Origin of the sequence: Pseudomonas citronellolis (genome assembly GCF_029335315.1) — a bacterium.
In the GTDB taxonomy this organism is placed as follows: Bacteria; Pseudomonadota; Gammaproteobacteria; order Pseudomonadales; family Pseudomonadaceae; genus Pseudomonas; species Pseudomonas citronellolis_A.
Genome location: NZ_JARJLT010000359.1, coordinates 1 through 55184, shown reverse-complemented (window position 1 = coordinate 55184; position 55184 = coordinate 1). Strand labels below are relative to the sequence as shown.

Here is a 55184-nt window from a genome sequence, read left to right as displayed (position 1 = left end):
AGCAGCGACAGGCCATCCATCGCCAGGTGCACGCTGATGCCGAAGCGCTCGATCCATTGCAGCTTGAACTCGCTGGTCCACTGCGGATCGCCGCCGGGGGCGGGGGCCAGCTGGTAGTTGCCGGTGTGCCACAGCCACAGGCTCAGGGCCAGGGTCAGGGTCATGGAACCCAGCGCGACCCAGCGGGGCAGGGTCTTGCTGGTGTACTCGGCGATCCAGCAGAGGAAGCCACCGATGAAGGGGATCAGGATTAGCCAGGGCAGAATCATGACGGGCTCGATCTCGTTCGTGAATGCGTTAGGCCAGCAGCAGCGCGAGCAGCAGCACCGCGCCGCCGACCAGGGAAGCGGCGTACCAGCGCAGGCGGCCGTTCTCGGTCAGGCTCAGAAGGTTGTGCCCACCGCGGGCGGTCAGCGGCACCAGGACCAGGGTCTGGTCGATGGGGTCGCGGCCGAGCAGGCGGCAGAGCAGCAGGTAGGGTTTCACGAACAGCTTGTCGTACAGCCAGTCGAAGCCCCAGGCGTGGTACCACCAGGTGCCGAAGAAGCGGCCCGGCGCGCTCTTGGCCAGGGCGCTGACGAAGCGACGCTTGCCGAGGAACAGCAGGCCGGCCAGCAGGATACCGGCCAGGGCGATGGCGCCCGAGGCGATTTCCAGGCTGTGCTGGGCTTCACCACCGGCATGCCCGACGCTTTCCGGCAGCACGCCGTGCAGCGGCGGGGTGATCATCGCGCCGACGAAGGTGGAGAGCACGATCAGCACCGACAGCGGCAGCCAGTGGCTGATGCCATGGCCGGCGTGGGCCTCGGTCTTCTGCTCGCCGTGGAAGGCGATGAAGATCAGGCGGAAGGTGTAGATCGAGGTCATGAAGGCACCCACCAGGCCGGCGATCAGCAGGTTCTGGTGACCGCTGGCGAAGGCTTCCCAGAGGATCTCGTCCTTGGAGTAGAAGCCGGCGGTGATCAGCGGCAGGGCGGCCAGGGCGGCGCCGCCGACCAGGAAGCTCGCGTAGGCCAGCGGCAGCTTCTTCCACAGGCCACCCATCTTGAAGATGTCCTGCTCGTGGTGGCAGGCGACGATCACCGCACCGGAAGCGAGGAACAGCAGGGCCTTGAAGAAGGCGTGGGTCATCAGGTGGAAGATCGCCGCGTCCCAGGCGCCGACGCCCAAGGCCAGGAACATGTAGCCGATCTGGCTCATGGTCGAGTAGGCGAGGATGCGCTTGATGTCGGTCTGCACCAGGGCGGCGAAGCCGGCCAGGACCAGGGTCACGGCGCCGATCACGCCGACCAGTTCCAGCACGTTCGGGGCCAGGGTGAAGATGCCGTGGCAGCGGGCGATCAGGTAGACGCCCGCGGTGACCATGGTCGCCGCGTGGATCAGTGCGGAGACCGGGGTCGGGCCGGCCATCGCGTCCGCCAGCCAGGTCTGCAGCGGCAGCTGGGCGGATTTACCGACCGCGCCACCGAGCAGCGCCAGGGCCGCCAGGCTCACCCACAGGTCGCCCTGGGCGAAGTGCTGCGGCGCCAGCACCAGCAGTTCCTGGATGTTCAGGGTGCCGAGCTGCTGGAACAGGATGAACAGGCCGAAGGCCATGAACACGTCGCCGACGCGGGTGACGATGAAGGCCTTCAGCGCCGCGTTGCCGTTCGGTACATGGCTGTAGTAGAAGCCGATCAGCAGGTAGGAGCACAGGCCCACGCCTTCCCAGCCGAAGTACAGGAACAGCAGGTTGTCGCCCAGCACCAGGAACAGCATGCTGGCGATGAACAGGTTGGTGTAGGCGAAGAAGCGCGAGTAACCGGCTTCACCGCGCATGTACCAGCTGGCGAACAGGTGGATCAGGAAGCCGACACCGGTGACCACGCCGAGCATGGTGACCGACAGCCCGTCCAGGTACAGGGCGAAGTTCGGCGCGAAGCCGTCGACGTTCATCCACTGCCACAGGACCAGGGTGTAGGCACCGCCTTCCGGCGGCGCGCTATGGAAGCTCCAGATCGCCCAGAAGGCGGAGAGGGCGGACAGGCCGACCGAACCGACGCCTACCAGCGCGGAGAGATTTTCCGACCACTTGCCGCGCGAGAAAGACAGCAGCAGGAAGCCGACCAGGGGGAACAGGAAGGTGAGGGGCAGCAGGTTCATCCGCGCATCTCGCTTGCAGCGTCGACATCGAGGGTATGGAAGCGGCGATACAGTTGCAGCAGGATCGCCAGACCGATGCTCGCCTCGGCCGCGGCCAGGCTGAGCACCAGGATGAACATCACCTGGCCGTCGGGTTGGCCCCAGCGGCTACCGGCGACCACGAAGGCCAGCGCGGCGGCGTTCATCATCACTTCCAGGCTCATCAGAACGAACAGGATGTTGCGCCGGACCATCAGGCCGGCCAGACCGAGGCAGAACAGCACGCCGGAGAGTGCCAGCCCGTGTTCCAGGGGGATTGCATTCATGGTGTTAGTCCTTCGCTTCGTGGCGGCCGAGGTGGTAGGCGGCGACCAGTGCCGCCAGCAGCAGCATCGAGGCCAGTTCGACGACCAGCAGGTAGGGGCCGAACAGGGCGATGCCCACGGCCTTGGCGTCCACGGTGGTGTGGCCGATGCCGGCACCGCTGGGGTTGCGCGACAGGACCAGCAGCAGCTCGACGAGCAGCACGGCGGAGAGCACGCCCGGGCCGATCCAGACCGAGGGCTTGAGCCACTTGCGCTCCTGCTCGGCGATCGCAGGTCCCAGGTTGAGCATCATCACCACGAAGACGAACAGCACCATGATCGCGCCGGCGTAGACGATGATCTCCAGGGCCCCGGCGAACGGGGCGCCGAGGCTGAAGAAGGTCATCGACACGGCGAGCAGCGAAACGATGAGGTAGAGCAGGGCATGCACCGGGTTGCTGTTGGTGATGACCCGCAGGGTTGCCAGCACGGCGACGCCGGCGGCGAAGTAGAAAGCGAATTCCACGCGACGTCTCCTTACGGCAGCAGGCTCTTGACGTTGATCGGTTCGGCCTCGTTCTGCGCGGCGCCTTTCGGCTTGCCGGCGATGGCCATGCCGGCAACGCGGTAGAAGTTGTAGTCCGGGTTCTTGCCGGGGCCGGAGATCAGCAGGTCTTCCTTCTCGTAGACCAGGTCCTGGCGCTTGAACTCGCCCATCTCGAAATCCGGGGTCAGCTGGATCGCGGTGGTCGGGCAGGCTTCCTCGCACAGGCCGCAGAAGATGCAGCGGGAGAAGTTGATGCGGAAGAACTCGGGGTACCAGCGGCCGTCGTCGGTCTCGGCCTTCTGCAGCGCGATGCAGCCGACCGGGCAGGCCACGGCGCACAGGTTGCAGGCTACGCAACGCTCCTCGCCGTCGGGGTCGCGGGTCAGGACGATGCGGCCGCGGTAGCGCGGCGGCAGGTAGACCGGCTCTTCCGGGTACTGCAGGGTGTCACGCTTGCGGAAGGCATGGCCGAAGATCATCACCAGGCTGCGCAGCTGGGTGTAGGTGCCATGCACGATGTGCAGGATTTCTTTGATCACGGTGGTTCTCCTTACTGGGCCGCGGCCAGCACGCAGGCGCCGGTCACCAGCAGGTTGATCAGGGTCAGCGGAAGGCAGACCTTCCAGCTGAAGGCCATCACCTGGTCATAGCGCGGACGCGGCAGCGAGGCGCGGATCAGGATGAACAGCATGATGAAGAAGCTGGTCTTCAGGGCGAACCAGACGAAGGGGATCTGCGGCAGGATGTCGAACGGACCATGCCAGCCACCGAAGAACAGGGTCACCAGCAGCGCCGACACCAGCACGATGCCGATGTACTCGCCGACGAAGAACATGCCCCATTTCATCCCGGCGTACTCGATGTGGTAGCCGTCGGCCAGTTCCTGCTCCGCTTCGGGCTGGTCGAACGGGTGACGGTGGGTCACGGCGACGCCGGCGATGATGAAGGTGCAGAAGCCGAAGAACTGCGGAATGATGAACCACAGGTGCTGGGCCTGGTATTCGACGATGTCGCGCATGCTGAACGAGCCGACCTGGGCCACGATGCCCATCAGCGACAGGGCCAGGAACACCTCGTAGGAGATGGTCTGGGCCGAGGCGCGCAGGCTGCCGAGCAGGGCGAACTTGTTGTTGCTCGACCAGCCGGCGAAGAGCACCGCGTACACGGTCAGGCCGGCCATGGCGAAGAAGAACAGGATGCCGATGTTCAGGTCCGCCACGCCCCAGGTCGGGGTGATCGGGATGATGGCGAAGGCGATCAGCAGCGCGCCCATGGCGATGACCGGGGCGAGGGTGAAGATCATCTTGTCGGCGAACGGCGGGGTCCAGTCTTCCTTGAAGAACATCTTGATCATGTCCGCGCCGAGCTGGAAGGCGCCGAACGGGCCGACCCGGTTGGGACCGTAGCGGTCCTGCCAGAGGCCCAGCAGACGACGCTCGACCCAGCTCAGCAGCGCGCCGCAGACGACCACGGCGAGCAGGATGACGATGGCCTTGATGACCGCGATGATGATGTCGACGATGGCGGGTGTCAGCCAGCTCATGCTCATCAAACTCATTGCGCAGCCTCCTGCAGACCTTCAGCGACACCGCCGAACACACCGGCGGGGATACCGGCCAGGCCGGCCGGCAGGGCTACCAGGCCGGCGCCCAGCTCTTCGCTGATGCGCAGCGGCAGGCGCAGCTCGTGGCCCTTGACGCTCAGGCGCAGTTGCGCGCCTTCGGTCAGGCCCAGGCGCTCGGCCTCGTCGCGGCCCAGGGCGACGTAGGTCGCCGGGATGCGTTCCTGCACAGGCGCTGCGCGGGAGCTGTTCTCCTCGCTGCCGAACAGGTGGTAGAAGGGCACCACCTTGAACTGGCTGGCCGGGGTGTGGAACGGCGCCGGGACGTCGATGAACCACAGGGCTTCGCCCTTGGCCTCGATCAGGCGCACGCCCGGGTCGCCGGCGCGCAGGTGGCCGCCAACTTCGTCCTGGAACTTGTTCCAGGCCTGCGGCGAGTTCCAGCCCGGGGACCAGGCGAAGGGAATCTGCTGACGCGGTTCGGCGCTGCCGGCGTAGCCTTCCATGGAGAAGGCGAAGGCGCTGTCGATGTCCTGCGGGGCGCGCGGCTCGCTGACGTTGATGTTGGCGCGCATCGAGGTGCGGCCGGAGTAGCGGTGCGGTTCGCGCGCCAGCTTCAGGCCCTTGATGCGGAACGCGGCGTTCGGCGCGGCGTCACGGATGCCGGCCAGTTGCGGCTTGGCGGCGATGACGGCGTCGATCACGTGGTCCAGCTGGGTCCAGTCGACGCGCTTGCCCTCGAGGGTGCTGTGCAGGGCGTGCAGCCAGCGCCAGCCTTCGCGGACCAGGTTGTCGGCGTTGTAGTAGGTCGGATCGTAGACCTGGAAGAAGCGCTGGGCGCGGCCTTCCTGGCTGACCAGGGTGCCGTCGCCTTCGGCGAAGCTGGCGGCCGGCAGGACGATGTGTGCCTTGGCGCTGGTCGGCGTCTGCTGGTGGTCGGCGACGATCACCAGCTTGGCGGCGGCCAGGGCGGCGTCGACCAGGGCGGCGTCGGCGCGGCGGTACAGGTCGTTTTCCAGGACCACCACGGCGTCGGCGGCGCCGGAGCTCAGCTGCTGCAGGGCGGCCTCGACGGACTCGCCGCCGAAGAGGGTCAGGCCCAGGCTGTTGGCCTCGGGAACCACCAGGCTCAGCGAGCCGTTCTTCTCACGCTGCTTCAGCGCGCTGGCGATGTTGGCGGCGGCCTCGATCAGGGCGTTGCTGCCCAGGGAGGTGCCGGCCACGACCAGCGGGCGCTTGGCGGCGACCAGGGCGTCGGCGATGCGCTGGGCCAGGGCCTGCGCTTCGGGCTCCAGGCCGGTGACGGCCGGGGCGCTCGCGTCGATCGCGTGGGCCACGGCGAAGCCCAGGCGGGCCAGGTCCTCGGGGGCGGCGTGCACGCTTTCGGTGGCGACGTCGTCCAGGCGGGTCTCGGCCAGGCTGGCGATGAACAGCGGGTTCTTCTCGTGCTGGGCGATGGTCTTCACCGCGGCGTCGAGCCATGGCTGGATCTTCATCGCGGCGGCCATGTCCTCGCCCTTGCCCTTCACCGACTGGCGCAGGGCCAGGGCGATGCGGGCGGCGGTCTGGGTCAGGTCTTCGCCGAGCACGAATACCGCGTCGTGGTCTTCGATGTCACGGATGGTGGGGGAGGGCAGGGGGCCTTCCTGCATCACCTTGAGCACCAGGCGCAGGCGCTGCAGTTCGTCGGCGGCGACGCCGCTGTAGAAGTTGCCGGCACCGACCAGTTCGGACAGCGCGTAGTTGCTTTCCAGGCTGGCGCGCGGCGAACCGATGCCGATCACCTTGCGGCCCTTGAGCAGGGCGGCGGCCTGGTCGAGGGCGCCGTCGAGGGTCAGCTTCTGCTTGCTCAGCACCAGCATCGGCTGGCGCGGACGGTCCTCGCGGTTGACGTAGCCGTAGCCGAAGCGGCCGCGGTCGCAGAGGAAGTAGTGGTTCACCGAGCCGTTGTAACGGTTCTCGATGCGGCGGATCTCGCCGTAGCGCTCACCGGGGCTGATGTTGCAGCCGCTGGAGCAGCCATGGCAGATGCTCGGGGCGAACTGCATGTCCCACTTGCGGTTGTAGCGCTCGGAGTGGGTCTTGTCGGTGAACACGCCGGTCGGGCAGACCTCGGTCAGGTTGCCGGAGAACTCGCTCTCCAGCACGCCGTCCTCGATGCGGCCGAAATACACGTTGTCGTGCGCGCCGTAGACGCCCAGGTCGGTGCCGCCGGCGTAGTCCTTGTAGTAACGCACGCAGCGGTAGCAGGCGATGCAGCGGTTCATCTCGTGGGCGATGAACGGGCCGAGCTCCTGGTTCTGGTGGGTGCGCTTGGTGAAGCGGTAGCGACGGGCGTTGTGCCCGGTCATCACCGTCATGTCCTGCAGGTGGCAGTGACCGCCTTCCTCGCACACCGGGCAGTCGTGCGGGTGGTTGGTCATCAGCCATTCGACGACGCTGGCGCGGAACGCCTTGGATTCTTCGTCTTCGATGGAAATCCAGGTGTTGTCGGTGGCGGGGGTCATGCAGGACATGACAATGCGACCGCGTTTGTCGTTCTCGTCGGTGTACTGCTTCACCGCGCACTGGCGGCAGGCGCCGACGCTACCGAGCGCCGGGTGCCAGCAGAAGTAGGGGATGTCGAGTCCGAGGGACAGACAGGCCTGCAACAGGTTGTCCGCCCCATCGACTTCTAACGTCTTGCCGTCTACGTGGATAGTGGCCATGGTTCAAGTTCTCAACGGCCCGTTGTCAGCGGGCGTGGCTAATAGAAATCACGGTTTCGTCGGGCCGGCGGCGCGCCGCGGCGCAACGACGAAACATCGCCGGGCGCAATGCCCGGCTTCTAAAGCTTTACGCGCCGACGCGATGTGCTTGCGGCGCGGCCTGAGCCTGGCGGGAGACGCCCGCTTCGAACTCGGGACGGAAGTATTTCAAGGCACTGCCCAGCGGTTCGACGGCGCCCGGTGCGTGGGCGCAGAAGGTCTTGCCTGGGCCGAGGAAGTTGACCAGCTGCTCGAGAGTCTCGAGGTCGCCGGGCTGCCCTTCGCCACGCTCCAGCGCGCGGAGGATCTTCACGCTCCACGGCAGGCCGTCGCGGCACGGGGTGCACCAGCCACAGGACTCGCGGGCGAAGAACTCTTCCATGTTGCGCAGCAGCGAAACCATGTTGACGCTGTCGTCCACGGCCATCGCCAGGCCGGTGCCCATGCGGGTGCCGACCTTGGCTACGCCGCCGGCGTAGAACAGCGCGTCCAGGTGTTCCGGGAGCAGGAAGCCGGTGCCGGCGCCGCCGGGCTGCCAGGCCTTGAGCTTGTAGCCGTCGCGCATGCCGCCGGCGTAGTCCTCGAACAGCTCGCGGGCCGGGATGCCGAAGGGCAGCTCCCAGATGCCGGGGTTCTTCACCTTGCCGGAGAAGCCCATGAGCTTGGTGCCCATGTCTTCGCTGCCCGGGCGCGCCAGGGTCTTGTACCAGTCCACGCCGTGCTCGACGATCGCCGGCACGTTGCACAGGGTCTCGACGTTGTTGACGCAGGTCGGCTTGCCCCAGACGCCGACGGCGGCGGGGAACGGCGGCTTGGAGCGCGGGTTGGCGCGGCGGCCTTCCAGCGAGTTGATCAGCGCGGTTTCTTCACCGCAGATGTAGCGACCGGCACCGGTGTGGACGAACAGCTCGAAATCGAAGCCGCTGCCGAGGATGTTCTTGCCGAGCAGGCCGGCGGCCTTGGCTTCCTCGATGGCGCGATTGAGGTTGCGCGCCGCGTCGACGTACTCGCCGCGCAGGAAGATGTAGCCACGGTAGGCCTTGAGCGCGCGCGCGGAGATCAGCATGCCTTCCACCAGCAGGTGCGGCAGCTGCTCCATGAGCATGCGGTCCTTCCAGGTGTTGGGCTCCATCTCGTCCGCGTTGCACAGCAGGTAGCGGATGTTCAGCGACTCGTCCTTGGGCATCAGGCCCCACTTCACCCCGGTGGGGAAGCCGGCGCCGCCGCGGCCCTTGAGGCCGGAGTCCTTGACGGTCTGCACGATGTCGTCGGTGGCCATCTGCGCCAGCGCCTTGCGCGCGGCGGCGTAGCCGTTCTTCGCCTGGTACTCCTCCAGCCAGACCGGGGCGCCGTCGTCGCGCAGGCGCCAGGTCAGCGGGTGGGTTTCCGCGGCGCGCGCGGTGCGGTTCGGCGTGCCGTAGGAGGTGAGGACGGTCATGCGTAGGCCTCCAGCAGTTTGGCGACGGCCGCGGGCTCGAGGTTGCCGTGGGTGTCGTCGTCGATCATCAGCGCCGGGGCCTTGTCGCAGTTGCCCAGGCAGCACACCGGCAGCAGGGTGAAGCGGCCGTCGGCGGTGGTCTGGCCGAGGCCGATGCCGAGTTGCTTCTGGATCTCGCCGACCACCGACTCGTGGCCGCCGATGTAGCAGACCATGCTGTCGCAGACGCGGATGATGTGGCGGCCTACCGGCTGGCGGAAGATCTGGCTATAGAAGGTGGCCACGCCCTCGACGTCGCTGTCGGGGATGCCGAGGAGGTCGGCGATCGCCGGGATGGCGCCGTCCGGCACCCAGCCGCGTTCCTTCTGGACGATCTTCAGGGCTTCGATGGACGCCGCGCGGGAGTCCTCGTAGTGATGCATCTCGTGCTCGATGGCCGAGCGCTCGGTTTCGCTCAGGGCGAAACGGTCAGTCTGGATGATGGTGCTCATGATCAGCGGTCCACGTCGGCCATAACGAAGTCGATGCTGCCCAGATAGGCGATCAGGTCGGCGATCATGCTGCCGTTGATGACCGAGGGGATCTGCTGCAGGTGCGGGAAGCTGGGCGTCCGGATGCGGGTCCGGTAGCTCATGGTGCTGCCATCGCTCGTCAGGTAATAGCTGTTGATACCCTTGGTCGCTTCGACCATCTGGAAGGCTTCGTTGGCCGGCATGACCGGGCCCCAGGAAACCTGCAGGAAGTGGGTGATCAGGGTCTCGATGTGCTGCAGCGTGCGCTCTTTGGGCGGCGGCGTGGTCAGCGGGTGGTCCGCCTTGTACGGGCCTTCGGGCATGTTGTTCAGGCACTGCTCGATGATGCGCAGGCTCTGGCGCATCTCGCCCATCTTGACCATGCAGCGGTCGTAGGCGTCGCCGTTGGCCGCCAGCGGCACTTCGAACTCGAAGTTCTCGTAGCCGGAGTAGGGGCGGGCCTTGCGCAGGTCGAAGTCGCAGCCGGTGGCGCGCAGGCCGGCACCGGTGGTGCCCCACTCGAGGGCTTCCTTGGTGTTGTACTGGGCCACGCCGATGGTCCGGCCACGCAGGATGCTGTTCTGCAGGGCGGCCTTCTCGTACTCGTTGAGGCGCTTGGGCATCCAGTCGAGGAACTCGCGGACCAGCTTGTCCCAGCCGCGCGGCAGGTCGTGGGCGACGCCGCCGATGCGGTACCAGGCCGGGTGCAGGCGGAAGCCGGTGATGGCCTCGACCACCTTGTAGGCGCGCTGACGGTCGGTGAAGGTGAAGAACACCGGGGTCATGGCACCGACGTCCTGGATGTAGGTACCCAGGTACAGCAGGTGGTTCAGGATGCGGAAGAACTCCGACATCATGATGCGGATCACGTCGACGCGCTGCGGCACCTTGATGCCGGCGAGCTTCTCCACCGAGAGCACGTACGGCAGGTTGTTCATCACCCCGCCGAGGTAGTCGATACGGTCGGTGTAGGGGATGAAGCTGTGCCAGGACTGGCGCTCGGCCATCTTCTCGGCGCCACGGTGGTGGTAGCCGATCTCCGGTACGCAGTCGAGGATCTCTTCGCCGTCCAGTTGCAGGATGATGCGGAAGGCACCGTGGGCGGACGGGTGGTTCGGGCCGAGGTTGAGGAACATGAAGTCCTCGTTCTCGCCGTGGCGCTTCATGCCCCAGTCTTCAGGCTTGAAGCGCAGGGCTTCCTGCTCCAGCTCCTGCTTGGCGACGGAGAGGGAGTAGGGATCGAACTCGGTGGCGCGCGCCGGGTAGTCCTTGCGCAGCGGGTGACCCTGCCAGGTCGACGGCATCAGCATGCGGGCCAGGTGCGGGTGGCCGTTGAAGTTGATGCCGTACATGTCCCAGACCTCACGCTCGTACCAGTTGGCGTTCGGCCAGATACGGGTGGCGGTGGGCAGGTTGAGGTCGCCTTCGGAGAGGGCCACCTTGATCATCACGTCGCTGTTACGCTCGAGCGACATCAGGTGGTAGAACACGCTGAAGTCGGCGCCCGGCAGGCCGCGGCGGTGGGTGCGCAGGCGCTCGTCGACCCCGTGGAGGTCGTAGAGCATCACGTAGGGCTTGGGTACGTTGCGCAGGAAGGTGAGGACGTCGATCAGCCGCTCGCGGGCGACCCACAGGACCGGCATGCCGGTGCGGGTGGCCTGGACGGTGAAGGTCTCGGCGCCAAAGCGGGAATTCAGTTCGACGACTATGTCTTGGTCGTCCGCCTTGTAAGGCGGGATGTACAGAGCGGAGTCTGCGGTCATGGTCTCGGTCGCTTTCGGTCAACGGTGGAGTGAAGCAGGGCCTCTCGTGGAGGGCCGACTCACACTTCGTCGGGGCTGCGCAGGTTGGTGACCGCAATGCGCTGTTCGCGCTTGAGGTCCTTCTGGGCAGGCATTTCGGCACGGTAGATGCCTTGATCGCCAACCACCCAGGACAACGGGCGACGCTCCTGGCCGATGGATTCCTGCAGCAGCATCAGGCCTTGCAGGAACGCCTCGGGGCGGGGCGGGCAGCCGGGGATGTAAACGTCCACGGGGAGGAACTTGTCGACCCCCTGAACCACCGAGTAGATGTCGTACATGCCGCCGGAGTTGGCGCACGAACCCATCGAGATCACCCACTTGGGTTCCAGCATCTGCTCGTACAGGCGCTGGATGACCGGGGCCATCTTGATGAAGCAGGTGCCGGCGATGACCATGAAGTCCGCCTGACGTGGCGAGGCACGAATCACTTCGGCACCGAATCGGGCGATGTCGTGCGGCGCGGTGAACGCCGTGGTCATCTCCACGTAGCAGCAGGACAGGCCGAAGTTATAGGGCCACAGCGAGTTCTTGCGACCCCAGTTGACGGCGCCATTGAGAACATCCTCGAGCTTGCCCATGAAGATGTTCTTGTGGACCTGCCCCTCGATGAGAGGGTCGTCTACCGTTTCGCGCTGGCCGATCGGGTATTGATCATTGGCCGCATCGGGGTCGATCCGGGTAAGTTTGTATTGCATCGCCAAAGCCTCATTGTTTTAGCTTCGCCTGCCGCTCGCGACGTGCCGCCGGCGCCCAATCGAGCGCGCCGACCCGCCACAGGTAGACAAGACCTGCCAACAGAATTGCAATGAAAATGGTAGCTTCGACCAGACCAGCCCAGCCGCTTTCGCGGACGGACACGGACCAGGCGAAGAGGAAGAGGGCTTCGACGTCGAAGATCACGAAGAGCATCGCGACCAGATAGAATTTTGCCGACAGACGCAGGCGTGCGCTGCCGGTAGGAACGATCCCGGATTCGAAGGGTTCGTTCTTGCTGCGACCAAATGCCTTGCTGCCGAGCAGCGAGGAAACCCCTAGCATGAAGGCCAGCAGCCCGACCACGCCGAGTAGGAAGGCGGCGAGGGCCCAATATTGAGCTGCGAATTCAGCTGGGTTGGGCATGCCGATACTCCTTCCTGCAATTAGCGATGGTCTTGAATTCAGGGCAATTGCCCGACTGCGAGAACCCGGTCGCAAGATAGCGAGCTAAGGGTTCGAGTGATCTGTCCAATTTTATGCCCAAAGCCTCGGGCAAGTAAATTTTTCTAACACAAACAGATGCTTCTAAATCGGACAAAAGCCTTTTGCATTTTCGTCCGGGGCCCGTGTGCAGCCCGCTGCGTGCCACGGCTGGCGCGGCTCAGGCTTTGGTCGTATGGCACTTTTGCGGATCGCGAGAAAGTCTTTCCAGCTCAACTTTGATGATAATTATTATCATTCGCGGTGTCGTTTATCCGTAACTTTACTACATATAGGCGCCGATACTTTTAATTGCCGGCGTAACTCGCCGGGTAATTCTTCCGGATGAACTCCTGGCGGCGCCCCCCTCGATGCGGGTGGCTCAGCGTCGCCGACTGACCCAGGCCCAGCGCATTTCGCAGTGGATGGGTTGCTCGCCGCTGGCATCCGTAACCGTGACCCTGACGTCGATCTCGCCCCGTTCCTGTTCGAGTATGGCCTGGCGCTGCTGCGCGTCCAGCGTCGCCGTGGCGCGCAGGTCGCCGCGTGCGCGGCGCAGGTAGTCCACCTTCAGGCAGGTGATCAGGGGCAGCTTGTCATCCGGCAGGTTCATGCCCAGCACGCAGCCGCTGGCGGATTCGGCGAGCAGCGCCATGGCCGCCGCGTGGACGCCCTTGATGTGGTTCTGCACGCGACGGCGGTTGGCCAGGCTCATGCGTACCTCGGTGGTCGTCATGGAGTGGATGCGTACCCGGGCGGTGCCGGCGAAGTGCACCTGGGAGCCGAACAGGCGGCTGAGCAGCGGTTCGTGCAGGCGCCTGGGCAGGCGCTGGATGAGGCTGGCGGCGAGGGCCAGGCGGTTGCGTGTGGGCATGGCGGTTTCCCGTTGCGTGGAAAGGGAGTCCAGCCTGGCATGGAGCGCTTGCCTGCGACCTTGGCGGTGGCGGGGGAGGTGCCTGGCGCCACGGCCAAGCGGAAAAAGCGAAACCCCGGCCGGGGCCGGGGTTTCGCGGGTGCCTGCCGGCCCCGAGGGGCCGGACGAACCGGTTCTTAGTGGAACTGGTTCATGGTGTTGTCTTTACCCGAGGCTTTCAGAGCGGCTTCGCCAGCGAAGTACTCTTTGTGGTTGTCGCCGATGTCCGAGCCAGCCATGTTCTGGTGCTTGACGCAGGCGATGCCCTGACGCAGTTCCTGACGCTGAACGCCTTTCACGTAGGCCAGCATGCCCTGGTCGGCGAAGTAGCCCTTGGCCAGGTTGTCGGTCGACAGTGCGGCGGTGTGGTAGGTCGGCAGGGTGATCAGGTGGTGGAAGATGCCGGCGTGGGCCGAACCGTCGCGCTGGAAGGTGCGGATCTTCTCGTCGGCAACCTGGGCCAGCTCGGTTTCGTCGTACTCGACGCTCATCAGCTTGGCGCGGTCGTAGGCGGAAACGTCCTTGCCTTCGGCGACGAACGCATCGAACACCTGCTGGCGGAAGTTCAGGGTCCAGTTGAACGACGGGCTGTTGTTGTACACCAGCTTGGCGTTCGGGATGACTTCGCGGATGCGGTCAACCATGCCCTTGATCTGGCCAACGTGCGGCTTCTCGGTTTCGATCCACAGCAGGTCGGCGCCGTTCTGCAGCGAGGTGATGCAGTCCAGGACGCAACGGTCTTCGCCGGTGCCCTTGCGGAACTGGAACAGGTTGGAAGCCAGGCGCTTCGGACGCAGCAGCTTGCCGCCGCGGTTGATCACCACGTCGCCGTTCTGCAGGTCGGCGGCGCTGATCTCGTCGCAGTCCAGGAAGGAGTTGTACTGGTCGCCCAGGTCGCCCGGTTGCTTGGTCACGGCGATCTGCTTGGTCAGGCCGGCACCCAGGGAGTCGGTACGGGCAACGATCACACCATCGTCAACGCCCAGCTCGAGGAAGGCGTAGCGAACGGCGTTGATCTTGGCGAGGAAATCTTCGTGCGGAACGGTCACTTTGCCGTCCTGGTGGCCGCACTGCTTCTCGTCGGAAACCTGGTTCTCGATCTGGATGCAGCAGGCACCGGCCTCGATCATTTTCTTGGCCAGCAGGTAGGTGGCTTCCGGGTTGCCGAAGCCGGCGTCGATGTCGGCGATGATCGGTACGACGTGGGTTTCGTAGCCGTCGATCTGGGCCTGGATCTCGTCCTGCTTGACCTTGTCGCCAGCGGCGCGGGCGGCGTCCAGGGCGGTGAAGAGCAGGTCCAGTTCGCGGGCGTCAGCCTGGCGCAGGAAGGTGTAGAGCTCTTCGATCAGGCCGGAAACGGCGGTCTTCTCGTGCATGGACTGGTCGGGCAGCGGGCCGAAGTCGGAACGCAGCGCGGCAACCATCCAGCCGGACAGGTAGAGGTAGCGCTTGTTGGTGGTCTTCAGGTGCTTCTTGATGGAGATCAGCTTCTGTTGACCGATGAAGCCGTGCCAGCAGCCCAGGGACTGGGTGTAGACGGAGGCGTCGGCGTCGTACTCGGCCATGTCCTTGCGCATGATGGCCGCGGTGTACTTGGCGATGTCCAGGCCAGTCTTGAAGCGGTTCTGGGCGCGCATACGGGCAACCGACTCGGGGTTGATAGCGCTCCAGCTGTTGCCGAACTGCTCTTTCAGGGCGGCTACGGCCTTGATGTCGTTCTGATATGCGGACATGGTCAACAATCCTTCAAAAAATGTGTTGGTTGAGCACCGACTTCCCACGCAAGACCTGTGTAATCGAGGTATTGAAGCGGGTTGCTCGCCGCAGATGGCGAAATGACGGCTGGAAGGAGTGACGCAGAGGGAGAGGGGGATGGCGCGGGCGAACAGGTAGATGATCGCAGCTGTGGCATTCGGGATCGCTTGCCGGCTCGTGGCTGCCGTTGGGCGAGGGCGAATGGCTGCATTCGACCATCTTGCTGATACGTTGATTGCTTCCCCGTCCCTCAGGACAACTTCTTGCCAGTCGCAACCTCGTCATTTCGCCTTATGGGCTGTAACGACACGGACCGGCGCAACGAGTGGGCTGCGGGCTCGATCCGAAGGCTCTATTCAGAGCCCCTGGTTAGCGGGAGCGAGGCCATCATGCCTTTCGAACAAACGTTCGTCAAACGTTTTGTAGTGTTTTTTTTGGACTACTACACGAAGGTCTAACGGAGACTTCACGGTCACATCCGGGCGGCTCAGTCGAGCACCTCGACCTTCACCCGCAGGCTACTGTCGCTGCGACCCTGGGTGCTGTAATTGCGGGTCAGGCCGCCCTGGTCGCTCTGGCTGCTTTCGCTCACGCCACCGACCTCGATCCACTCGCCGACCCGGCCGCTGAGGCGGGTGCTGGCGCTGGCGGTGTCCATGGCGCCGGGGGCGCTGTTGTTGAAGCGGTCGTTGCGGGTGTTCAGGTCGATGTGCACGATGTTGCCGCTGAGGGTGGCGGTCACGTACATGCCGCGGTTGGCGTCGCGGTACTCGGTCTGGCTGTAGACCTGGCCGTAGGGGCCGACGCCGACGTTGTACACCGGCTGGCTCTGGCCGACCTGGATCAGCGCCGGCGAACCCTCGGTGGTCTGGATCTGCTGCACGCCGCCACTGCGGCTGGCGGTGGAGCTGTCGATGATGCGCACCTGGTCGCGGCCGTTGACCTCGCCGCGGCCGCTCTGGATCTCGACGTTGCCGACGCTGGCCGAGCCGTTCACCGAATAGCCGCTGCGGCTGCGCTGGCTGGCGTCGCTGGTGTCGACGCTGATCAGCAGGCGGTGCGGGCGGGTGTCCAGCTGCTCCAGTACCTGTTGCAGCTCGCGGATCTTCGCCGGCTCGGCGTTGACCACCAACTGGTTGCCGTAGGCGCTGACCTTGCCCTCGTTGCCGAGGATCTGCTGCGCCAGCGGCAGGATTTCATCGGTGGTGCGGTAGCTCAACGGCAGAATCTCGGTGCGCGGCGCGGCCTGGGCGGCGACGCTGATGGCGCAGGCGAGGAGCAGGGCGATTCGACGATGGCTCACAGCAGGAAACTCCGCAGGTTCGGGTCGGCGAGGCTGGTGTCCCAGGCCTGGTCGAACTGCGCCTGCAGCTGGCGGACGCGACCCGGGTCGTTGTAGTGGGCGTAGCCGGCGGGCAGCGCGGGTTCGCCGCGCAGCAGCAGGCCATGGCGGTCGGCGAGCAGGTAGGCCTGTTCCAGGCTCGGGTAGTCCGGGTTGAGCAGGCGGATGTGCAGGTTGCTCGACAGTCGCTTGCTGAGGTTCAGCAGGCGATGGCCTTCCTTGACTGGCCGGGCGCTGTCGCGCACGAGGATGCGCAGGCGGTTCTGCGGATGACGCAGCAGCAGGCGGGTGCAGGCTTCCTGGACGCTGCTGTGGTTGTACAGCCAGGCTTCGAGGTCCGGGCTGTACAGGCACAGGCTGCGCGTGGCCTGCTGCATCAGCGCCAGGGCGTGGGCGCGGGCCGCCTCGGGTTCGCCGAAGCGCTGCAGGCCGCTGTCGCCACCGAGCTGGAAGGGCGCCGGCTCCCAGGGTTGGGAGGCGGGCAGGTCGGGCTGCGGGTTGTGCACGGCGAAACGCCCCGGGGACTGGAAGTCGATGGCCGGGAGTTGGCCTTCGTGGTCCGGGGCGTCGTTCATCGCGGCTTCCTCAGGCGCTCTCGCGCACCATGTCGACGTGGGGCAGGCCGGCTTCGAGGAATTCGCCGCTGGCCACCTTGAAGCCTAGCCGCTCGTAGAACGGAATGGCGTAGACCTGGGCGGTGAGCAGCTGGCGCTTGAGCTGGCGACGTTCGGCCTCGTCGATGGCGGCGCGCATCAGCAGGTCGCCGACCTTCAATCCGCGCCAGTCCTTGAGCACCGAGACGCGGCCGATGTGGCCGTCGGGCAGCAGGCGCGCGGTGCCGATCGCGTAGTCGCCTTCGAAGGCGAGGAAGTGCACGGCGTCAGCATCCTCGGCGTCCCATTCCAGTTCCGCCGGCACCGACTGCTCGGCGATGAACACCGCGTCGCGGATGCGTCGCAGGTCGGCATTGTCCTTCTGCCAGTCGGCCAGGCGAACCCTGATCTTGTTACTCATCGGCAAACTCCAAACTGCCCTGTTTGACCAATTCCGCCAACAGCTTACGCCCATCCTCGTCGCCCAGCCACGGGCCGAGGTTGTCGCCGTGCAGGGCGTCGGCAGAGCACACCAGCTTGAGCAGCGGCTCCATGGCTTTGGGCAGCACCACGCTCTGGCCGCTGGAGAACAGCAGCAGGCCGACGTCCACTTCGCTCCACGCCAGGCGCGCGCTGGGGTTGCGCACCAGCACGGCGCCATCGGCGAGGGCCTGTTGCAGGTCGTCGTCGGCGATCTCCTCGCCGGCCACCAGTTCCGGGTAGCGCGGCTCGGTCATGAACTGGCCGAACCAGGTCAGCAGCAGGCGCTCGTCGCTCATGTGTTCCTGCAGCAGGCCCTTCAGGCGGTCGAGGGCGTCGCGCTGGATCTTGTGCTGGTCCTCGCCGCTCTGCACCGCGGCCATGCCGGCGTCGCTGTAGCGCTCTTCGTCGGAAAGGAACTGGGCGAGGAAGTCGGTGAAGTGGGTCAGGACTTCGGCGGCGCTGGGGGCGCGGAAGCCGACCGAATAGGTCATGCACTCGTCCTCGGCGATGCCGTAGTGGGCGATGCGCGGCGGCAGGTAGAGCATGTCGCCGGGTTCCAGCACCCACTCGTCGCTCTGCTGGAAGTCGGCGAGGATGCGCAGGTCGGCGTGCTGCAGCAGCGGGCTGTCGGCGTCGCAGGTCTGGCCGATCTTCCAGCGGCGGCGGCCGTGGCCCTGCAGCAGGAACACGTCGTAGTTGTCGAAGTGCGGGCCCACGCCGCCGCCGGGAGCTGCGTAGCTGATCATCACGTCGTCGATGCGCCAGCTGGGCAGGAACTTGAAGTGTTCCAGCAGTTCGGCGACTTCCGGGACGAACTGGTCGACGGCCTGTACCAGCAGGGTCCAGTCGCGCTCGGGCAGTTCCTTGTAGGTGTCTTCGCTGAACGGGCCGCGGCGCATTTCCCAGGGGGTCTTGCCGTGCTCGAGGACGATGCGCGACTCGACGCTGTCTTCCAGGGACAGGCCGGCCAGCTCGTCGGCCTCCAGCGGGCTTTCGAAGCCGGGTACGGCCTGGCGCACCAGCAGCGGTTTCTTCTGCCAGTAATCGCGGAGGAATTCATCGGCGCTGATGCCGCCCAGAAGCTGAAGAGGGATAGCAGGATTCATATGTAAGTCCTTGAAACAAAAACGCCCGGCACAGCCGGGCGTGCAAAAGTTCAGCGCATGTCAGATGCGCTTGGCCTGGGCGGCGGCGTTGCCGATGTAGTTGGCCGGAGTCAGCTGCTTGAGCTCGGCCTTGGCTTCGGCGGGCATGTCGAGGCCGTCGATGAACACTTGCAGGGCTTCGGCGCTGATGCCTTTGCCACGGGTCAGCTCCTTGAGCTTCTCGTAGGGGTTCTCGATGCCATAGCGACGCATCACGGTCTGTACCGGCTCGGCCAGGACTTCCCAGCAGGCGTCCAGGTCGTCGGCGATGCGCTGGGCGTTGAGCTCCAGCTTGCCGATGCCCTTGAGGCTGGCTTCATAGGCGATGACGCTGTGGGCGAAGCCGACGCCCAGGTTGCGCAGCACGGTGGAGTCGGTCAGGTCGCGTTGCCAGCGGGAGATCGGCAGCTTGCTGGCCAGGTGCTGGAAGATCGCGTTGGCGATGCCCAGGTTGCCTTCGGAGTTCTCGAAGTCGATCGGGTTGACCTTGTGCGGCATGGTCGAGGAGCCGATCTCGCCGGCCACGGTCTTCTGCTTGAAGTAGCCGAGGGAGATGTAGCCCCAGACGTCGCGGTCGAAGTCGATGAGGATGGTGTTGAAGCGGGCGATGGCGTCGAACAGCTCGGCGATGTAGTCGTGCGGCTCGATCTGGGTGGTGTAGGGGTTCCAGGCCAGGCCGAGGTCGTGGACGATGAACTCGCGGGCGTTGGCTTCCCAGTCCACCTGCGGGTAGGCCGACAGGTGCGCGTTGTAGTTGCCCACGGCGCCGTTGATCTTGCCCAGCAGTTCGACCGCGGCGACCTGCTTGATCTGCCGCTCCAGGCGGTAGACCACGTTGGCCAGTTCCTTGCCCAGGGTGGTCGGCGACGCCGGCTGGCCGTGGGTGCGGGAGAGCATCGGAACGTCGGCGAACTTGATTGCCAGCTCGCGGATCGACTCGGCGATCTGGCGCATCAGCGGCAGCAGCACCTGGTCGCGGCCTTCGCGCAGCATCAGGGCGTGGGACAGGTTGTTGATGTCCTCGCTGGTGCAGGCGAAGTGAATGAACTCGCTGACCTTGGCCAGTTCCGGCAGCTTGGCCGCCTGCTCCTTGAGCAGGTATTCCACGGCTTTCACGTCGTGGTTGGTGGTGCGTTCGATTTCCTTGATGCGCTCGGCGTGCTCGAGCTGGAAGTCTTCGGCCAGCTTGTCGAGCAGGGCGTTGGCTTCGCCGGAGAAGGGCGCGACTTCAGGGATGCCGGCGTGCGCCGCGAGGCGCTGCAGCCAGCGGACCTCAACCAGGACGCGGAAACGGATCAGACCGTACTCGCTGAAGATCGGGCGCAGGGCGCTGGTCTTGCTGCCGTAACGGCCGTCGACGGGGGAAACCGCGGTAAGGGAGGAAAGCTGCATGGGGCGTTCTCGTAGCTGTCGGTCAACGAAAAGGGCGCACATCATACACGAAAGGTCGTGCTTTCGCCCGTTCTCGCCGCCGTATGGAAGGCGCCCGGGCGGGCGCCCCGGAAGTCAGTCGCTGCCGCGCAGGATCGGGCGCAGCTCGTTCAGCAGCTTGCGCCGGCCGAACACCATTTGCCAGCGGTTGCCGCCCAGCTGCCGCCACAGGCGCGCCGAGCGGATGCCGGCGAGCAGCAGGGCGCGGATGCGCGAGGCGTTGGCGTTGATCTGCAGGTAGCGCATGTCGCCGTGCACCTGGATGCGCTGGCGGAAGGTGCTGAGGGTGTCCTGGTAGAGCCCGGCGCAGGAGGCGATGACGTTCTCGTGGACCAGGCCGAAGTGCTGCACCTGCTGCTGCACCTGGTCCAGGCGCGAGCCGATCAGGTCGAGCATGTCGTCGCGCTTGGCCAACTGGCGCTCCAGGCCGACCAGCGACAGTGCGTAGCGCAGCGGCTCGCGCTGCAGGCTGTTGGGGTCGCGCTCCAGGGCGCTGGCCAGGGCGCGCAGGCCCTCGCGCAGGTTGTTCAGGTCGCCGCCGTATACGTCCAGGGTGGTCTTCGGATCGCGCACCAGCAAGCTGCCGAGCATGCAGCCCAGCGGCGCTTCCGGGACCTGCCCGGTGCGGGCCAGGCGGTCCACCAGGGCGGCGGCTTCGAAGACGCCGGCGAGGGCGATCAGTTGGTCGCGCCGCTCGCTCATGCGCGCTCCTTCGCGAAGGCCGGTTCGGCCGATTCGATGACACCGCCGCCGAGGCAGACTTCGCCGTCGTAGAAGACCACGGACTGGCCCGGGGTAACGGCGCGCTGCGGTTCGTCGAAGACCGCGCGGTAGCCTTCGGCGGTGCGTTCCAGCACGCAGTCCTGGTCGGCCTGGCGGTAGCGGACCTTGGCGCGCAGGGCGCGCGGCTGGCCCAGCTCGACCGGGTTGACCCAGAAGATGTTCGACGCGTGCAGGGCGCGCGAGAACAGCCAGGGATGGTCGTTGCCCTGGCCGACGACCAGCACGTTGCGCTCCAGGTCCTTCTCCAGCACGTACCAGGGGCTGTCGTCGGCGTTCTTCAGGCCGCCGATGCCCAGGCCCTGGCGCTGGCCGATGGTGTGGTACATCAGGCCGGCGTGGCGGCCGATGACCTGGCCGTCGGTGGTCTCGATGTCGCCCGGCTGGGCCGGCAGGTACTGCTTGAGGAAGTCGCTGAAGCGGCGCTCGCCGATGAAGCAGATGCCGGTGGAGTCCTTCTTCTTCGCCGTCGCCAGGCCGTATTTCTCGGCGATGGCGCGGACTTCCGGTTTCTCCAGCTCGCCCACCGGGAACAGGGTCTTGGCGATCTGCTCGCCGCCCACGGCGTGGAGGAAGTAGCTCTGGTCCTTGTTCGGGTCCAGGCCCTTGAGCAGCTCGGTGCGGCCGTCGATGTCGCGGCGGCGCACGTAGTGGCCGGTGGCGATCAGGTCGGCGCCCAGGGCCAGGGCGTAGTCGAGGAAGGCTTTGAACTTGATCTCGCGGTTGCACAGGATGTCCGGATTCGGCGTGCGCCCGGCCTTGTATTCGGCGAGGAAGTACTCGAAGACGTTGTCCCAGTACTCCGCGGCGAAGTTGGCGGTGTGCAGTTTCACGCCGATGCGGTCGCAGACGGCCTGGGCGTCGGCCAGGTCGGTCATCGCGGTGCAGTATTCGGTGCCGTCGTCCTCTTCCCAGTTCTTCATGAACAGGCCTTCCACCTCATAGCCCTGCTCCTTGAGCAGGAGGGCGGAAACCGAGGAGTCCACGCCGCCGGACATGCCGACGATGACGCGGCCCTTGCCGGGCTGGACGGGGGAGGTGGAGCTGGAATCGGACATGGCGGGCTATCGCAGGATACGGTGCAAAAGCGGGATTCTATCAGGCCGGGGTCGGTGCGGGCAGCTCGGCGTCACGGATCAGCTCCAGCGGGTAGCGGCCGCCGGCCAGGTAGTCGTCGATGCAGCGCGCCACCAGGTGGCTGCGCCAGCTGTCCCGGTGCGCCTGCAGTTCCTCGCGGGTCAGCCAGCGCGGGCCGATGATGCCGGCGTCCAGCGGCAGCTCCGGGCGATGGCGCAGCGGGCGCGCGGCGAAGCAGACGCGCTGGTAGGTGACGCCGTTGCTCGGCGCGGTGTACAGGTAGATGCCGGTGACGGCGGTCAGCTCGACTTCCCAGCCGGTCTCTTCGAGGGTCTCGCGCACGGCGGCCTGCAACAGGCTCTCGTCGGCCTCCAGGTGGCCGGCGGGCTGGTTCAGCACGGTCTTGCCGTGGGAGGTTTCCTCCACCAGCAGGAAGCGGCCCTGGTCCTCGACGACGGTTGCGACTGTGATGTGCGGTTGCCAGCGCATGGGATGGTCCTCCGGGGGAAATGCCCATGATAACCCCGGAAAAACAAAAACCCCGGCACCAGGCCGGGGTTTTCGTCGGTCACGCTAGCGTTCGGCTCAGTTCAGCGAGTCGATCGCGGCGTTGAAGGTGCTGCTGGGGCGCATCACCTGGCTGGTTTTCTCCGGGTTGGAGCGGTAGTAGCCACCGATGTCCACGGCCTTGCCCTGGGCGCCGTTCAGTTCGGCGACGATGGCCGCTTCCTGCTCGGTCAGGGTCTTGGCCAGCGGAGCGAAGTGCGCCTTCAGCGCGGCGTCTTCGTTCTGCGCCGCCAGGGCCTGGGACCAGTACAGCGCCAGGTAGAAGTGGCTGCCGCGGTTGTCGATTTCGCCGACCTTGCGCGCCGGGGACTTGTTGTTGTCCAGCAGCTTGCCGGTGGCTTCGTCGAGGGTCTTGCCCAGGACCTTGGCCTTGGCGTTGTTGGTCTTGATGCCTTCCTCTTCGAGGGAGACGGCCAGGGCCAGGAACTCGCCCAGGGAATCCCAGCGCAGGTAGTTCTCTTCGACCAGTTGCTGCACGTGCTTCGGAGCCGAGCCGCCGGCGCCGGTTTCGTACATGCCGCCACCGGCCATCAGCGGAACGATGGAGAGCATCTTGGCCGAGGTGCCCAGTTCCATGATCGGGAACAGGTCGGTCAGGTAGTCGCGCAGGACGTTGCCGGTCACCGAGATGGTGTCCTGGCCACGGATCATGCGTTCCATGCTGGTGCGGATGGCTTCGTTGTAGCCCTTGATGCTGATGTCCAGGCCGGTCAGGTCGTGGTCCTTCAGGTACAGCTCGACCTTCTTGCGCAGCTCGTTGTCATGGGCGCGTTCCGGGTCCAGCCAGAAGATGGCCGGGGTGTTGGACTGGCGGGCGCGGGTGACGGCCAGCTTGACCCAGTCGCGGATCGGGGCGTCCTTGGTCTGGCAGGCGCGCCAGATGTCGCCGGCTTCGACTTCGTGCTGCATCAGGACCTTGCCGTCGGCGTCGACAACGCGCATCACGCCATCGGCTTCCATTTCGAAGGTCTTGTCGTGGGAGCCGTATTCCTCGGCCTTCTGCGCCATCAGGCCGACGTTCGGTACGCTGCCCATGGTGGTCGGGTCGAACGCGCCGTTGGTTTTGCAGAAGTTGATCATTTCCTGGTAGATGCGGGCGTAGGTGCTTTCCGGCATTACCGCCTTGGTATCTTTCTGCTTGCCGTCCTTGCCCCACATCTGACCCGAGTTGCGGATCATCGCCGGCATGGAGGCGTCGACGATCACGTCGCTGGGGATGTGCAGGTTGGTGATGCCCTTGACCGAGTCGACCATCGCCATTTCCGGACGGTGGCTGTACACCTCGTGGATGTCGTGGAGGATCTCTTCCTGCTGCGAGGCGGGCAGCGACTTGATCTTGTCGTAGACGCTGGAGATGCCGTTGTTCGGGTTCACGCCCAGCTCTTCGAACAGCTGGCCCCACTTGTCGAACACGTCCTTGTAGTAGACGGTGACGGCGTGACCGAAGACGATCGGGTGGGAGATCTTCATCATGGTCGCCTTGACGTGCAGGGACCACATGACGCCGGTTTCCTTGCAGTCCTGCAGGGTCTTCTCGAAGAAGGCGCGCAGTTTGTTGCAGCTCATGAACATGCTGTCGAGGACTTCGCCTTCCTGCATCTTCAGGGTTTTCTTCAGCTCGACCTTGCCGTCCTTGCTGACGAACTCGATGCGCACATCACCGGCCTTCGGAATGGTGACCGACTGCTCGCTGGAGAAGAAGTCGCCGCCACGCATGTAGTCGGCGTGGGAGCGCGAGGCCATGCTCCACTTGCCCATGCTGTGCGGGTGCTTGCGGGCGTAGGCCTTCACGGCGGCCGGGGCGCGGCGGTCGGAGTTGCCTTCGCGCAGGACCGGGTTCACGGCGCTGCCCAGGACCTTGGCGTAGCGGGCGCGGGTGTCTTTCTCGGTGTCGGTCTGCGGGTCTTCCGGGAAGTCCGGGACGGCGTAGCCCAGGGCCTGCAGCTCGGCGATGGCGCCCTTGAGCTGGGGTACCGAGGCGCTGATGTTCGGCAGCTTGATGATGTTGGCGTCCGGCGCGGTGGCCAGCTGGGCCAGGTAGGCCAGGTCGTCTTCGATGGCCTTGTCGCCGAGTTTGTCGGTGAAGGAGGCGAGGATTCGCCCTGCAAGAGAGATGTCGCGGGTTTCGACGTCAATATCGGCGGAAGCGGCGAAGGCCTTGACGATGGGGAGAAGCGAGTAGGTGGCGAGTGCCGGTGCTTCGTCGGTGAAGGTATAGGTGATCTTCGAGCGGTTGGACATCTACTATGACTCTCTTCTTTGCTGGGCGCGCACAGAGTCTCGATACGCCTTGGTGGGCGCTTTCGTCCGGCACGGCAAGAAGTGCCGGCATTCGAGATTTGCCGCGGGGATATAGGGGCGCCAGTAGAGCGTTGTACGGCCGTGTCAGGGTGGCGACAGGGCCGTTGCGAGGGGAGGGGTCTGGTCCCAGACGGCTCGGACCTCGATGACTGTGAAGTCACGGCGCGCAGTATACCACTCTATCGGCGGGGTGACGCATGCGGGGCTTTTAGACTAAGGAATAAGATGTGGTTGCGCCTTGTCTACTGGGCTACCCTCAGAGGCTGCGAAAGGGTTCAACCACAACACGGAGTTCAGCATGGGATACCAGAAGATCCAGGTGCCGGCCGGTGAGCGAATCAGCGTCAACGCCGACCATTCCCTGAATGTACCGAACAATCCGATCATTCCTTATATCGAGGGCGACGGTATCGGCGTGGACATCAGCCCGGTGATGATCGACGTCGTCGACGCCGCCGTGGAGAAGGCCTACAAGGGCCAGCGCAAGATCGCCTGGATGGAGGTCTACGCCGGCGAGAAGGCGACCCAGGTCTACGACCAGGACACCTGGCTGCCCCAGGAAACCCTGGATGCCGTGCGCGACTTCGTGGTGTCCATCAAGGGCCCGCTGACCACCCCGGTCGGTGGCGGCATCCGCTCCCTCAACGTGGCCTTGCGCCAGCAGCTCGACCTCTACGTCTGCCTGCGTCCGGTACGCTGGTTCGAGGGCGTGCCCAGCCCGGTGAAGAAGCCCGGCGACGTGGACATGGTGATCTTCCGCGAGAACTCCGAGGACATCTACGCCGGCGTCGAATGGAAAGCCGGTTCGCCCGAGGCGGAGAAGGTCATCAAGTTCCTCACCGAGGAAATGGGCGTCAAGAAGATCCGCTTCACCGAGAACTGCGGCATCGGCATCAAGCCGGTTTCCCGCGAAGGCACCCAGCGCCTGGTGCGCAAGGCCCTGCAGTACGCCGTGGACAATGACCGCAGCTCGGTCACCCTGGTGCACAAGGGCAACATCATGAAATTCACCGAGGGTGCGTTCAAGGACTGGGGCTATGAGCTGGCCCGCGACGAGTTCGGCGCCGAACTGCTCGACGGCGGCCCGTGGATGCAGTTCAAGAATCCGGCCACCGGCAAGAACATCGTGGTCAAGGACGTGATCGCCGACGCCATGCTGCAGCAGATCCTGCTGCGTCCGGCCGAGTACGACGTGATCGCCACCCTCAACCTCAACGGCGACTACCTGTCCGACGCCCTGGCGGCGGAGGTGGGCGGCATCGGTATCGCGCCGGGGGCGAATCTGTCCGACTCGGTGGCGATGTTCGAGGCGACCCACGGCACCGCGCCCAAGTACGCCGGCCAGGACAAGGTCAACCCCGGCTCGCTGATCCTCTCCGCCGAGATGATGCTGCGCCACATGGGCTGGACCGAGGCTGCCGACCTCATCATAAAAGGCACGAACGGCGCCATTGCCGCGAAGACCGTGACCTACGACTTCGAGCGGTTGATGGATGGCGCCAAGCTGGTTTCCTGCTCGGCGTTCGGCGAGGCGATGATCGCCCATATGTAACGGGCGTGAGACACGAAAAAGGCCGGTTTTCACCGGCCTTTTTCGTTTGCTTCGCCGGAAGTGGCGGGCAGTGGGGATCAGGCTTCCGCGGTGATGCTCTGCACCTCGCTGCTGGGGCTGGCCTGCGCGGTGCCGTTCGGAGCGCTGGCGCCGATCGGCTGGATGTTCACCGCATGCAGACCCTTCGGACCTTGCAGGATCTCGAAGCTGACCGGCTGGCCGGCCTTGAGCGTCTTGTAGCCATCCATCTGGATTGCCGAGTAATGAGCGAACAGGTCCTCATCTCGGCCGTCAGCCAGGATGAATCCATAGCCCTTGGCGTTGTTGAACCACTTGACCTTACCGCTGAGCATGCTGATATCCCTCTGCAAAGGACTCCATCGCTGGAGTATCATCCACTACGATTCCGCTCCAACCCTTGATGTTCAAGGGCTGCAGAACGCCTGATACCCGCTACGGGGTATCCTTTGTTTGTAACACCGTTTTGGGGTTAGTCAAGGCGCTCTCGTCTGCGCTTGAGAATCGGATCAATTATCCCCTCAGGCCTTTAATTCCTTCGTCGCGGACCCATTTATTCCAGCATGCATGCAAGTAGCCAGATTCGACTAACATTCAATCAGGACCGTCCTGACCCCCTCGAAGAGGAGGGGAGCGGGCTTGCGGTCGAAGAATCCAAGCCGGCCCTGAAGCCTCCGCCGATGTACAGGGTCATCATGTTCAACGATGACTACACACCCATGGATTTCGTGGTAGAGGTACTGGAGTCGTACTTCAACATGAACCGCGAGCAGGCAACCAAGGTCATGTTGACAGTGCATACTCAAGGTAAGGCGGTCTGCGGCACGTTCACCCGTGACATTGCCGAGACCAAGGCCATGCAGGTCAATCAGTATGCGAAGGAGAGCCAGCATCCACTGTTGTGTGAGATCGAGAAAGAAAGCTGATGCGGATGTTTGGAGCGAGGTGAAGTCATGTTGAATCGAGAGCTCGAAGTCACCCTCAATCTCGCCTTCAAGGAAGCGCGGGCAAAACGGCATGAGTTCATGACCGTCGAGCACCTGCTGCTGGCGCTCCTGGACAACGAGGCGGCGGCTACCGTGCTGCGCGCCTGCGGGGCGAACCTGGACAAGCTGCGTCGCGACCTGCAGGAATTCATCGATTCCACGACGCCGCTGATTCCGCAGCACGACGAGGATCGCGAGACCCAGCCGACCCTGGGCTTCCAGCGCGTATTGCAGCGCGCGGTATTCCACGTGCAGAGCTCGGGCAAGCGCGAAGTGACCGGCGCCAACGTGCTGGTGGCGATCTTCAGCGAGCAGGAGAGCCAGGCGGTGTTCCTGCTCAAGCAGCAGAGCGTCGCCCGCATCGACGTGGTGAATTACATCGCCCACGGCATCTCCAAGGTGCCGGGGCACGCCGAGCACCAGGAAAGCGAGCAGGAAATGCAGGACGAGGAGGGCGGCGAGTCCTCCACTTCCAGTCATCCGCTGGACGCCTACGCCAGCAACCTGAACGACCTGGCGCGCCAGGGGCGCATCGACCCGTTGGTCGGCCGCGAGGCGGAGGTCGAGCGCGTGGCGCAGATCCTCGCCCGGCGGCGCAAGAACAACCCGCTGCTGGTCGGTGAGGCCGGCGTCGGCAAGACCGCCATCGCCGAAGGCCTGGCCAAGCGCATCGTCGACGGCCAGGTGCCGGATCTGCTGGCTGACAGTGTCGTCTACTCGCTGGACCTTGGCGCGCTGCTGGCCGGCACCAAGTACCGCGGCGATTTCGAGAAGCGCTTCAAGGCGCTGCTCAACGAGCTGCGCAAGCGCCCGCACGCGGTGCTGTTCATTGACGAGATCCACACCATCATCGGCGCCGGCGCGGCGTCCGGCGGGGTGATGGATGCCTCCAACCTGCTCAAGCCGCTGCTCTCCTCCGGGGAAATCCGCTGCATCGGCTCGACCACCTTCCAGGAATTCCGCGGCATCTTCGAGAAGGATCGCGCGCTGGCGCGGCGCTTCCAGAAGGTCGACGTCACCGAGCCTTCGGTGGAAGACACCGTGGGCATCCTCAAGGGGCTCAAGCCGCGCTTCGAGCAGCATCACCATATCGAGTACAGCGACGAGGCCCTGCGAGCGGCGGCCGAACTGGCGGCGCGCTACATCAATGATCGGCACATGCCGGACAAGGCCATCGACGTCATCGACGAAGCCGGTGCCTACCAGCGCCTGCAGCCGGAAGAGAAGCGCGTGAAGCGCATCGAGGTGCAGCAGGTCGAGGACATAGTCGCGAAGATCGCGCGGATTCCGCCGAAACACGTCAGCAGCTCGGACAAGGAGCTGCTGCGCAACCTGGAGCGCGACCTCAAGCTCACGGTGTTCGGCCAGGACGCGGCGATCGAGTCGCTGTCCACCGCCATCAAGCTGTCCCGTGCCGGGCTCAAGTCGCCGGACAAGCCGGTCGGCTCCTTCCTCTTCGCCGGCCCCACCGGTGTGGGCAAGACCGAGGTGGCGCGCCAGCTGGCCAAGGCGCTGGGCGTCGAGCTGGTACGCTTCGACATGTCCGAGTACATGGAGCGGCATACCGTGTCGCGGCTGATCGGCGCCCCTCCGGGCTACGTCGGCTTCGACCAGGGTGGCCTGCTCACCGAGGCGATCACCAAGACCCCGCACTGCGTGTTGCTGCTGGACGAGATCGAGAAGGCCCACCCGGAAGTCTTCAACCTGCTGCTGCAGGTGATGGACCACGGCACCCTGACCGACAACAACGGGCGCAAGGCGGACTTCCGCAACGTCATCGTGATCATGACCACCAACGCCGGTGCGGAAACCGCGGCGCGGGCCTCCATCGGCTTCAGCCAGCAGGATCACACCAGCGACGCCATGGAAGTGATCAAGAAGAGCTTCACTCCGGAGTTCCGCAACCGCCTGGATACCATCATCCAGTTCGGCCGCCTGAGTCACGACACCATCAAGAGCGTGGTCGACAAGTTCCTCACCGAGCTGCAGGCGCAGCTGGAGGACAAGCGCGTTCAGCTCGAGGTCAGCGACACGGCGCGCAACTGGCTGGCGGAGAAGGGCTACGACCCGCAGATGGGCGCGCGTCCCATGGCGCGGCTGATCCAGGACAAGATCAAGCGGCCGCTGGCCGAGCAGATCCTGTTCGGCGAGCTGGCCGAGCACGGCGGTGTCGCCCATGTCGATCTCAAGGACGGCGAGCTGGTCTTCGAGTTCGAGGTGGTCACTGCGGAGCCGGCCTGACGGTCGGCCTCGCGGCAGAAACGCAAACGCCCGGCTATGCCGGGCGTTTTGCTATTCGTCCGGGCCTGGGCCCGGTTTCACCTTGCGCTATCAGCGAGCGCGGTAGGTGATGCGACCCTTGCTCAGGTCGTAGGGAGTCAGTTCGACGCGAACCTTGTCGCCGGTCAGGATGCGGATGTAGTTCTTGCGCATCTTGCCGGAGATGTGCGCGGTAACGACGTGCCCGTTCTCCAACTCCACGCGGAACATGGTGTTGGGCAGGGTGTCGACGACAGTGCCTTCCATTTCGAAGCTGTCTTCTTTCGACATGCAGTAGAACCCTCGGTGTCTATGAATGGCCTGGGTGGCCTGAAAAAAGGCGAGTATTGTGCCTGAAATCCGCGGCGTGCGCCAGAAGTCGAGCGTAGCCCTCAGTTCAGCGCTACCCAGCGCTGGTTGACGAAGAGCTCGATGGGACGGTACTGGGTCTTGTAGTTCATCTTCCGGCAATTCTTGATCCAGTAGCCGAGGTACACGGCGTACAGGCCCAGGCGTTCGGTCTCGGCGATCTGCCAGAGAATGGCGTAGCGGCCGAGGCTGCGGCGTTCCTCGTCGGGGTCGTAGAAGGTGTAGACCGCCGACAGGCCGTTGGGCAGCACGTCGGTCACCGCCACCGCCAGCAGGCGGCCCTGCAGGCGGAACTCGTAGAAGCAGCTGAACGGCAGGTCGCGCACCAGGAAGGTGCTGAACTGGTCGCGGCTGGGCGGGTACATGTCGCCGTCCGCGTGGCGCTGCTCGATGTAGCGCATGTACAGCGCGTAGTACTCCTCGGTGAAGGCCGGGCGGCGCTTGAGTACCTTGAGGTCGGCGTTGCGCTTGATGATGCGCTTCTGCTGGCGGCTGGGCTGGAAGCCCTCGGCCGGGATTCGCGCCGGGATGCACGCGGTGCAGTGCTGGCAATGCGGACGATAGAGGTGCTCGCCGCTGCGGCGGAAGCCGACTTCCGAAAGCGAGGCGTACAGCTGCGCGTCCATGGGCTGGCTGGGATCGAGGAACAGGGTGGTGGCCTGCTCCTCGGGCAGATAGCTGCACGGATGCGGTTGCGTCGCGTAGAACTTCAGTCGGGCCAGTTCGGTCATGATCAACCCCCGCGATAACCCTCCGGCAAGTTTATGTCAGTCCGCGCGAGTCCGCTTGCGAACGCCAGTCGCAGAGCGGCGTTTCGTCGAGATGACGGCGCAGGTAGGTGGCGAACTCGGCCCGGCTGATGGCGCGGGCGCCGAAGCTGTGCAGGTGTTGCGTGGGCATCTGGCAGTCGATCAATACGAAGCCGGCGGCGCGCAGGCGTTGCACCAGGGTGACGAACGCGACCTTGGAGGCGTTGTCGGCGCGGCTGAACATGGACTCGCCGAAGAACAGCCGGCCCATGGCCAGGCCGTAGAGGCCGCCGACCAGTTCGTCACCGTCCCAGGTTTCCACCGAGTGGGCGACGCCCTGGTCGTGCAGCTGGCGATAGGCGTCCTGCATCGGCTGGGTGATCCAGGTGCCGTCGGCGTAGTCGCGTGGCGCGGCGCAGGCGGCGATGACGCGATCGAAGGCCTGATCGAAGGTCACCCGGTAGCGGCCCTGGCGCAGGCACTTGGCCAGGCTGCGGGAAACGTGCAGTTCGTCGGGAAACAGGACGGTGCGCGGGTCCGGCGACCACCAGAGGATCGGCTGGCCGTCCTGGTACCAGGGGAAGCAGCCGTGGCGGTAGGCGGCGACCAGGCGGCGCGGGTCGAGGTCGCCGCCGGCGGCGAGCAACCCGTTGGGGTCGCGCAGGGCCTTGTCCAGCGGCGGGAAGTCGAAGTTGCGGCGGGAAAGCCAGTTGAGCATGGCGGGGTAGGGGAGGGCGGGGCCCTCCCCGGGCCTGTCAGTGGGCGTCGTCGAGGAATTTCTCGGCGTCCAGCGCGGCCATGCAGCCGGCGCCGGCCGAGGTGATGGCCTGGCGGTAGACGTGGTCGGCCACGTCGCCGGCGGCGTACACGCCCTCGATGCTGGTGGCGGTGGCATTGCCTTCGCCGCCGCCCTTGACCACCAGGTAGCCGTCACGCATTTCCAGCTGGCCGGTGAACAGGTCGGTGTTGGGCTTGTGGCCGATGGCGATGAACACGCCGGCCAGGTCCAGCTGGCGGGTTTCGCCGCTGTTGGCGTCCTTCAGGCGCACGCCGACCACGCCCATGTTGTCGCCCAGGACTTCGTCCAGGGTGGTGTTCCAGTGCAGGCGCACGTTGCCGTTCTTGGCCTTTTCGAACAGTTTGTCCTGGAGGATCTTCTCCGAGCGCAGCTTGTCGCGGCGGTGGATCAGGTGGACTTCCTTGGCGATGTTCGACAGGTACAGCGCTTCCTCGACCGCGGTGTTGCCGCCGCCGACCACGCAGACCACCTGGTTGCGATAGAAGAAGCCGTCGCAGGTGGCGCAGGCGGAAACACCCTTGCCCATGAAGGCTTCTTCGGAGGGCATGCCCAGGTATTGCGCGGAGGCGCCGGTGGCGATGATCAGCGCGTCGCAGGTGTAGGTGCCGCTGTCGCCCTTGAGGGTGAACGGCTTGCTCTGCAACTCGGCGGTGTGGATGTGGTCGTAGACGATCTCGGTGTCGAAACGCTTGGCGTGCTGTTCCATGCGCTCCATCAGGGCCGGGCCGGTCAGACCTTCAACGTCGCCCGGCCAGTTGTCCACTTCGGTGGTGGTGGTGAGCTGGCCGCCGGGCTGGATGCCGGTGATGACAACAGGCTTGAGGTTGGCGCGCGCGGCGTAGACGGCGGCGGTGTAACCCGCCGGGCCGGAGCCCAGGATGATCAGGCGCGAATGCTTGACTTCACTCATAAAAAGACTCCATAAGCCTTTGTCACGTAAGAGAATGCATGCTCCAATTGAGCTGCCGTGAAACCTTGGTGGGCTATGCTACACCGAACCTGGAAAAGGCGGCAAAAGGCGCTGTGGCGGGCCCTGTGGCATCGAGCGGCCAAAGCCGTACAATAGGCCCGTTTTGTCGCCAGATGACTCTCGGACGCGCCCAGTGCGCAGGAATAGACGCGTTTTGAAGGACTCGACCACCGCTAGCCACGCCGCAGCCTGGCGTCAGCAATTGCACATTCGCCTGAAGGAAGGGGCCCTGATCGCGCTCGGCGCGCTCTGCCTTTACCTGTGGATGGCGCTGCTCACCTACGATTCGTCCGATCCGGGCTGGAGTCATTCCAGTCACGTCGAGCAGGTGCAGAACGCTGCCGGTCGCCTGGGGGCGCTGAGTGCCGACATCCTCTTCGTCGCGCTAGGTTACTTCGCCTACCTGTTCCCGCTGCTGCTCGGGGTCAAGACCTGGCAGGTCTTCCGCAAGCGCCACGTGGCCTGGGAGTGGAGCGGCTGGCTGTTCTCCTGGCGCCTGATCGGCCTGGTGTTCCTGATCCTTTCCGGCTCGGCGCTGGCCTATATCCATTTCCACATCGGTGGCGGCCACCTGCCGGCCTCCGCCGGTGGCGCCGTGGGCGAAAGCCTCGGCCAGTTGGCGCTCAACGCCCTCAACGTGCAGGGCAGCACGCTGCTGTTCATCGCCCTGTTCCTGTTCGGCATGACCGTGTTCGCCGACCTTTCCTGGTTCCAGGTGATGGACGTCACCGGGAAGATCACCCTGGACCTCTTCGAGCTGATCCAGAACGCCTTCAACCGCTGGTGGAGTGCGCGCAGCGAGCACAAGCAGCTGGTCGCGCAACTGCGCGAAGTGGACGAGCGCGTCGCCGAAGTGGCCGCGCCGGTGGTGCCGGACCGTCGCGAGCAGGCCAAGGTCAAGGAGCGCCTGATCGAGCGCGAGGAAGCCCTGGTCAAGAGCGTGCAGGAGCGCGAGAAGCGCCCGGCGCCGAAGATCGACGCGCCGCCGCCGCCCAAGCCCGCCGAGCCGAGCAAGCGCGTGCTCAAGGAGAAACAGGCGCCGCTGTTCGTCGATACCGCCGTGGAGGGCACCCTGCCGCCGCTGTCGATCCTCGACCCGGCCGGCGAGAAGAAGCGCAGCTACTCCCCCGAATCGCTGGAGGCCATGTCGCGCCTGCTGGAGATCAAGCTCAAGGAGTTCGGCGTCGAGGTGGTGGTCGAGTCGGTCCATCCGGGCCCGGTGATCACCCGTTTCGAAATCCAGCCGGCGGCCGGCGTGAAGGTCAGCCGCATCTCCAACCTGGCCAAGGACCTGGCGCGCTCGCTGGCGGTGATCAGCGTGCGGGTGGTCGAGGTGATTCCCGGCAAGACCACCGTGGGCATCGAGATTCCCAACGAAGACCGGCAGATGGTGCGCTTCTCCGAAGTGCTGATGACGCCGGAATACGACGAACACAAGTCCACCGTGCCGCTGGCCCTGGGCCATGACATCGGCGGCAACCCGGTCATCACCGACCTGGCGAAGATGCCGCACCTGCTGGTGGCCGGTACCACCGGTTCCGGTAAGTCGGTGGGCGTGAACGCCATGCTGCTGTCGATCCTGTTCAAGTCGACGCCGGCGGACGCGCGGCTGATCATGATCGACCCGAAGATGCTCGAACTGTCGATCTACGAGGGCATTCCGCACCTGCTCTGCCCGGTGGTCACCGACATGAAGGAGGCCGCCAACGCGCTGCGCTGGAGCGTCGCCGAGATGGAGCGGCGCTACAAGCTGATGGCCGCCATGGGCGTGCGCAACCTGGCCGGTTTCAATCGCAAGGTGAAGGACGCCGAGGAGGCCGGCACGCCGCTGACCGACCCGCTGTACCGCCGCGAGAGCATGGAAGACGAGGCGCCGCTGCTGCACACGCTGCCGACCATCGTGGTGGTGGTCGACGAATTCGCCGACATGATGATGATCGTCGGCAAGAAGGTCGAAGAGCTGATCGCGCGTATCGCGCAGAAGGCGCGGGCGGCGGGCATCCACCTGATCCTCGCCACCCAGCGCCCGTCGGTGGACGTGATCACCGGCCTGATCAAGGCCAACATCCCGACCCGGATCGCCTTCCAGGTGTCGAGCAAGATCGACTCGCGGACCATCCTCGACCAGGGTGGCGCGGAGCAGTTGCTCGGCCACGGTGACATGCTCTACCTGCCGCCGGGCACCGGCCTGCCGATCCGCGTGCATGGCGCGTTCGTCTCCGACGACGAAGTGCATCGCGTGGTCGAGGCCTGGAAACTGCGCGGCGCCCCCGACTACATCGAGGACATCCTCGCCGGCGCCGAAGAAGGCGGTGGCGGTGGCTTCGAGGGTGGCGGCGGTGGCGAGGGCAGCGAAGGCAGCGAGGACGACCCGCTGTATGACGAAGCCGTGCGCTTCGTCACCGAGAGCCGCCGCGCCTCGATTTCCGCGGTGCAGCGCAAGCTGAAGATCGGCTACAACCGCGCCGCGCGGATGATCGAGGCGATGGAGATGGCCGGCGTGGTCACTCCGATGAATTCCAATGGCTCGCGCGAAGTGACCGCGCCGGCCCCCATCCGCGACTGATCGAGGATTTCCATGCGACTGATCCGCATGCTGATGCTTGCCGCGCTGGCCATGGCCGGCGTCCAGGCCCACGCCGACGATGCCTCCACCCAGCGCCTGAGCGCCATGCTGAGCAAGGCCCAGACCCTGACCGCACGCTTCTCCCAGCTGACCCTGGACGGCAGCGGCACCCGCCTGCAGGAGACGGCCGGCAACCTGGCGCTCAAGCGCCCGGGCCTGTTCCGCTGGCACACCGACGCGCCCCAGGAGCAACTGCTGATCTCCAATGGCGAGAAGATCTGGCTGTACGACCCGGACCTGCAGCAGGTGACCATCCAGAAACTCGACCAGCGCCTGACCCAGACCCCGGCGCTGCTGCTCTCCGGCGACATTTCGAAGATCCACGAGAGCTTCGACATCACCAGCAAGGATGGCGGCAACGTGGTCGACTTCACCCTCAAGCCGAAGGACAAGGACACCCTGTTCGACAACCTGCGGATTTCCTTCCGCAACGGGGTGGTCAACGACATGCAGCTGATCGACAGCGTCGGCCAGCGCACCAACATCCTGTTCTTCGACGTGAAGATGAACCAGCCGGTGGACGCCAAGCAGTTCGTCTTCGAGGCGCCCAAGGGCGTCGACGTCATCCAGGAGTGAAGGGCGGCCGCCTGGCGCGGCGCCCGTGAGGTAGCAGCGTGGACCTGTTCCGTTCCGAACCCGTAGCCCAGCCCCTGGCCGCGCGCCTGCGCGCCGCCAGCCTGGACGAATACGCCGGCCAGGAGCACCTGCTCGCCCGCGGCAAGCCGCTGCGCGAGGCGCTGGAGCAGGGCGCGCTGCACTCGATGATCTTCTGGGGCCCGCCCGGCGTCGGCAAGACCACCCTGGCCAAGCTGCTGGCGCAGGTCTCCGACGCGCACTTCGAGACCATCTCGGCGGTGCTCTCCGGGGTCAAGGAAATCCGCCAGTCGGTGGAGATGGCCAAGCAGCAGGCGGCGCAATACGGCCGCCGCACCATCCTCTTCGTCGACGAAGTGCACCGCTTCAACAAGAGCCAGCAGGACGCCTTCCTGCCCTATGTCGAAGACGGCACCCTGATTTTCATTGGCGCGACGACCGAGAACCCGTCCTTCGAACTGAACAACGCCTTGCTCTCGCGGGCTCGCGTCTACGTGCTGAAGAGCCTGGACGAGGCGGCCCTGCGCAAGCTGGTGCAGCGCGCCTTGAGCGAAGACAAGGGCCTCGGCAAGCGCCGGCTGAGCCTGCCCGAGGAGAGTTTCGCGATCCTCATGGCCGCCGCCGATGGCGATGGCCGGCGCCTGCTCAACCTGCTGGAGAACGCTTCCGACCTGGCCGAGGACGGTGGCGAGATCAGCCCCACGCTGTTGCAGAACCTGCTGGGCGACACCCGCCGGCGTTTCGACAAGGGCGGCGAGGCCTTCTACGACCAGATCAGCGCGCTGCACAAGTCGGTGCGCGGCTCCAGCCCGAACGGCGCGCTCTACTGGTTCGCGCGCATGCTCGACGGCGGCTGCGACCCACTGTACATCGCTCGCCGCGTGGTGCGCATGGCCAGCGAGGAGGTCGGCAACGCCGACCCGCGCGCGCTGACCCTGTGCCTCGACGCCTGGAACGTGCAGGAGCGCCTGGGCAGCCCGGAGGGCGAGCTGGCCATCGCCCAGGCCATCGTCTACCTGGCCTGCGCGCCGAAGAGCAACGCGGTCTATACCGCCTACAACAACGCGCGCAGCGACGTCGCCGCCAGCGGCTCGCTGGAAGTGCCGTTGCACCTGCGCAATGCACCGACCAAGCTGATGAAGAACCTCGGCTATGGCGAGGAGTATCGTTACGCCCATGACGAAGCCGACGCCTACGCCGCCGGGGAAGACTACTTCCCCGAAGAGTTCGAACCGCGCCAGTATTACCAGCCCGCGCCCCGTGGCCTGGAACTGAAGATCGGCGAGAAGCTCAAGCACCTGGCGGCCCTGGACCGGGCCAGCCCGAGACAACGCAGAAAATCCTGAGCGGCGCGCGAACGCCGCCGACACTAGACACGAGAACAGACCATGCTCGATTCCAAACTGGTACGTACCCAGCCGCAGGAAGTGGCCGAACGCCTGGCCGCACGCGGCTTCACCCTGGACGTGGCGCGCATCGAAGCGCTGGAGAACCAGCGCAAGTCCGTACAGACCCGCACCGAGGCCCTGCAGGCCGAGCGCAACGCGCGTTCCAAGTCGATCGGCCAGGCCAAGCAGCGTGGCGAGGACATCGCCCCGCTGATGGCTGACGTCAACCGCATGGGCGACGAGCTGGAATCCGGCAAGCGCGAGCTGGACGCGATCCAGGTCGAGCTGGACAACCTGCTGCTGAACATCCCCAACCTGCCGCACGAATCGGTGCCGGTCGGCGCGGATGAAGACGACAACGTCGAAGTGCGCCGCTGGGGCACTCCGCGCAGCTTCGACTTCGAGATCAAGGACCACGTCGCCCTCGGCGAACAGCACGGCTGGCTGGACTTCGAGACCGCCGCGCGGCTGTCCGGCGCCCGCTTCGCCCTGATGCGCGGCCCGATCGCCCGCCTGCACCGCGCCCTGGCGCAGTTCATGATCGACCTGCACACCCGCGAGCACGGCTACGAGGAAGCCTACACCCCGTACCTGGTGCAGGCCCCGGCGCTGCAGGGCACCGGCCAGCTGCCGAAGTTCGAGGAAGACCTGTTCAAGATCGGCCGCGAGGCCGAGGCCGACCTGTACCTGATCCCCACCGCCGAAGTCTCCCTGACCAACATCGTCGCCGGGCAGATCCTCGACGCCAAGGAGCTGCCGCTGAAGTTCGTCGCCCACACCCCGTGCTTCCGCAGCGAAGCCGGCGCCTCGGGCCGCGACACCCGCGGGATGATCCGCCAGCACCAGTTCGACAAGGTCGAGATGGTGCAGATCGTCGACCCGGCGAAGTCCTGGGAAGCCCTGGAAGGCCTGGTCGGCAACGCCGAGAAGGTGCTGCAGGCCCTGGAACTGCCGTACCGCGTGCTGGCCCTGTGCACCGGCGACATGGGCTTCAGCGCGGCCAAGACCTACGACCTGGAAGTCTGGGTACCGAGCCAGGACAAGTTCCGCGAGATCTCCTCCTGCTCCAACTGCGGCGACTTCCAGGCCCGCCGCATGCAGGCGCGCTTCCGCAACCCGGAAACCGGCAAGCCGGAGCTGCTGCACACCCTCAACGGCTCCGGCCTGGCGGTGGGCCGTACCCTGGTGGCAGTGCTGGAGAACTACCAGCAGGCCGACGGCAGCGTCCGCGTTCCCGAGGTGCTCAAGCCCTACATGGGCGGCATCGAGGTAATCGGCTGAGATGGATGCGCTGCCGCTGTTCCACATCCTGCGCGGACGTCGCGCGCTCCTGGTCGGCGGCGGTGAAGTCGCCCTGCGCAAGGCGCGCCTGCTCGCCAGCGCGGGCGCCGTCCTGCGCGTGGTGGCGCCGCAGGTCCACAGCGAACTGCGCGAGCTGGTGGAGCAGGGCGGTGGCGAACTGCTGGAGCGTCGCTACGCTGAGGGTGACCTCGGCGACTGCGTGCTGGCTATCGCCGCCACCGATGACGAGCCGCTGAACGCCCAGGTCTCCCGCGACGCCCACGCGCGCAGCGTGCCGGTCAACGTGGTGGACGCGCCGGCGCTGTGCAGCGTGATCTTCCCCGCCATCGTCGACCGCTCGCCGTTGCTGGTGGCGGTGTCCAGCGGCGGCGACGCGCCGGTGCTGGCGCGCCTGCTGCGGGCCAGGCTGGAAACCTGGATTCCCGCCACCTACGGCCAGTTGGCCGGGCTTGCCAGCCGTTTCCGCGAGGCGGTGAAGCGGCGCCTGCCGGACCTGCAGCAGCGTCGCCAGTTCTGGGAGGAAACCTTCCAGGGCCCGGTGGCCGAACGCATGCTCGCCGGGCAGCCGGCGGAAGCCGAGCGGCTGCTCGCGGCGAAGCTCGAAGCGGGGCAGGCCGAGGCCCGTGGCGAGGTGTACCTGGTCGGCGCCGGCCCGGGCGATCCGGACCTGCTGACCTTCCGCGCCCTGCGCCTGATGCAGCAGGCCGACGTGGTGCTCTACGACCGCCTGGTGGCGCCGGCGATCCTCGAGCTGTGTCGCCGCGACGCGGACCGCCTGTACGTCGGCAAGCGTCGCGCCGATCACGCGGTGCCGCAGGACGAAATCAACCGCCAACTGGTCGAGCTGGCCCAGCAGGGCAAGCGCGTGCTGCGCCTGAAGGGTGGCGACCCGTTCATCTTCGGCCGTGGCGGCGAGGAAATCGACGAGCTGGCCGCCGCCGGGATTCCCTTCCAGGTGGTGCCGGGCATCACCGCGGCCAGCGGTTGCGCGGCCTACGCCGGGATTCCGCTGACCCACCGCGACTATGCGCAGTCGGTGCGCTTCGTCACCGGCCACCTCAAGGACGGCAGCACCGACCTGCCGTGGCGCGACCTGGTGGCGCCGGGCCAGACCCTGGTGTTCTACATGGGCCTGGTGGGCCTGCCGGTGATCTGCGAGGAACTGGTGCGTCACGGGCGTTCCGCCGATACCCCCGCCGCGCTGATCCAGCAGGGCACCACCGTGCACCAGCGGGTCTTCACCGGCACCCTGGCCAACCTGCCGCAACTGGTCGCCGAGCATGAAGTGCACGCGCCGACGCTGGTGATCGTCGGCGAGGTGGTCACCCTGCGCGACAAGCTCGCCTGGTTCGAAGGCCAGCAATGAGCCGCTGGCTCGCCGTGGTTGCGCTGGGCGCCTTGGTGATCGTGGCCGCGCCGGCCGGCGCGGCCAGCTTCGACTGCAAGAAGGCCCACCACGCCGACGAGAAAGCCATCTGCGCGGACCGCCAGCTGTCCGAGCTGGACGTGCAGATGGCCACGACCTACCGCCTGCTCAGCGGCCTGTTCGCCATGGGCATGCGCGGCAACATGGGCGACGCCCAGTTGGCCTGGCTGGAACAGCGCCGCGCCTGCGGGGCCAACAAGGCCTGCCTGAAACAGCGCTACCAGGAGCGCCTGGCGGCCCTGCAGAAAATCTACGACGGCATCGACAAGCCCATCTGATCTTGCCGGTTGGGGCGCTGCTCCAGCATTTCCTCGAACCGTAGGGCGAATAACCGTTCGCGGTTATCCGCCGTTGGCCGGAAACGGTGCTCGACGACAATGGCGGATAACGCCGGAGGCGTTATGCGCCCTACGGGAAAGGCTCGCGTAGCTGGCAAGAGACTGGCTCCTGCCCCTGCTGGCCGGGCCGGATCAACCCTTGCGCGCGAAGCCCTTGCCCGCCAGGTGCTCGCGGCCATGGGGCGCGTTGAAGTCCTGCTGCGGCCCCAGCGGCACTATGCCGGTCGGGTTGATGGTGCGGTGGCTGCCGTAGTAGTGGTGCTTGATGTGCTGGAAGTCCACGGTCCCTGCCACGCCCGGCAGCTGGTACAGCTCGCGCAGCCAGCCGGAGAGGTTGGGGTAGTCCGCCAGGCGCTGCAGGTTGCACTTGAAGTGCCCGTGATACACGGCGTCGAAACGGACCAGCGTGGTGAACAGGCGGATGTCCGCCTCGGTGATGTATTCGCCGGTCAGGTAGCGTCGTTCGCCCAGGCGTTTCTCCAGGCAGTCCAGTTCTTCGAACAGGGTGCCGAAGGCTTCCTCGTAGGCCGCCTGGGTGGTGGCGAAGCCGGCGCGGTACACGCCATTGTTCACCGCCGGGTAGATGCGTTCGTTGAGCGCGTCGATCTCGCCTTGCAGCGCGCTGGGGTAGAGGTCCAGGTCATTGCCGGTCAGGCCGTCGAACGCCGAATTGAACATGCGGATGATTTCCGCCGACTCATTGCTGACGATGCGCTTCTGCCGCTTGTCCCACAGCACCGGCACGGTGACGCGGCCGGTGTAATGCGGGTCGTCGCGGGTATAGCGCTGGTGCAGGAATTCCAGGCCATCCAGGGCGTCGCCGGTGGAGCCCAGGCTGCGATCGAAGGTCCAGCCGTTCTCCAGCATCAGCCAACTGACCACCGACACGTCGATCAGCCCCTGCAGGCCCTTGAGTTGACGGTAGATCAGCGTGCGGTGCGCCCAGGGGCACGCCAGCGACACGTACAGGTGATAGCGCCCGGCCTCGGCGCGGAAGCCACCTTCGCCGCTGGGACCGGCCTCGCCGTCGGCGGTCACCCAGTTGCGGCGTTGCGCGTTCTCGCGCTGGAAGCGCCCGTCCTTGCCGGTGTCGTACCACTGGTCGTGCCAGCGGCCATCGATGAGCTGTCCCATGGCGGGCTCCCTCAAGTGAGTATGGGAGCCAGTCTAGCGCTTGCGGATCGATCGATCGGCGCAAAAACAGGGTGCTAGCGATCTAGATATTCGATCGGTTGCGCGCAGCCCAGCGTTCGCGGGCCTCTGCGAAGGCGCTATCGCGGTCGCGGCCCTGGGCGCGCAGGGCCAGCGCCATGGTGGAGAGCACGGCCAGTTCGCCGTAGCCGTCCTCGCGCTGGCCGCGCCAGACTTCCACCAGCACCTGCGGGTCCAGCCGCTCCGGCTTGACGTGGCGCAGCGCCGAGAGTGCCGGCCATTCCTCGTCCCAGCTCACGCCGGCTTCGGTGCCGTAGAGGTGCGCGGGGCTGTCCGGGTTGACCTCGATCTCGCCGCCTTCGCCCTTGATGACGATGGCGCGGTCGGCGAGCAGGCGGCTGCCTTCGCGGTGGGTTTCCTGGTAGCCGGGGTGGAAGATGCTCTGCAGCACGCAGTTCGCCCGCAGCGGGTTGAGCAGGCGCACCAGCGAGTGGATCGGCGAACGCAGACCGAGGGTGTTGCGCAGGTCGATCATCCGCTGCAGGGCCGGCATCCAGTCCACCAGCGGAGCGAAGGCCAGGCCTTCGCGGTCGAGCGCCTCGCCGACGGCGCTCCAGTCGCGGCACAGCGGGATGGCGAGGGTCTGCAGCAGTTGCTCGGTGTACAGGCGCCCGGCGGTGTGTGCGCCGCCGCCGTGCAGCAGGATGCGGGTGCCGCCGCCGGCCAGGCACTTGGCCGCCAGCAGGTACCAGGCCAGGTGGCGCTTCTTGCCGGCATAGCTGGGCCAGTCGAGGTCGACGGCGATCGACGGGGCCGCCAGGCGCGCGCGCACGGCTTCGGTGAAACCGGCGAGCTCCTCGGCGCTTTCCTCCTTGTGCCGCAGCAGCATGAGGAAGGCGCCCAGTTGGGCTTCCTCGACCTTGTCGTCGAGGATCAGGCCGAGGGCCTCGCGGGCTTCCTCGCGGGTCAGGCTGCGCGCGCCGCGCTTGCCCTTGCCGAGGATGCGCACGAAGGCGGCGAAGGGGTGTTCGGCGGGTGTCTGCAGGACGAGGGGGGCGGCGGTCATAGGCAGTTGGTCGGCTTCGGCAGGCCGGCGAGCTTGGCGGCAAGCTTGGCCGGGGTGCCCTTGAACAGGAGGTTGAGGTGCAGGCTGTTGCCTTTTTCCGCGCCCAGGCGCTGGGCCACGTACTTGATCAGCGGGCGGTTGGCCGGCGACAGCTGGAACTGCGCGTAGAACTCGCGCAGCAAGTGCAGGATTTCCCAGTGCTCGGGGCTCAGGTGCAGGCCTTCCTGCTGGGCCAGGGCCTCGGCGGCGGGCACCGACCAGTCGTCCAGGTATTGCAGGTAGCCGTCCTTGTCGAGGGCGAGGCTGCGCCCTTCCACCGTCAGGGTATTCATAGCCAGGCGTTGACCTTGTCGTAGCGGGTGCAGAGTTCGACGAAGCCAGGGTAGTCGACCGCCCGCAGGTTGGCCGGCAGGGATGCCAGCAGGCCACGCGCCTGCAGGTCCTCGTCGAGGGCGAAGCAGGCGTTGGGCAGACTCTCCAGGCGCTGACGCGGGGCGCTGCCGAGGGCCAGGGCGTAGACCGCGTCGCCGCTGAGCAGCAGGCCGTCGTCGGCGCCGAGCAGCAGCAGGCAGCTGTCCAGGCGGCCATCGCCGAAGGGGGAGTGGGATAGCAGATGCAGTGTGCTCATCAGAGGGTGATCACCTGGTCGAATCGCTGGGTCAGCTGGCGCAGTTCGGTGTCGTCCAGCACCTGTACCGGCAGGCTCAGGCCGGCGCCGGCCAGGCCGCGTTCGGCGAGGCTGCGCGAGGCGGCGAAGAGTTCCTCGACGCCGAACAGCGGCAGCGCCTGGAGGTTGGCCTGCAGGTCTTTCTGCTCCAGGCTCGTCGGCTGTTGGCCGGGGGCCAGCTGGAACACCCCGTCGTCGAGGAAGAGCAGGGCGATGGGCAGGTCGAAGGCGCCGCCGGCCAGGGCGATGTCCAGCGCCTCGCGGGCGCCGGGGCCGCTCCAGGGCGCCTGGCGGCTGACGATCAGCAGGGACTTGGCCATCAGGTGCCTCCGAAGCAGACCAGACGGTCCGCCAGTTGCGCCGCTTCGTGCAGCTGGCCGAGGCCGGACAGCTCCCAGGGCGCCTGCAGGTTGGCCGCCGGGCGCTGGTAGCGCGCGGCTTCCTCGGCATTGAGCACGCCACGGCGCAGGGCGGCGGCGATGCAGACCACGGCGTCGAGCTGGTGCTCGCCGACGAAGCGGCTCCAGGCCGCGGCCACGTCCAGTTCGTCCTGGCCGCTCACCGGGTTGCTCGAGGCGCTGTGCACGCCGTCCTGGTAGAAGAACAGGCGAACGATCTCATGGCCACCGGCCAGGGTCGCCTCGGCGAAGCGCAAGGCGCGCCGGGCGGCGGGCGAGTGGGATGGGGCGAACAGGGCGATGGCGAATTTCATGGGAAGCGGCTGCTGGCGGATCACTGCGCGATGATAAGGCCAGCGCGGGGATTTTGCTGCGCCGGAAACGGAAAAAGCCCGCCGAGGCGGGCTTTTCCGAGGTGCCGGGTGGCTGTCAGTCGCGGCTCATGATGCCGAAGATCTGCAGCAGGCTGATGAACATGTTGTAGATGGAGATGTAGAGGCTCACGGTGGCCATGATGTAGTTGCGCTCGCCGCCGTGGATGATCGCGCTGGTCTGGAACAGGATGGCGGCCGAGGAGAACAGCACGAAGCCGGCGCTGATCGCCAGTTGCAGGCCGCTGATCTGGAAGAAGAGGGAAACCAGAACCGCGCCCAGCAGGACGAAGAAGCCCGCGGTGATGAAGCCGGACAGGAAGCTCATGTCGCGGCGGGTGGTCAGCACGTAGGCGGACAGGCCGAAGAACACCAGGGCGGTCATGAAGAACGCCGAGGAGATGATGCTGGCGCCGTTGGCCATGCCCAGGTACAGGTTCAGGATCGGGCCGAGGGTGTAGCCCATGAAGCCGGTGAGGGCGAAGGTGGTGACCAGGCCCCAGCCGCTGTCGCGCAGCTTCATGGTGAGGAAGAACAGGCCGTAGAAACCGACCAGCATCAGCACCAGGCCGGGGTGCGGCAGGTGCAGCTGTTGCGAGATGTAGGCGACCAGGCCGCTGAAGGCCAGGGTCATGGCCAGCAGGCCGTAGGTGTTGCGCAGGACTCCGCTGACTTCCCGTTGCTCCGCCGCGGCGGGGCTGAGGTATTGGCGTTCTTGCATGGCTAGACACTCCTGTTAGCGGAATGGGATTCCGTGACCATAGTGAAGGCATCATAACAAAGCCTTCTGTCGGACGTAGGATCAGAGTTTGACAGTGTGTTGCGATTCGGTACTATGGCGGCCCTTCATGGAAGCGTGGCCGAGTGGTTTAAGGCAGCGGTCTTGAAAACCGCCGACGGGCAACTGTCCTAGAGTTCGAATCTCTACGCTTCCGCCAATTTGAGCACGCTGAAAGCCCCGCACGTCGGGGCTTTCGCGTTTCTGCCCGGGGCTCATGGCAACGACATTGCCAGCGGTTTATTTCCGTAACCTTAAGGCCGTTTTCCGTAACATTCGTCCAGCGGGTTGGGTCGACAACCTTGCCAACGCGCCGATGCACCGTTTCGGTGATGCGCCTGTCGGTATGCCCGAGCCGTTTCGAGGCGCGGCTCAGGTCGTCGATTTCCGAGGCGGCCTTGGGGCGGATGTCGCGGAACTGGAATTGCCGGACGGCAGTTGCCAACGTCTCGTCGAGGTTCTCCAGCGCCGCCCTGGCTGCAGCCTCCCGGGCCTCATCGAACCGAATGCGCGACATCGGGCGGTGAGCCTCCGTCCGTCTGGGGTGGTTACCAGGTAGCGGCCAACGATGTGGCGGTCCTTCCGCTGCTGGAGCCGGCGATCAATCAGGATGCCGAGATCGGTCTTGCCAGCTGCATTGATCAGGCGAATTCGCAGCTTTTTCGCGGTTTTTTCCCTGGGAGGTGCTGAGGAAGTCACCGTCGATGCCAGGCGCGCGGGCGATCAGCACGTCGCTCGGCCGCTGGGCCATCAGATACGCCAAGTCCATCGCGTCACGCAGTTCGATGCACGCCTGGGCGTACACGGCATTCCAGACCTCGTCGCGTTCTCCCTCATCGCGATCAGCGCGCTGAGCGTGATGATGTCGATCGACTTCCGCGTACTGCCCGGCCATGCGCTGGTGGGCCTGCTGTAGCAGGCGCACCGGCAACGAAAAGGCCGCCCTTCGGGGGATATGGCGGGGATCTGAAACCCGACAGGGCCGCATTCCCGGCATGCGCCGAGTGCTTCAGCCGTTGTAGAGCTGTTGCGAAGGACCGGTAGCGGCCGCGTGGAAGAAGTTCCTTCAGGGCGCCTTGTTGGCCAGCGATTCCAGCAGGTCGGCGGAAGGCACGAAGAACAGGCTGCCCGTCACTGCCTTGCTGTAGTCCAGCAGGCGATCATAGTTGCCGGCTGGGCGACCTATGAACATGTTTTCCAGCATTTCCTCGACCGGCGCCGGGGAGCGGGCATAGCCGATGAAGTAGGTGCCGAACTCTCCCGCTCCGGGGCGGCCGAACGGCATGTTGTCGCGGAGGATCTTCACCTCCTGGCCGTTCTTCTCCAGGGTGGTCAGGGAACTGTGCGAGCAGCTGGGCTTCACGTCATCTCCCAGTTCGATGTCGGCCAGTTTGGTGCGACCGATGATACGTTCCTGAGCTTCGGTAGAGAGCTGGTTCCAGCCTGCCATGTCATGCAGGTATTTCTGCACCAGGACGTAGCTGCCGCCGGCGAAGTCCGCATCCTCGTCGCCGACGAGGGTGAAGTGCGGGATGTCCCGGCCTTCCGGATTCTCGGTGCCGTCCACGAAACCGATGATGCTGCGCATGTCGAAGTAGCGAAAACCCTGGACTTCATCGACCACCGTGACGGCGTCGCCCAGGCGCGCGACCAGTTGTGCCGCGAGTTCGAAGCAGAGGTCCATGTGCTCGGCGCGGATGTGCAGCAGCAGGTCACCGGGGGTGGACACGGCGACACGCTCCCCCGTACCCATCTCGCGGAAAGCGTGCAGGGAGGCCGGCCGCGGAGCGCCGAAGAGTGCGTCCCAAGCCGCTGAACCAAAGCCTACTACGCAGGACAGATTGCCCGTCGGCACACGCTTGCCGACTGAGCGCACCAGCGCAGCAACGTCCTCGCAGAGCGAGCGCACAGTGCTCCAGTCCTTTCCCGGCGCCAGGGTGGCGACCAGGATGATCGCGCTGCGGGTAATCGGACTGTCGACTGCCTGGGGGAGGGGGGATTCGTTGAGCATAGGTTCCATGCGCCGCTATCGAAATGGGGAAGGATGAGGTTATCAAAGCAGGCCGCTAGTCACGCTGACAATTCTGGCTGCTCTAGACCAAGGACCCGCCGTTGTCAGCTGTCGGCCCAGGTTGTGTAAAAGCGTGGCCAGCCCCCTTGCCATGTTTCCGGCGGGATTCATCGTGGGGGGCACTCCATGAAGGGTTTCATCCACGGCGAGCATCGAGGCCAAGCCACGCTACGGCCCGAGAGCCTGGATGATTAGGTCGCGGACACCAACCCTGATCGAGTCGTCGATGTGTTCGGCCCCGGCAGGCTGGGCTTCGACGGTATCGTCCCGGCAGAAACGGGTTGCTCCGCTTACCATCCCTGCGTTTTGCTGAGGCTCCATATCTACGGCTACCTCAATCGCATCCCATCCAGTCGCCGGCTTGAGCGTGAGGCTCAGCGCAACGTCGAATGGATGTGGCTGACCGGGCGTCTGGCACCGGACTTCAAGACCATCGCCCATTTTCGCAAGGCCATCCCCGGCGTCTGCCGGCAGTTCGTGGTGCTGTGTCAGCAACCGTGACCGCAATTCACCCGTACCAAGCTGAAACCTCGGATGGAGGAGACCGAGTCGAGCATTATCTGAGTCAGCCCCTACGGGCGCGCAGCGTCTGCGCCTGGCCCAGGCGGTACTGGTTGTCGCCGCTGCGCTTGGCCTCGTACATCGCCAGATCGGCAACATGGATTAGCTGGTCGCGGGTCTGCGCGTGGTCGGGGAAGAGGGCGATACCCAGGCTGACTCCGACCCGCTGCAGCGTGTCGCCCAGGCGGATTGGTGCGTCCAGCGGTAGCAGCAACCTCTCCGCGATCACCCGGGCCTCGTCCTCAGGGGCGCGCTCGGCCGATAGTCCTTCCAGCAGGGTGACGAACTCGTCGCCACCCAGGCGCGCCACGCTGTCCGAGTTGCGCAGTGCATCGTGCAGGCGGGTCGCGGTGGTCCGCAGCACCTGGTCGCCCGCCGCATGGCCAAAGCTGTCGTTGATCGCCTTGAAACCGTTGAGGTCGATGAACACCAGTGCAATACGGCTGTGGTTGCGCCGGGCCAAAGCCAGGGCGCTTTCCAGGCGTTCCTCGAACACCAGGCGGTTGGGCAGGCCGGTCAGCGGGTCATGGTGGGCCAGTCGGTGCAACTGGTTGGCCCAGGCTTTCTCCTCGGTGATATCGCGCACCACGCCCATCATCTTGATGGGCGTGCCACGTTCGTCCTTGACCACGTTGCCGGTCTCGCGCAGCCAGTGCAGCGTGCCGTCCGGCCAGACCACCCGATACTCTTCGTCGTGGTTCTCGCCGGTTTCGATGCAGCGCAATTCGCCGGCGCGCACACGGGCGCGATCGTCCGGGTGAACCGCGTTGCAGAACAGCTCGTAGCTCGGTGTCACTTCGTCGACCGAATAGCCGAACATGCCGTAGATGGCGTCGGACCAGTACAGATGGCTGGTGTCGATGTCCCAGTCCCAGGTACCGATGCGGGCGAAATACTGGCTGCGCTGGAAGCGCTCGGCCTCGACCAGGATCGGACGGATCAGCAGCCATTGCGTGGCATTGGCCGCGCCGTGCTGGCTGATGTGTATCGCGCGCGGCTGGCCATCATCGCCCGTGACCTGCACCGGGCCGGCTGACGCGGCCAACTGCGGCAGACGTTCTCGCAGGCGTAGGCCCCGCAGCGGCGTGCCGGTACAGCCGAGCAGTTCGGCCGCGGCCGGGTTGTGCCAGCTCACCCGACCATCACGGTCCAGTTGCAACACGCCCACGTCCAACTCCGCCAGCAGGGCACAATGCTGCTGGCGCTGGCGGTGCAACGCCCGCAGCAGAGCCAGGCTGGACAGAGTGGCGAGCAGGGCGACGCACAGGGCGATCATCGGGCAGCGACCGATCCATGAGGCTGGGCGATGCCTGCATTATGCCTATCTACGGGTGGCAGTTCGCCTACAAACTCTATCCATCCTGTTATTCGCCGCTTGGCACGGAGCGTCCAACCGCAGGGGATGCGACAGCCGGCCGAGACTGACGCTCGTGGCGGGCGCCCGTCTAGCCCGGCGCGCCACGCCACGTCATCTCATGGGCGGGTTTGTCGAGCTGCGACCAGGCCTTCTCGATCTCTTTCCTCTGCGCTTCGGAAAAGCGTTCAGGCAGGAACAGGCGGCGTTTTTCGTCCGAGGTCAGGGGCACGATTTCCGGGAGCAGCTGAAGTGGAATGCTCTGGGCGTCTCGCCTGGCGGACTGCGCTTCCACCACCTGCGTTTTGGGGGCGGCGCCGCTGGATGCCACTGTGCCCGAGCCGGCTTTGCATTGCCTTGAGGGCTTCCCGAAATCCTCTCGTACGCTCTATCGCGCCATGTCCGACGTTTTCGTCACGAGTCGGAGGGCAGTCGATTCCTATGTATTTGTAGGATTTATGTAGTGGCCAATTGGAATCGGCTACCTGAATGGCTATCATCCAGATCCTTTCGGAGGATCCAGCCGTTGTTCCGATCAGTTGCCGACACCAGTGGTGGTACCCGTCACGCCTACCGTGCGCGCATGCGCCTGGCCGGGGCGTTCCTGCTGCTGTCCGTGATCGTCTGCCTGTTCGTCCTGTTCTTCCCCGACGACCACGATCGCGCCGGTTGGCTCGCCACCCTGGGCGCCGCGTTGGCCGTCGGCTCGTTGCTGGCCCATGAGCAACTGCGCCGGGCCATCTCGACGTTGCTCCCCGAGCTTTCCGCCAGGCGCCTGGCGAAGCTCAACCGTTGGCGCCGCCTCACCCTGGCCGCGGCGGTCGCGGGGATGCTCTGCTGGGCTGTCTTCGGACTCGCCTGACGCCTTTCGTCTGAATGAAAAAAGCCCCGGCCGATGCCGGGGCTTTTTACGTTCTGCACGTTCTGCACGTTCTGCGCCTAATGCGCCACCCGCGCGTACAACCCTGCGGCCTGCTGCATGCGGCTGATGTATTGCGCCACCTCGCGCTCTGCATCGAAGCGGGTGAAGAAGGGGCCTTCGAGCGTGCCTTCGCGGGTGGAAAAGAAGTACTGACCGTTGACCGAGCTGATGCGGTCGCTCCGGTAGTGGGTGCCCGGCGCACTGTCGTTGTCCCTTTGACCGAACATCAGGATACCTCCCACACAATGGGGTTAATGATTTCAGTATAGGCGGCGGCGCCTTCGGTGTAGCGCAGGCGATGAACGGCAGGTGGCACGGAGGATGGGAGCTATGCTGAAGGGCCCGGGCAGCCGGGCTGGAAGTGGCCCGGATTGCGGTTTCTATAATTTTAGTTATAAGAAAATCGAAATTTATTCTTTTTAATGAATTTCGCCCTTGTGCATAGTGAGCCCACAACGAACCAGGAGCCTTACCCATGAGTCTGCGTCTCGGCGACATCGCCCCCGACTTCGAACAGGAATCCAGTGAAGGTCGCATCCGCTTCCATGAGTGGCTCGGCAACAGCTGGGGCATCCTCTTCTCGCACCCGGCGGACTTCACCCCGGTGTGCACCACCGAGCTGGGCCTGACCGCCAAGCTCAAGGACGAATTCGCCAAGCGCGGGGTCAAGGCCATCGCGCTCTCGGTGGACCCGGTGGACTCCCACGTGAAGTGGATCGACGACATCAACGAGACCCAGAACACGGTCGTCAACTTCCCGATCATCGCCGACGCCGACCGCAAGGTTTCCGAGCTCTACGACCTGATCCACCCGAACGCCAACGACACCCTGACGGTGCGTTCGCTGTTCGTCATCGACCCGAACAAGAAGGTGCGCCTGACCATCACCTATCCGGCCAGTACCGGGCGCAACTTCAACGAAATCCTGCGGGTGGTGGATTCGCTGCAACTCACCGACAACCACAAGGTCGCCACGCCGGGCAACTGGCAGGACGGCGACGACGTGGTGATCGTGCCCTCGCTGAAGGACGAGGAGGAAATCCGCCAGCGCTTCCCCAAAGGCTACAAGGCGATCAAGCCTTACCTGCGCCTGACCCCGCAGCCGAACCGCTGAGTCTTTCGCGGCCGCGTCGCGCGGCCGCCCGTTTTGCACACCACGAGTAGGGTTTTTGGCCGGTTCGCCGGCCACCTTTTTTTCCAGTCCCGCGCAGCGCCCGCCGCGCTTTGTTTTCCGTTCTGACTTGCCCGCCAACGGGGAGAAGACGTCAGCCACGCCGCCAAGGAGATCGACCATGGGTCCGTCCACCTGGCGCCGCAGCCTGACCGCCGCTCTCCTGGCGTGTCTGCCGCTCGGTGCCTTCAGTTCCGCCGCTCACGCCGAAACCCCCAGGGAAGTCCGCCTGGACTACGCCTACTACGCGCCCACCAGCCTGGTGCTCAAGCACTTCGGCTGGCTGGAGGAAGCGCTCAAGCCCCAGGGCACTGAGGTGCGCTGGGTGTTCAGCCAGGGCAGCAACCGCTCGCTGGAATACCTCAACGCCGGCAGCACCGATTTCGCCTCGACCGCCGGCCTGGCCGCCGTGCTCAGCCGCGCCAACGGCAGCCCGCTGAAGACCGTGTACATCGCCTCGCGCCCGGAGTGGACCGCGCTGGTGGTGGCCAAGGACTCGCCGATCAAGTCCCTCGCTGACCTCAAGGGTCGCAAGGTCGCCGCCACCAAGGGCACCGACCCCTACCTGTTCCTGCTGCGCAGCCTGCAGAGCGTCGGCCTGGGCAAGGGCGACGTGGAGATCGTCCACCTGCAGCACCCCGATGGCCGCACCGCCCTGGAGCGCGGCCAGGTGGACGCCTGGGCCGGGCTCGACCCGCACATGGCCGCCAGCGAACTGCAGGCCGGCTCGCGGCTGCTGTACCGCAACGTCAATTTCAACAGCTATGGCGTGCTCAGCGTCACCGAGCGCTTCGCTCGCGAGCAGCCGCAGCTGATCAAGCAGGTGATCGGCGCCTATGAGCGCGCCCGCCACTGGGCCGTCGAACACCCCGAAGAGACCGCCAAGCTGCTGGCCGAGGAAGCCAAGCTGCCGCTGGAAGTCGCCAAGCTGCAGCTCTCGCGCACCGACTTCAGCCAGCCGCTGCCTGGCGCCGAGCAGATCGCCGCGCTCAAGGCCGCCGCGCCGATCCTGGTGGATGAGCAACTGGTGCGCCCGGGTACCGATGTGAACCGGGTGGTCGAGCAACTGATCGACCCGCAGCTGGCCGGCGAGGTGATCGGCAAGCAGCCCCTGGCGCAGTCGGGGAACTGAGCCCATGGCCGTGCAGAGCCTGAGCCTCGGCCGCCGCGTGGCGCGCCTGTCCCTGCGCTTGCGGGCCCCGCGCTGGCGGGCCTGGGTGCTGCCCCTGCTGCTGTGCGCCGGCCTCGAGCTGGCGGTGCGGGTCGGCTGGCTGGCGGAGAACCAGATGCCGGCGCCGAGCACGGTCGCGCTGACCCTCTGGCAACTGGCCCACGGGGAGCTCTGGCAGCACATCGGCGCGAGCCTGGCGCGGGTCGCCAGCGGCTTCGCCATCGGTTCCTTCGCGGCGCTGCTGATCGGCACCTGGGTCGGCCTCAGCCGTCGCGCGGAGGCCTACCTGGAACCGAGCTGCCAGGCCCTGCGAGCCATTCCCAGCCTGGCCTGGGTGCCCTTGCTGCTGCTCTGGCTGGGCATCGACGAAACCCCCAAGGTGGTGCTGATCGCCCTGGGCGCCTTCTTCCCGGTGTACCTGGCGCTGGTCGCCGGCGTGCGCGGGGTGGATCGCAAGTGGGTGGAACTGGGGCGGCTGTATCACCTGTCCAGTTTCACCCTGGCGCGACGCATTCTCCTGCCGGCGGCGCTGCCGAGCCTGTTCACCGGGCTGCGCGGTGCGCTCAGCCTGAGCTGGATGTTCCTTGTCGCCGCCGAGCTGATCGCCGCCACCCGTGGCCTCGGCTACCTGCTCAGCGACGGCCGCGAGACCTCGCGGCCGGACATCGTGATCGCCGCCATCCTGGTCCTGGCCGTGCTCGGCAAGCTCAGCGACGGCCTGCTCAAGGCCGTCGAGCGACGCGCCCTGGCCTGGCGCGACAGTTTCGACGGCCTGGAGGACAAGGCATGAGCGCGTTGCTGGAATTGCGCGGCATCCGCAAGAGTTTCAATGGCGCGCGGGTGCTGGATGAGATCGACCTGGCCCTGGCGCCGGGCGAGGTGGTCAGCCTGCTCGGCCCCAGCGGCTGCGGCAAGAGCACCCTGCTTCGGATCGCCGCCGGCCTCGACCAGGACTTCGCCGGGCGCCTTGAGCGCAATCCGCTGCTGGGCTTCGGCCCGGACGGCGAGAGTGGCCGTGGCGGCGGCATCGGCGTGGTGTTCCAGGAGCCGCGCCTGCTGCCCTGGCTGACGGTGGCGCAGAACGTCGGCTTCGCCGACGGCTGGCTGGCCGACGGCCAGCGCATCGCCCGGCTGCTGCGTGACGTGGGCCTGGAAGGCAAGGGCGGCCTGCTGCCCAAGCAACTGTCCGGCGGCATGGCGCAGCGCGCGGCCATCGCCCGCGGGCTCTACGGGCGGCCGCAGGTGCTGCTGCTGGACGAGCCGTTCAGCGCGGTGGACGCCTTCACCCGCCTGCGCCTGCAGGACCTGATCCAGGACCTGGCGCAGGAGTACGACATCAGCATCCTGCTGGTCACCCACGACCTTGACGAAGCCTTCTACCTGGGCGATCGCGTGCTGCTCCTGGGCGGTACGCCGAGCCGCGTGCGCCGTGAATTCCCGGTGCCGCTGGAGCGCCCGCGCGACCGCCGCGCGGTGGAGCTGGCCTACCTGCGCGGCGAAGCGCTGACCGAGCTGCAGCTTTCCCACGTCATCTGATTCGGCATTTGGCTTCGCCGCAGGAGCGAGCTGGCTCGCGAACGCACTCCACTCCGTCACTCCCGCGAACGCGGGAGCCCAGAGGCTCTGGATCTCTGCATTCGCGGAGACGACAAGGGAAGGGGTAGGTATGCGAGTTTATGATTTAAGTTATAAGCAAATGAATAAATAACATTTATTGGAATATAAAAAGCCCTGTTAAGGTCTATGCACGTTGGTTAGCGAGCCGGCCGAAAGCCGGCTCTTTCAGTTATAAGGAAGCGTGCAATGTATGTGGTGACCCTCGCCGGCAGTCCCAGCCAGCGCTCCCGCTCCGCGGTCCTGCTGGACATCGCCCGCCAGTGGCTGCACGAACGCGGCGTCGAGGTGCGCTCCTACCAGATTCGCGATTTCGCCGCCGAGGACCTGTTGCATGCCCGCTTCGACAGCCCCCAGGTGCTGGAGCTGCTGGAACAGGTGGCGCGGGCCGACGGCCTGGTGATCGCCACCCCGGTCTACAAGGCCTCGATCGCCGGCGCCCTCAAGGTGCTGCTCGACCTGCTGCCCGAACGCGCCCTCAGCCACAAGGTGGTGCTGCCCCTGGCCACCGGCGGCAGCAGCGCGCACATGCTCGCCGTGGACTACGCGCTCAAGCCGGTGCTGGCCGCGCTCAAGGCCCAGGAGATGCTGCAGGGCGTGTTCGCCGAGGATTCGCAGATCGCCTACGCCAGCGCCGAGCACCCCGCGCAGCTGGCGCCGCTGCTGGAACAGCGCCTGCTGGAGTCCCTCGAACAGTTCCATGGCGCCCTGGCCCGCAGGCCGCGGCCGATCGACCCGAACCTGCTCAACGAGCGCTTGCTGAAGGCGCGCTGGAGCATCTGACGCGAACCCGACGGCCGCGCCCGCAAGCCCCGACACGGCAGCGGGTGGCGCCGCGACACAACACGAATCCAGGCCCTCAGCATCCCGCCAACGGGAGCGCAGGTCCGGCAAGCACATGACGACAAGGACAAAGGAGCAAGCACATGCGTAGCCTGACTTTGCGTGGTGGATTGGCGGCCCTGCTGATCGCGACCCTGGCCCACGGCGCCCAAGCCGAAGAACAACCCGGTACCCTGCGTATCGGCTACCAGAAATACGGCACCCTGGTGCTGCTCAAGGCCCGCGGCACGCTGGAGAAGCGCCTGGCCGAGCAGGGCATCAAGGTGCAGTGGACCGAGTTCCCCGGCGGCCCGCAGCTGCTCGAAGGGCTGAACGTCGGCAGCATCGATTTCGGCGTTACCGGCGAGACCCCGCCGGTGTTCGCCCAGGCCGCTGGCGCCGACCTGGTCTACGTGGCCAGCGAGCCGCCGGCGCCGACCAGCGAGGCGATCCTGCTGCCCAAGGATTCCCCGATCAAGTCGGTGGCCGAGCTCAAGGGCAAGAAGGTCGCCCTGAACAAGGGCTCCAACGTGCACTACCTGCTGGTGCGCGCGCTGGAAGAGAACGGCCTGAAGTACAGCGACATCCAGCCGGTGTACCTGCCGCCGGCCGACGCCCGCGCCGCCTTCGAGCGTGGCATCGTCGACGCCTGGGTGATCTGGGACCCGTACCAGGCCGCCGCCGAGAAGCAGCTGCAGGCGCGCACCCTGGTCGACGCCACCGGCCTCGCCGACAACCACCAGTTCTACCTGGCCACCCGCGGCTACGCCAAGCAGCACCCGCAGGTGCTGACCACCCTGGTCGACGAGGTTCGCCAGGTTGGCGAATGGTCCAAGGCCAACCCGCAGCAGGTCACCGAGCAGGTCGCGCCGCTGCTCGGCCTGCCCGCCGACATCACCCTGCAGGCGGTCAAGCGCCAGGGCTACGGCGCGCAGTTCATCACCCCCGAGGTGGCGGCCAAGCAACAGAAGATCGCCGACACCTTCACCCAGCTGAAGCTGATCCCCAAGGCCCTGAGCATCAAGGACGTGGTCTGGACTCCGCCTGCGGACAGCAAGGCCAAGGTGGCCGCCAGCAACTGACGAGCAGGA

At 65.9% G+C, this 55184-nt stretch carries 56 protein-coding genes, 1 tRNA gene and 1 pseudogene (1 of these 58 running past the window's edge); 19 read left to right on the top strand and 39 right to left on the bottom strand.

Annotated features, from left to right (window positions below; all coding sequences use genetic code 11):
- The 23 genes from nuoM to P3W75_RS27225 form a co-directional block, all read right to left on the bottom strand.
- Positions 1–269, bottom strand: the 5' end (the start) of a protein-coding gene (nuoM, locus tag P3W75_RS27335; RefSeq protein ID WP_276230442.1) for an NADH-quinone oxidoreductase subunit M. Its footprint begins 1261 nt before the window's first position; 269 of the gene's 1530 nt are visible here — the first part of the coding sequence; the start codon lies at positions 267–269; its stop codon lies off the left edge, out of view.
- Between the two features lie 28 nt (positions 270–297).
- The gene (nuoL, locus tag P3W75_RS27330; protein WP_276230441.1) at positions 298–2142 is read right to left on the bottom strand and encodes an NADH-quinone oxidoreductase subunit L; all 1845 of its coding nucleotides are present in this window, start codon (positions 2140–2142) and stop codon (positions 298–300) included.
- A complete protein-coding gene (nuoK, locus tag P3W75_RS27325; RefSeq protein WP_043253249.1) occupies positions 2139–2447 on the bottom strand; it encodes an NADH-quinone oxidoreductase subunit NuoK in 309 nt (102 codons plus the stop codon). Before nuoK ends, nuoL begins: the two co-directional genes overlap by 4 nt.
- Positions 2448–2451: 4 nt before the next feature.
- Positions 2452–2952: an NADH-quinone oxidoreductase subunit J gene (gene nuoJ / locus P3W75_RS27320; protein ID WP_276230440.1), complete on the bottom strand. Its 501-nt coding sequence runs from the start codon at positions 2950–2952 to the stop codon at positions 2452–2454.
- Between the two features lie 11 nt (positions 2953–2963).
- Complete coding sequence (nuoI, locus tag P3W75_RS27315; RefSeq protein WP_276230439.1) at positions 2964–3512, bottom strand: NADH-quinone oxidoreductase subunit NuoI; 549 nt, start codon at positions 3510–3512, stop codon at positions 2964–2966.
- An 11-nt stretch (positions 3513–3523) separates the two neighbouring features.
- Positions 3524–4516 carry an NADH-quinone oxidoreductase subunit NuoH gene (nuoH, locus tag P3W75_RS27310; protein WP_276230445.1) on the bottom strand — a complete coding sequence of 331 codons (993 nt, stop codon included), beginning with the start codon at positions 4514–4516 and terminating at the stop codon, positions 3524–3526.
- 11 nt (positions 4517–4527) lie between these two features.
- Complete coding sequence (gene nuoG / locus P3W75_RS27305) at positions 4528–7242, bottom strand: NADH-quinone oxidoreductase subunit NuoG (protein WP_276230438.1); 2715 nt, start codon at positions 7240–7242, stop codon at positions 4528–4530.
- 127 nt (positions 7243–7369) lie between these two features.
- On the bottom strand, positions 7370–8719 hold the full coding sequence (nuoF, locus tag P3W75_RS27300) for an NADH-quinone oxidoreductase subunit NuoF (RefSeq protein WP_276230437.1): 1350 nt from the start codon (positions 8717–8719) through the stop codon (positions 7370–7372).
- Positions 8716–9210, bottom strand: a complete 495-nt coding sequence (nuoE, locus tag P3W75_RS27295; protein WP_430765417.1) for an NADH-quinone oxidoreductase subunit NuoE — start codon at positions 9208–9210, stop codon at positions 8716–8718. Before nuoE ends, nuoF begins: the two co-directional genes overlap by 4 nt.
- Positions 9211–9212: 2 nt before the next feature.
- Positions 9213–10994 (bottom strand): NADH-quinone oxidoreductase subunit C/D, encoded by a 1782-nt coding sequence (nuoC, locus tag P3W75_RS27290; RefSeq protein WP_276230436.1) that lies wholly within the window; start codon positions 10992–10994, stop codon positions 9213–9215.
- Between the two features lie 59 nt (positions 10995–11053).
- Positions 11054–11731, bottom strand: coding sequence for a NuoB/complex I 20 kDa subunit family protein (locus P3W75_RS27285; RefSeq protein ID WP_276230435.1), 678 nt, complete (start codon positions 11729–11731; stop codon positions 11054–11056).
- Between the two features lie 10 nt (positions 11732–11741).
- Positions 11742–12155: an NADH-quinone oxidoreductase subunit A gene (locus P3W75_RS27280; RefSeq protein ID WP_276230434.1), complete on the bottom strand. Its 414-nt coding sequence runs from the start codon at positions 12153–12155 to the stop codon at positions 11742–11744.
- Positions 12156–12594: 439 nt separating this feature from the next.
- Positions 12595–13086 (bottom strand): DUF4442 domain-containing protein, encoded by a 492-nt coding sequence (locus P3W75_RS27275; protein ID WP_276230433.1) that lies wholly within the window; start codon positions 13084–13086, stop codon positions 12595–12597.
- A 176-nt stretch (positions 13087–13262) separates the two neighbouring features.
- Entirely contained in the window at positions 13263–14858 is a 1596-nt protein-coding gene (locus P3W75_RS27270; RefSeq protein ID WP_276230432.1) for an isocitrate lyase, read from the bottom strand.
- A gap of 509 nt (positions 14859–15367) precedes the next feature.
- Positions 15368–16183: a secretin N-terminal domain-containing protein gene (locus P3W75_RS27265; protein WP_276230431.1), complete on the bottom strand. Its 816-nt coding sequence runs from the start codon at positions 16181–16183 to the stop codon at positions 15368–15370.
- Complete coding sequence (locus P3W75_RS27260; RefSeq protein ID WP_276230430.1) at positions 16180–16797, bottom strand: histone acetyltransferase HPA2; 618 nt, start codon at positions 16795–16797, stop codon at positions 16180–16182. The genes P3W75_RS27265 and P3W75_RS27260 overlap by 4 nt, the downstream gene beginning before the upstream one ends.
- A gap of 10 nt (positions 16798–16807) precedes the next feature.
- A complete protein-coding gene (locus tag P3W75_RS27255) occupies positions 16808–17236 on the bottom strand; it encodes a GNAT family N-acetyltransferase (protein WP_276230429.1) in 429 nt (142 codons plus the stop codon).
- Entirely contained in the window at positions 17229–18404 is a 1176-nt protein-coding gene (locus P3W75_RS27250) for a cupin domain-containing protein (protein WP_276230428.1), read from the bottom strand. The genes P3W75_RS27255 and P3W75_RS27250 overlap by 8 nt, the downstream gene beginning before the upstream one ends.
- A 60-nt stretch (positions 18405–18464) precedes the next feature.
- Complete coding sequence (purB, locus tag P3W75_RS27245) at positions 18465–19835, bottom strand: adenylosuccinate lyase (protein ID WP_276230427.1); 1371 nt, start codon at positions 19833–19835, stop codon at positions 18465–18467.
- Positions 19836–19949: 114 nt separating this feature from the next.
- Entirely contained in the window at positions 19950–20576 is a 627-nt protein-coding gene (gene hflD, locus P3W75_RS27240; RefSeq protein ID WP_276230426.1) for a high frequency lysogenization protein HflD, read from the bottom strand.
- Entirely contained in the window at positions 20573–21712 is a 1140-nt protein-coding gene (gene mnmA / locus P3W75_RS27235) for a tRNA 2-thiouridine(34) synthase MnmA (RefSeq protein WP_276230425.1), read from the bottom strand. The genes hflD and mnmA overlap by 4 nt, the downstream gene beginning before the upstream one ends.
- 40 nt (positions 21713–21752) lie before the next feature.
- Positions 21753–22220: an NUDIX hydrolase gene (locus P3W75_RS27230; RefSeq protein WP_276230424.1), complete on the bottom strand. Its 468-nt coding sequence runs from the start codon at positions 22218–22220 to the stop codon at positions 21753–21755.
- Positions 22221–22316: 96 nt separating this feature from the next.
- Positions 22317–24539, bottom strand: a complete 2223-nt coding sequence (locus tag P3W75_RS27225) for an NADP-dependent isocitrate dehydrogenase (RefSeq protein ID WP_276230423.1) — start codon at positions 24537–24539, stop codon at positions 22317–22319.
- Positions 24540–24897: 358 nt separating this feature from the next.
- On the opposite strand from P3W75_RS27225, the gene icd reads away from it, so the two are divergent.
- Positions 24898–26151 (top strand): NADP-dependent isocitrate dehydrogenase, encoded by a 1254-nt coding sequence (gene icd / locus P3W75_RS27220; protein WP_276230422.1) that lies wholly within the window; start codon positions 24898–24900, stop codon positions 26149–26151.
- A 77-nt stretch (positions 26152–26228) separates the two neighbouring features.
- Here icd and cspD read toward each other — a convergent pair whose 3' ends face one another.
- A complete protein-coding gene (cspD, locus tag P3W75_RS27215; protein WP_276230421.1) occupies positions 26229–26504 on the bottom strand; it encodes a cold shock domain-containing protein CspD in 276 nt (91 codons plus the stop codon).
- A gap of 228 nt (positions 26505–26732) precedes the next feature.
- Between cspD and clpS the strand changes: the two genes are divergently transcribed.
- Both clpS and clpA read left to right on the top strand, forming a co-directional pair.
- Positions 26733–27095, top strand: a complete 363-nt coding sequence (gene clpS / locus P3W75_RS27210; RefSeq protein WP_276230420.1) for an ATP-dependent Clp protease adapter ClpS — start codon at positions 26733–26735, stop codon at positions 27093–27095.
- A 27-nt stretch (positions 27096–27122) separates the two neighbouring features.
- Positions 27123–29396 (top strand): ATP-dependent Clp protease ATP-binding subunit ClpA, encoded by a 2274-nt coding sequence (gene clpA / locus P3W75_RS27205; protein WP_276230419.1) that lies wholly within the window; start codon positions 27123–27125, stop codon positions 29394–29396.
- A gap of 90 nt (positions 29397–29486) precedes the next feature.
- Here the strand turns inward: clpA and infA are convergent, their stop codons facing one another.
- The 4 genes from infA to trxB all read right to left on the bottom strand — a co-directional run bounded on the left by infA (position 29487) and on the right by trxB (position 32241).
- On the bottom strand, positions 29487–29705 hold the full coding sequence (gene infA / locus P3W75_RS27200; protein ID WP_002553999.1) for a translation initiation factor IF-1: 219 nt from the start codon (positions 29703–29705) through the stop codon (positions 29487–29489).
- Between the two features lie 101 nt (positions 29706–29806).
- Positions 29807–30514: an arginyltransferase gene (locus P3W75_RS27195; protein ID WP_276230418.1), complete on the bottom strand. Its 708-nt coding sequence runs from the start codon at positions 30512–30514 to the stop codon at positions 29807–29809.
- A 31-nt stretch (positions 30515–30545) separates the two neighbouring features.
- The gene (aat, locus tag P3W75_RS27190) at positions 30546–31250 is read right to left on the bottom strand and encodes a leucyl/phenylalanyl-tRNA--protein transferase (RefSeq protein ID WP_276230417.1); all 705 of its coding nucleotides are present in this window, start codon (positions 31248–31250) and stop codon (positions 30546–30548) included.
- 37 nt (positions 31251–31287) lie between these two features.
- A complete protein-coding gene (gene trxB, locus P3W75_RS27185) occupies positions 31288–32241 on the bottom strand; it encodes a thioredoxin-disulfide reductase (protein ID WP_276230416.1) in 954 nt (317 codons plus the stop codon).
- A 193-nt stretch (positions 32242–32434) separates the two neighbouring features.
- Between trxB and ftsK the strand changes: the two genes are divergently transcribed.
- Genes ftsK through P3W75_RS27155 form a run of 6 tightly spaced genes read left to right on the top strand, consistent with a single transcriptional unit; the run spans position 32435 to position 39915 of the window.
- A complete protein-coding gene (ftsK, locus tag P3W75_RS27180; RefSeq protein ID WP_276230415.1) occupies positions 32435–34867 on the top strand; it encodes a DNA translocase FtsK in 2433 nt (810 codons plus the stop codon).
- Between the two features lie 12 nt (positions 34868–34879).
- On the top strand, positions 34880–35503 hold the full coding sequence (gene lolA / locus P3W75_RS27175; RefSeq protein WP_276230414.1) for an outer membrane lipoprotein chaperone LolA: 624 nt from the start codon (positions 34880–34882) through the stop codon (positions 35501–35503).
- A 38-nt stretch (positions 35504–35541) separates the two neighbouring features.
- On the top strand, positions 35542–36867 hold the full coding sequence (locus tag P3W75_RS27170) for a replication-associated recombination protein A (RefSeq protein WP_276230413.1): 1326 nt from the start codon (positions 35542–35544) through the stop codon (positions 36865–36867).
- Positions 36868–36909: 42 nt separating this feature from the next.
- Positions 36910–38190, top strand: a complete 1281-nt coding sequence (gene serS, locus P3W75_RS27165; protein WP_276230412.1) for a serine--tRNA ligase — start codon at positions 36910–36912, stop codon at positions 38188–38190.
- Position 38191: 1 nt separating this feature from the next.
- Entirely contained in the window at positions 38192–39577 is a 1386-nt protein-coding gene (cysG, locus tag P3W75_RS27160) for a siroheme synthase CysG (protein ID WP_276230411.1), read from the top strand.
- Positions 39574–39915 carry a lysozyme inhibitor LprI family protein gene (locus tag P3W75_RS27155; protein WP_276230410.1) on the top strand — a complete coding sequence of 114 codons (342 nt, stop codon included), beginning with the start codon at positions 39574–39576 and terminating at the stop codon, positions 39913–39915. The genes cysG and P3W75_RS27155 overlap by 4 nt, the downstream gene beginning before the upstream one ends.
- 192 nt (positions 39916–40107) lie before the next feature.
- Here P3W75_RS27155 and P3W75_RS27150 read toward each other — a convergent pair whose 3' ends face one another.
- The 7 genes from P3W75_RS27150 to P3W75_RS27120 form a co-directional block, all read right to left on the bottom strand.
- Positions 40108–41109, bottom strand: coding sequence for a glutathione S-transferase family protein (locus tag P3W75_RS27150; RefSeq protein ID WP_276230409.1), 1002 nt, complete (start codon positions 41107–41109; stop codon positions 40108–40110).
- 82 nt (positions 41110–41191) lie between these two features.
- On the bottom strand, positions 41192–42193 hold the full coding sequence (locus tag P3W75_RS27145) for a glycosyl transferase family protein (protein WP_276230408.1): 1002 nt from the start codon (positions 42191–42193) through the stop codon (positions 41192–41194).
- Positions 42190–42525 (bottom strand): TusE/DsrC/DsvC family sulfur relay protein, encoded by a 336-nt coding sequence (locus P3W75_RS27140; RefSeq protein WP_276230407.1) that lies wholly within the window; start codon positions 42523–42525, stop codon positions 42190–42192. The genes P3W75_RS27145 and P3W75_RS27140 overlap by 4 nt, the downstream gene beginning before the upstream one ends.
- Entirely contained in the window at positions 42522–42821 is a 300-nt protein-coding gene (gene tusB, locus P3W75_RS27135; RefSeq protein WP_276230406.1) for a sulfurtransferase complex subunit TusB, read from the bottom strand. Before tusB ends, P3W75_RS27140 begins: the two co-directional genes overlap by 4 nt.
- The gene (gene tusC / locus P3W75_RS27130; RefSeq protein ID WP_276230405.1) at positions 42821–43180 is read right to left on the bottom strand and encodes a sulfurtransferase complex subunit TusC; all 360 of its coding nucleotides are present in this window, start codon (positions 43178–43180) and stop codon (positions 42821–42823) included. Before tusC ends, tusB begins: the two co-directional genes overlap by 1 nt.
- On the bottom strand, positions 43180–43572 hold the full coding sequence (gene tusD / locus P3W75_RS27125; RefSeq protein WP_276230404.1) for a sulfurtransferase complex subunit TusD: 393 nt from the start codon (positions 43570–43572) through the stop codon (positions 43180–43182). The genes tusC and tusD overlap by 1 nt, the downstream gene beginning before the upstream one ends.
- A gap of 115 nt (positions 43573–43687) precedes the next feature.
- Positions 43688–44350 (bottom strand): Bax inhibitor-1/YccA family protein, encoded by a 663-nt coding sequence (locus P3W75_RS27120; protein ID WP_276230403.1) that lies wholly within the window; start codon positions 44348–44350, stop codon positions 43688–43690.
- A gap of 129 nt (positions 44351–44479) precedes the next feature.
- On the opposite strand from P3W75_RS27120, the gene P3W75_RS27115 reads away from it, so the two are divergent.
- Positions 44480–44567 (top strand) — tRNA-Ser (locus tag P3W75_RS27115).
- 465 nt (positions 44568–45032) lie between these two features.
- Positions 45033–45323 (top strand): hypothetical protein, encoded by a 291-nt coding sequence (locus P3W75_RS27110; RefSeq protein ID WP_276230402.1) that lies wholly within the window; start codon positions 45033–45035, stop codon positions 45321–45323.
- 150 nt (positions 45324–45473) lie between these two features.
- Here the strand turns inward: P3W75_RS27110 and P3W75_RS27105 are convergent, their stop codons facing one another.
- Positions 45474–46418: a Dyp-type peroxidase gene (locus P3W75_RS27105; RefSeq protein ID WP_276230401.1), complete on the bottom strand. Its 945-nt coding sequence runs from the start codon at positions 46416–46418 to the stop codon at positions 45474–45476.
- A gap of 186 nt (positions 46419–46604) precedes the next feature.
- On the opposite strand from P3W75_RS27105, the pseudogene P3W75_RS27100 reads away from it, so the two are divergent.
- Positions 46605–46973: pseudogene (locus P3W75_RS27100) on the top strand (transposase); the annotation flags it as partial.
- Between the two features lie 70 nt (positions 46974–47043).
- On the opposite strand, the gene P3W75_RS27095 reads toward P3W75_RS27100, so the two are convergent.
- Positions 47044–48315 (bottom strand): diguanylate cyclase domain-containing protein, encoded by a 1272-nt coding sequence (locus P3W75_RS27095; protein WP_276230400.1) that lies wholly within the window; start codon positions 48313–48315, stop codon positions 47044–47046.
- Positions 48316–48484: 169 nt separating this feature from the next.
- A complete protein-coding gene (locus P3W75_RS27090; RefSeq protein ID WP_276230399.1) occupies positions 48485–48625 on the bottom strand; it encodes a hypothetical protein in 141 nt (46 codons plus the stop codon).
- Between the two features lie 294 nt (positions 48626–48919).
- Here P3W75_RS27090 and P3W75_RS27085 point away from each other — a divergent pair, with 294 nt between their 5' ends.
- Positions 48920–49255, top strand: coding sequence for a hypothetical protein (locus tag P3W75_RS27085; protein WP_276230398.1), 336 nt, complete (start codon positions 48920–48922; stop codon positions 49253–49255).
- A 77-nt stretch (positions 49256–49332) separates the two neighbouring features.
- On the opposite strand, the gene P3W75_RS27080 is transcribed toward P3W75_RS27085, so the two are convergent.
- Positions 49333–49542 (bottom strand): DUF6316 family protein, encoded by a 210-nt coding sequence (locus P3W75_RS27080; protein ID WP_276230397.1) that lies wholly within the window; start codon positions 49540–49542, stop codon positions 49333–49335.
- Between the two features lie 248 nt (positions 49543–49790).
- On the opposite strand from P3W75_RS27080, the gene P3W75_RS27075 reads away from it, so the two are divergent.
- The 6 genes from P3W75_RS27075 (at position 49791) to P3W75_RS27050 (ending at position 55175) form a co-directional block, all read left to right on the top strand.
- The gene (locus P3W75_RS27075; RefSeq protein ID WP_276230396.1) at positions 49791–50429 is read left to right on the top strand and encodes a peroxiredoxin; all 639 of its coding nucleotides are present in this window, start codon (positions 49791–49793) and stop codon (positions 50427–50429) included.
- A gap of 178 nt (positions 50430–50607) precedes the next feature.
- Positions 50608–51618 carry an aliphatic sulfonate ABC transporter substrate-binding protein gene (locus P3W75_RS27070; RefSeq protein ID WP_276230395.1) on the top strand — a complete coding sequence of 337 codons (1011 nt, stop codon included), beginning with the start codon at positions 50608–50610 and terminating at the stop codon, positions 51616–51618.
- A 4-nt stretch (positions 51619–51622) separates the two neighbouring features.
- Positions 51623–52447, top strand: coding sequence for an ABC transporter permease (locus P3W75_RS27065; protein ID WP_276230394.1), 825 nt, complete (start codon positions 51623–51625; stop codon positions 52445–52447).
- The gene (locus P3W75_RS27060) at positions 52444–53193 is read left to right on the top strand and encodes an ABC transporter ATP-binding protein (RefSeq protein ID WP_276230393.1); all 750 of its coding nucleotides are present in this window, start codon (positions 52444–52446) and stop codon (positions 53191–53193) included. Before P3W75_RS27065 ends, P3W75_RS27060 begins: the two co-directional genes overlap by 4 nt.
- 267 nt (positions 53194–53460) lie before the next feature.
- The gene (gene ssuE, locus P3W75_RS27055; protein ID WP_276230392.1) at positions 53461–54054 is read left to right on the top strand and encodes an NADPH-dependent FMN reductase; all 594 of its coding nucleotides are present in this window, start codon (positions 53461–53463) and stop codon (positions 54052–54054) included.
- 143 nt (positions 54055–54197) lie between these two features.
- Positions 54198–55175: a sulfonate ABC transporter substrate-binding protein gene (locus P3W75_RS27050; protein ID WP_276230391.1), complete on the top strand. Its 978-nt coding sequence runs from the start codon at positions 54198–54200 to the stop codon at positions 55173–55175.
- Positions 55176–55184: the final 9 nt, after the last annotated feature.

Bases quoted from the DNA above. Each gene is read 5' to 3' on its own strand.
- clpS (WP_276230420.1), top strand. From the start codon at position 26,733: ATGCATGCAAGTAGCCAGATTCGACTAACATTCAATCAGGACCGTCCT.
- P3W75_RS27145 (WP_276230408.1), bottom strand. From the start codon at position 42,193: ATGACCGCCGCCCCCCTCGTCCTGCAGACACCCGCCGAACACCCCTTC.
- P3W75_RS27050 (WP_276230391.1), top strand. From the start codon at position 54,198: ATGCGTAGCCTGACTTTGCGTGGTGGATTGGCGGCCCTGCTGATCGCG.
- nuoC (WP_276230436.1), bottom strand. From the start codon at position 10,994: ATGACCGCAGACTCCGCTCTGTACATCCCGCCTTACAAGGCGGACGAC.
- P3W75_RS27150 (WP_276230409.1), bottom strand. From the start codon at position 41,109: ATGGGACAGCTCATCGATGGCCGCTGGCACGACCAGTGGTACGACACC.
- P3W75_RS27105 (WP_276230401.1), bottom strand. From the start codon at position 46,418: ATGCTCAACGAATCCCCCCTCCCCCAGGCAGTCGACAGTCCGATTACC.
- hflD (WP_276230426.1), bottom strand. From the start codon at position 20,576: ATGAGCGAGCGGCGCGACCAACTGATCGCCCTCGCCGGCGTCTTCGAA.
- nuoG (WP_276230438.1), bottom strand. From the start codon at position 7,242: ATGGCCACTATCCACGTAGACGGCAAGACGTTAGAAGTCGATGGGGCG.
- cysG (WP_276230411.1), top strand. From the start codon at position 38,192: ATGGATGCGCTGCCGCTGTTCCACATCCTGCGCGGACGTCGCGCGCTC.
- P3W75_RS27275 (WP_276230433.1), bottom strand. From the start codon at position 13,086: ATGCCCACACGCAACCGCCTGGCCCTCGCCGCCAGCCTCATCCAGCGC.
- P3W75_RS27255 (WP_276230429.1), bottom strand. From the start codon at position 17,236: ATGAGTAACAAGATCAGGGTTCGCCTGGCCGACTGGCAGAAGGACAAT.
- clpA (WP_276230419.1), top strand. From the start codon at position 27,123: ATGTTGAATCGAGAGCTCGAAGTCACCCTCAATCTCGCCTTCAAGGAA.
- tusB (WP_276230406.1), bottom strand. From the start codon at position 42,821: ATGAGCACACTGCATCTGCTATCCCACTCCCCCTTCGGCGATGGCCGC.
- P3W75_RS27060 (WP_276230393.1), top strand. From the start codon at position 52,444: ATGAGCGCGTTGCTGGAATTGCGCGGCATCCGCAAGAGTTTCAATGGC.
- tusD (WP_276230404.1), bottom strand. From the start codon at position 43,572: ATGAAATTCGCCATCGCCCTGTTCGCCCCATCCCACTCGCCCGCCGCC.
- P3W75_RS27230 (WP_276230424.1), bottom strand. From the start codon at position 22,220: ATGCGCTGGCAACCGCACATCACAGTCGCAACCGTCGTCGAGGACCAG.
- ssuE (WP_276230392.1), top strand. From the start codon at position 53,461: ATGTATGTGGTGACCCTCGCCGGCAGTCCCAGCCAGCGCTCCCGCTCC.
- P3W75_RS27270 (WP_276230432.1), bottom strand. From the start codon at position 14,858: ATGTCCGCATATCAGAACGACATCAAGGCCGTAGCCGCCCTGAAAGAG.
- P3W75_RS27120 (WP_276230403.1), bottom strand. From the start codon at position 44,350: ATGCAAGAACGCCAATACCTCAGCCCCGCCGCGGCGGAGCAACGGGAA.
- P3W75_RS27250 (WP_276230428.1), bottom strand. From the start codon at position 18,404: ATGAATCCTGCTATCCCTCTTCAGCTTCTGGGCGGCATCAGCGCCGAT.
- lolA (WP_276230414.1), top strand. From the start codon at position 34,880: ATGCGACTGATCCGCATGCTGATGCTTGCCGCGCTGGCCATGGCCGGC.
- P3W75_RS27155 (WP_276230410.1), top strand. From the start codon at position 39,574: ATGAGCCGCTGGCTCGCCGTGGTTGCGCTGGGCGCCTTGGTGATCGTG.
- trxB (WP_276230416.1), bottom strand. From the start codon at position 32,241: ATGAGTGAAGTCAAGCATTCGCGCCTGATCATCCTGGGCTCCGGCCCG.
- nuoH (WP_276230445.1), bottom strand. From the start codon at position 4,516: ATGAGCTGGCTGACACCCGCCATCGTCGACATCATCATCGCGGTCATC.
- P3W75_RS27280 (WP_276230434.1), bottom strand. From the start codon at position 12,155: ATGCCCAACCCAGCTGAATTCGCAGCTCAATATTGGGCCCTCGCCGCC.
- nuoK (WP_043253249.1), bottom strand. From the start codon at position 2,447: ATGAATGCAATCCCCCTGGAACACGGGCTGGCACTCTCCGGCGTGCTG.
- nuoE (WP_430765417.1), bottom strand. From the start codon at position 9,210: ATGAGCACCATCATCCAGACTGACCGTTTCGCCCTGAGCGAAACCGAG.
- P3W75_RS27285 (WP_276230435.1), bottom strand. From the start codon at position 11,731: ATGCAATACAAACTTACCCGGATCGACCCCGATGCGGCCAATGATCAA.
- nuoL (WP_276230441.1), bottom strand. From the start codon at position 2,142: ATGAACCTGCTGCCCCTCACCTTCCTGTTCCCCCTGGTCGGCTTCCTG.
- tusC (WP_276230405.1), bottom strand. From the start codon at position 43,180: ATGGCCAAGTCCCTGCTGATCGTCAGCCGCCAGGCGCCCTGGAGCGGC.
- P3W75_RS27140 (WP_276230407.1), bottom strand. From the start codon at position 42,525: ATGAATACCCTGACGGTGGAAGGGCGCAGCCTCGCCCTCGACAAGGAC.
- P3W75_RS27195 (WP_276230418.1), bottom strand. From the start codon at position 30,514: ATGACCGAACTGGCCCGACTGAAGTTCTACGCGACGCAACCGCATCCG.
- P3W75_RS27225 (WP_276230423.1), bottom strand. From the start codon at position 24,539: ATGTCCAACCGCTCGAAGATCACCTATACCTTCACCGACGAAGCACCG.
- P3W75_RS27075 (WP_276230396.1), top strand. From the start codon at position 49,791: ATGAGTCTGCGTCTCGGCGACATCGCCCCCGACTTCGAACAGGAATCC.
- mnmA (WP_276230425.1), bottom strand. From the start codon at position 21,712: ATGTCCGATTCCAGCTCCACCTCCCCCGTCCAGCCCGGCAAGGGCCGC.
- P3W75_RS27080 (WP_276230397.1), bottom strand. From the start codon at position 49,542: ATGTTCGGTCAAAGGGACAACGACAGTGCGCCGGGCACCCACTACCGG.
- nuoF (WP_276230437.1), bottom strand. From the start codon at position 8,719: ATGACCGTCCTCACCTCCTACGGCACGCCGAACCGCACCGCGCGCGCC.
- P3W75_RS27070 (WP_276230395.1), top strand. From the start codon at position 50,608: ATGGGTCCGTCCACCTGGCGCCGCAGCCTGACCGCCGCTCTCCTGGCG.
- infA (WP_002553999.1), bottom strand. From the start codon at position 29,705: ATGTCGAAAGAAGACAGCTTCGAAATGGAAGGCACTGTCGTCGACACC.
- purB (WP_276230427.1), bottom strand. From the start codon at position 19,835: ATGCAGCTTTCCTCCCTTACCGCGGTTTCCCCCGTCGACGGCCGTTAC.
- P3W75_RS27260 (WP_276230430.1), bottom strand. From the start codon at position 16,797: ATGAACGACGCCCCGGACCACGAAGGCCAACTCCCGGCCATCGACTTC.
- P3W75_RS27095 (WP_276230400.1), bottom strand. From the start codon at position 48,315: ATGATCGCCCTGTGCGTCGCCCTGCTCGCCACTCTGTCCAGCCTGGCT.
- serS (WP_276230412.1), top strand. From the start codon at position 36,910: ATGCTCGATTCCAAACTGGTACGTACCCAGCCGCAGGAAGTGGCCGAA.
- icd (WP_276230422.1), top strand. From the start codon at position 24,898: ATGGGATACCAGAAGATCCAGGTGCCGGCCGGTGAGCGAATCAGCGTC.
- P3W75_RS27065 (WP_276230394.1), top strand. From the start codon at position 51,623: ATGGCCGTGCAGAGCCTGAGCCTCGGCCGCCGCGTGGCGCGCCTGTCC.
- aat (WP_276230417.1), bottom strand. From the start codon at position 31,250: ATGCTCAACTGGCTTTCCCGCCGCAACTTCGACTTCCCGCCGCTGGAC.
- cspD (WP_276230421.1), bottom strand. From the start codon at position 26,504: ATGCTCAGCGGTAAGGTCAAGTGGTTCAACAACGCCAAGGGCTATGGA.